Raw genomic sequence first — 57,671 nt, forward strand, 5'->3', positions numbered from 1 at the left:
GCCGGCGCTGCCGGGGCTGCGGCGGCGGCCGGGCGAACCGGCGCCGATGCGCGCGGCGCCGCGCTGCCACCGGCAATCTGGAACACCGCCACCATCTCCGCTAGCTTGACGGCTTGCTCCTGCATGGCTTGCGATGCGGCGGCAGCTTGCTCCACCAGCGCGGCATTCTGCTGCGTGACGTTATCCATCTCCGCTACCGCCGTGTTGATTTGCTCGATGCCGATTTCCTGTTCGCGGCCAGCCGAGCTGATCTCGCTGATGATGTCGGTCACGCGGCGTACGCTGGTGACGATTTCCTCCATCGTCGCGCCGGCCTCGTTGACCAGCGCGCTGCCGGTGCCGACCTTCTCCACTGAATCGGTAATCAGCGCCTTGATGTCTTTCGCCGCCGCCGCCGAACGCTGCGCCAGGTTGCGCACCTCGGTCGCCACCACCGCGAAGCCGCGGCCCTGCTCGCCGGCACGGGCCGCTTCCACCGCCGCGTTCAGCGCCAGGATGTTGGTCTGGAAGGCAATGCCGTCGATCACGCCGATGATGTCGGCAATCTTGTCGGACGATTCGGTAATCGAGCCCATGGTGCCGATCACGCGCGTGACCAGCTCGCCGCCTTTCACGGCAATGTCCGAGGCCGACATTGCCAGCGTATTGGCCTGGCGCGCATTATCGGAATTCTGCTTGACGGTGGACGTCAGTTCCTCCAGCGACGACGCGGTCTCTTCCAGATTGGCGGCTTGCTGCTCGGTGCGGCGCGACAGGTCGAGATTGCCGGCGGCGATTTCGCTGCTGGCGGTGGCGATGGCGTCGCTGCCCTCGCGCACGCTGCGCACAGTGTCGGACAGACGCGCCTGCATTTGCTGCAAGCCCTCCATCATCTCGCCCATCTCATCCTTGCGGCCCAGCTCAATCTGCGTTGCCAGATTGCCGCCTGCCATGGCGTGGAAGTGCGACAAGGCCTGATCCAGCGGCTGCATCACGGCGCGCAGCAACAGCACGCCCGAGATGGCGGCCAGCAGAATGCCGACCACGATGGTGCCGATCGCCAGCATCATATTGCGCTGGTAGTCGGCCTGGCTTTCGGTGTACTGCGCCTCGGTCGAGTTAAGCTGATAGGTCGACAGCTTTTCGGAAGCGTCGGTGTAGAGGCGGAACAGGCGCGTGACCTCGCTCAGCATCAGGCGCTCGATCTCGGCCTTGTCCTTGTTGTTGATGGCCTTGATGGCGGCCAGCAGGCCGTCCTTCACCAGCGCCTGGCGGGTCGTTTCGACCTGGTCGGCCAGCGCTTTCTCGCCATCACCAAACGGCAGCGCGAGATAACTCTTCCAGAATTTCTCGTTGCCGTCGATGAAGTCCTGCGTGCGCTTTAGCGTCTCGGGAACGTTGGCGGCATCTGGGCTCAGCGCCACGCGATCGAGCGACAGGCGGGCGCGGTCGATTTGAATCTGGGCTTCGTAGATGGCCTTCATGGAGACCATCGAGTTCGAGTACACGTCCTTCAGGACGTTGTTGGACGTGTGCAGCGCGAACACGCCGCGCGCGCCGATGAAGATGATGAGGACACCCAGCAACGCCATGGTAGCGATCAGCCGGGTACGAATGGTCAGGTTGGCAAACATAATGTCTCCTTGCTCGGACGCGGCGGGGCTGGGGCCGTCTTAAAATAACTGCCAGCCGTGCGTAGCGGAACGGCGGGAGTCGATGCAGGACTTGCCCAGCTTAGCGCAATAATTGCCACATAACAAGAGTGATACCGTGCGCATGGACGACTGCGTTATACTGGGCGTCCCCGCGATGCCGGTCTGGAGCCACCATGCGGCAGCTCTATAGCGTCTTTTTCAGTTTCAAATTCAAGATCACGACACTGGTGATTGCACTGGTGTTGTTTGCTGGCATAGGCTCGGGCGGCATCTCGCTGCTGATCGCCGAATCCGAACTCCGGCAAGTCATCGCCCGGCAGGAACTCTCGCTGCTGACCGGCGCGGCGGCCTTCATCGATAATGACTTGCAAAACAAACGCCAGCTGCTCAAGACCGTGACCGAGGAAATCAACGAGCGCGGGCTGCCGCTCGAGCAGATTCAAGCTCTGCTGGAAACCCACGAAACCCTGCGCGACGCCTTCTTCAACGTCAATGCCTTCGACCTTGACGGCAACCTCGTGGCCAGCCTGCGCGACCGCCGCGCCAAGCGCGTCAACATTGCCGAACGCGCCTACTTCAAGGACACGCTGCGCCTGCAGGAAGGCGTGATCTCGGCGCCGTTCAAGAGCGCGCTGTCGGGCCAGCCGGTGGTGGTGCTGACCCAGCCGCTGCGCGACGCCGATGGCAAACTGACCGGCATCCTGCTCGGCGCAATCGACCTGCTGCGGCCCTCGTTCTCGGCGCAACTGGACAACTTGCGCGCCGGCGCCGACGGCTACCTGTTCATCGTCACCGACAACGGCGTCACCGTGTACCACCCGGACAAAAACCGCATCCTCGAAAAAGGCGACGACCAGCCCGGCACACTCACGGCCGCAGCCCTCGGCAGCGACGAGGGCTGGGAAGACGGCCTGCTCGACGACGGCGTGCCGGTGCTGCTGGTGCACAAGCATCTGCGTGAAACCGATTGGACGATCGGCCTGTCCTACCCGGTGCGCAGCGCTTTCGCCTCCATGCTGAGCGTGCGGATGCGCGCGCTGCTGGGCGCGGCGGTTCTGACTTGCGTGGCCGGCCTGTTTGGCTGGCTGATTACCAAGAACCTGCTGCGGCCCCTGGGCCGCCTGCACCGGCACGTGGAAGACATCAGCGCCGGCCGCGCCGACATCAGCGTGTTCGACGTCGCCCGCAAAGATGAATTCGGCCACCTGAGCCGCGCTTTCTACGCCCTGTCGCAGCGGCGCGAGCGCGCCGAGCTGGAACTGCACCGTCTCGCCACCACCGACGTGCTGACCGGCCTGCACAACCGCCGCATGTTCGACGCCCTGCTGCCGCAAGCACTGGCGCGCGGCGCCCGCTCGGGGCAGCCGGTCGGCTTGGCCCTTCTCGACATCGACCACTTCAAGGCCATCAACGACACACTGGGCCATCCGGCCGGCGACCAGGTGCTGATTGAATTTTCGCGCCGGCTGACCGGCGCGGTGCGCACTACCGACACCGTGGCGCGGCTGGCCGGCGACGAATTCGTCATCGTGTTTGAACAGCTGTCGTCGAGCACCGAGATGGACGTGCTGGGCGAGAAAATCCTGGCCGCCATGCATGCACCATTCCAGCTGGCGAGCGGCCCGCGCGAAGTCCGCACCAGCATCGGCATCGCCCTCACCACCACTGCCGCCGACAGCGCCGAAGACATCATGCGTGCGGCCGACCAGGCGCTGTACGGCGTGAAAGCGGCGGGCCGCAACGGCTACGCCATCAACAGCGTCGGCGCCGAGCGGGTGGTGCGGGTGCGCTGATCAGAAGCGCGCCTTCACTCGCACGCCCACCGTACGCGGACGAATCATGTACAGATTGTCGCCGGGCTGGATCGCGATGGTGTTGGTGGTGACATCGCTGATCTTGGCGCCGTTAGTCAGGTTGGTGCCAAACAGGCCGATTTCATACAGGCCGACTTTGTAGATCGCAGTGGCGTTCAGCGTATGCGACGAAGGAATGCGCGAGTAGCTGCCCTGCGATGCGGCGAAGTTGGTGAACGACTCGCCACGGTGCGCATAGCTGGCCGACAGCGCAATCTCCTCAGCACCGGCCAGCGGAATCACATAGTTGGCGACGGCGGTAGCCGCAAACTTGGGCGAGTACGGCACGCGCGCATCTTCCGGGATATTCTGCGCGGCGATGCCGGTGACCACCGTCTCGGTAGCGTAAGCGTGGTTGAAAGTAGCGCTCAAGCCAACCGACGCTTGGCGCGACAGCTTGAAGAAGCTCTCCAGCTCCACGCCTTCGCTGCGGATCTTGCCGGCGTTCTGCGTGAAGTAGTAGGTGCAGGGCAGCTTGTTGAAGACCTGCACGTCCTTCCACTTGATCAGATAAGCGCTGGCGTTAAAGGTCACGCGGCGATCAAACAGCGTGTTCTTGGAGCCGGCCTCGAAATTCCACAAGCTATCCGGCGCAAACGTCGATGGCGCATTCTGGCCGCAGAAATCGAACGGTACTGGCTGATTATTACCGCCGTAACGGAAGCCTTTACCTGCCGAGGCATACACGGTGTGGTCTTCATCGAGACGGTAAGCAGCGGCGAAGCGCGGGTTGGCGCCCTTTGAGGTTTCGCTGCTATTGCTGGTCTCCGGGATGCTGCTCTGTGGTTTGGACGGCGTCGAGTTAATCAGGTTGCCGAACAAGCCGCTGAATTTCAGGTCGAAGTCCTGGGTGCCGCGGAACAGGCGCAGGCCGGCGGTCAAGTCCAGCTTATCCCATACCGTGTACGTCGCCTCGGCAAACAGCGCGGCTTCTTTCGAATCGATGTTCTGCGTGCCCGAGAAGTAGTCATCGGCCGTGAAAGCGTTGTCGTTCAAGTGCGAGTTATAGCCGGGGAAGTTCTTGGCGATGGCGAAGCGCGCGTCGAAGCCGGGCGTCGGCTGGTCTTGGCGCAGATCGCGCTTGCCCTGCGTGTAGAAAGCGCCGGCAGTCCACTTCAGCGGGCCGCCGGCTTTCGACTGCAAGCGGAACTCCTGCGCGAAGTTGGTGATCTTATTGCCGATCACATAGGACGACGCGATCAGCGGCAGCTGGCCGCCGAAGATGAAGGCGGTAGCCTTGTACTGGCCGGAGTTGAGGTACAGCGTGTCGCGGTGCAGGTAGGAGCTGGACGAGACCAGATTCGCCACGCCCGCATCGTAATTCAAGGTCAGGTTATACAGTTGCAGGCTGTCCTTGCTGGCTTGCTGGATCAGCGTGGTGGTGGTGTACGGCGCCAGTTGCGAGTAAGCGTCGTTGATGCCGCCCTTGATGTTGGACGCGGTGACGCTGGCGTCTACCAGCAGATCCGGCGTGGCGCGCAGGCGCGCGGCGATGCGGCCCTGGTTGGTCGAGGTATCGTTATCGGTCTTGCCGTTGGCTTGATTCAGCACATAGCCGGAATCGTTACCGGTGTAGCCCGTCAAACGCAGCGCCAGGACATGATCCTTGACCGGCACGTTGACGGTGCCGCGCAGGTTGTAATTGCTGCCGCCGAATTTGGAAGTCTGCGAACGGACTGCTTCCACCGAGCCAAAGAAATCGTTGAACTCCGGCTTCTGCGTAATTTGACGCACCGTGCCGGCCATCGCACCAGCGCCGTACAGCGTGCCTTGCGGGCCTTGCAGCACTTCGATGCGTTCGAGATCCAGCACTTTCAGATCGGGATTGCCGGACTTCAGCGTGACCGGCATCTCATCGATATACACCGCCACCAGCGACGCATCCTGCACCTCGGACGGCACGATGCCGCGCACCACCAGGCCGCGGATGGTGATGTTGTTGACGCCCGCGCCCTGCTCTTGCAGCGCGATCGCCGGCACCAGACTGGCGATATCGTTCAAATTACCTTGACCGTATTTGGTCAGGCTGTCCGGCTTGATGACCGTGATGGCGGCCGGCACTTGCTGCACGTCGACCGCGCCGGTACGGGTGGCGGTCACTTCGACCTTTTCAATCTTGTCCGAGGCGCCGTCCTGCGCTTGCGCCGACACGAATACGCCGGCAATTGCCAGCGCCATCACATGCTTAGTCATCCCGTTCCTTTAGTGCTCATTTTAGTTGGATATCAAAATTATATATAACTAAAACTGTCACTGAAAACGAAGATAAATGATTTTCGTTATAAGGAATCTAAAAAAGCATCCATGGCCTTGGTCGGGCGGCCGTCCTCACCCCATGCGCTGAGTTCGTAATGGCTCCAGCTGCGCGCGCCCAGCGGCTCCCAGTAGATGACGCCGAGGCCCTTGTGGTTGGGCACGGCTTTGACCTTGGCCTGCACGGCGCGCAGCATATCGTAGGTGTTTTGCGGCTTGCTGTCCTCGCCGCCGACCTCTACCACCATCACCTCCTTGCCGAAGCGCGCGGCCATGTCGTTCAGATTGTTGCCGAGGTCGTCGATGGAAAGCGTGTAGTCGGGGCGGCCGTCGAGCCAGTAAGGATAGTAGGAAACGCCGATGACATCGTACCTGGCGCCGTTGGCCTTGGCGTTGTCGAACCAGGTGCGGAACCATGCGTTATCGTTGCCGCGATCGAGATGCAGCACCACCTTGGAGCTTGGACTGACGGCCTTGACGGCGTCGTAGCCTTGATTGATGAGCTTGGCCAGTTGCGGCCAATTGTCGGTATGGCCTTCAGGGTAAATCATGCCGGTGCGGGTTTCATTGCCGACCTGCACCCACTCAGGCGTAACGCCGGCTTGCTTGAGTGCGCTCATCACATCATAGGTGTGGGCGTAGACATCCTTTTGCAGTTGCGGGAAATCGTGGCCGATCCAGCCGGCGGGCTTGCGCTGCTGCTGCGGGTCGGCCCAGCTGTCGCTGTAGTGGAAATTGATCATGATGCGCATGCCCATCTTCTGCGCGCGCACGGCCATGGCGACGTTCTCGTCCTTGCTGTTGTGGCCGCTAGCCCTGTCGTCGGACGGATTTACCCAGACGCGCAGGCGCACCGTGTTGATGCCCTGATCCTTGAGGATTTGCAGGCCGTCTTGCTGCTTGCCCTGCTTGTTGTAGAACTTATAGCCGGTAGCTTCCATTTGCGGCAGCCAGCCGATATCCGCGCCTTTGACGAAGGTCTCCGCGCTAGTGGGCAAGGCGATTGCCATCATCAGCGCCATCAATATTTTTTTCATGCCGCCATGCTAGCCCAAACGCAGCGCGTGCAGGCATGAGGAAAATGCCACCAGCCATGCCTATTCGATATGGCAATTCGGGGTCAGCTCTGTCAAATGGACACGCAGTGAGCACTTTTGATGTTTGTCAAAATATCGACGTTCATTTCTTCGTCAAAAATGAATTTAGCAGAGCAGGAAATTTTCTCTGCGTGCTGATATTTATCAACCATCCGCCTCGCGTGTCCAAATGACAGAGCTGACCCCGAGGTTTAGCTGCCCGACGTTTAGCTGCCGCGGTGCGCCCAGGCGGTGGTGCGTTTTTCGATGATGGCGAACAGTTCGTACATGGCCATGGCCATGGCACCGATCACCATCAGGCCGGCGAAGGCCAGCGGCATTTTCATCGAGGAGCCGGCCGAGACCAGCAGGTAGCCGATGCCTTCGTTGGCGGCGTTCATTTCCGAGACCGTTGAGCCGACGAAGGCCAGCGTAATCGCCACTTTCAGCGAAGCGAAGAAGTACGGCATGGAGCGCGGCAGCCCGACTTTCAACAGCACGTCAATGCGGCGCGCGCCCAGCACCCGCAGCACGTCTTCCAATTCCGGCTCCAAGGTCGCCAGGCCGGTCGCAATGTTGACCATGATGGGGAAGAAGGAAATCAGGAACGCCGTCAATATCGCCGGCCCCGCGCCAATGCCAAACCACACCACCAGCACCGGCACAAACGCCGCTTTCGGCAGCGCGTTGAACGCGGTCATCAACGGATACACGGCTGCATAGACCAGCTGCGACGAACCAATCAGGAAGCCCAGCCCCACGCCCACCACCACGGCAATGCCGAAGCCCGCCATGGTGACCCAGAACGTCCGCCACGCATGCTCAGCAATCGGCCCCGCGTACTCCAGCAGCGACTGGAAGATCGCATGCGGACTCGGGAAGATAAAGTCGGAAATCGAAAACACACTGCAAACCAGCTGCCACACGATCAAGGTGGCAATCAGCAGCGCCCACGGCGCGAAACTCTTGGCGGCTTGTTTATTCATGCTCATTCCTGTGATGCAGTCAGCTGTTGCGGACGCGGCCAATATGCCCGCGCAATTCATGCACCAGCTCGTTGAACGGTTCGGTGTAGGTGGTCTCCAGCTCGCGCGGCTGCGCCAGCGGATTTTCCTTGCGGGCGACAATCCGCCCCGGCCGCTTGCTCATCACGTAGATGGTGTCGGCAAGGAAGGCCGCCTCGCGCAAGTCATGCGTCACCAGGATGACGTTGAACTTGCGCTCAGTCCACAGGTCGCGCAGCACGCACCACAGTTCTTCGCGCGTGAAGGCGTCCAGCGCGCCGAATGGTTCGTCCAGCAACAGCATCTTCGGCTCGTGGATCAGCGCGCGGCAGATCGAGGCGCGCTGCTGCATGCCGCCCGACAGCTGCCACGGATACTTGTCGGCATAGCCTTCCAGTCCCACTGTCTTGAGCAATTTCAAGGCGCGCTGCACGTACTGCTCGTGCTCGCGCTTGAAGTTGCTGCGATACGGTTCGACGATCTCCAGCGGCAGCAGCACGTTGTCCAGCGTGGTGCGCCACGGCAGCAAGGTCGGCGCCTGGAACGCCATGCCGACAAATTTCAACGGCCCGGTCACCGGCTTGCCATCGATGTTGACCAGGCCGCTGGTCGGCGCCTTGAGCCCGGTCGCCAGCTTCATGAAGGTGGACTTGCCGCAGCCGGACGGGCCAACAATGGCGATGAATTCTCCCTGCCGGGTTTGCAACGAGATGTCTTCCACCGCGAACTCGCTCTCGTTGTAGGCGAGGAAGACTTTCTGGAAATCGACGAATAATTCAGACATGGGTCACTTAGGGAAAACGGTCAGCTCGGCCTTGGACGGCAGGAAGGCAGCATCCCACACGGCTTTCGGATCAACGCGGTTCTTGGTGCCGTAGGCGTCCGACACTTGCGAGGCCATCAGCGCAAGCCGCGATGGCGATACCTGGCCGAAACCTTCGCTGCGCGCGTTCGGCGTGGCAACCGCATCGTTGATCGCCATCTTCAGGCGGCGCAGTTCCAGCTTTTCATCGATCAGCCCATCGCGTTCCTTGATGGCTTTGACGGCCGCTTCCGGGTTGGCCATCACGTCCTTGGCGGCCTTGGCAAAGGCGCGCAGGAAGGCCTTCACCGCTTCCGGTTTTTGCTTGGCGAACGCGTCGGAAACGATGATGGCATTGCCGTACAGTTTGACGCCGTAGTTCGGGTATTGCAGCATGACCACGTCTTCATCCTTGATGCCGCGCGCGTTCAAGTTCAGCAGCGAGGTGAAGGTGAAGCCGGTGATCGCATCCACATCGCCGCGCACCAGCATGGTCTCGCGCAGCGGTGGATCCATGCTGGTGAATGGCGACTTGGCCGGGTCCAGCTTGTTGGCCTTGGCGAAGATAGGAAAGGCGCGGCGGCCGGCGTCAAACACCGGCGCACCCAGCTTCTTGCCGGCGAGGTCGGCCGGCGTCTTGATGCCGGATTTTTTCAGCGCGAGAATGGCGGCCGGCGTGTCGTTGTAGACCATCATCACGGCCAGCGGTTTGCTCGGTGCAGTTGGATTATTGGCGGTGAACTCCATCAGCGCAGCCATGTCGGCAAAGCCCATCTCGTAGGTGCCGGAGGCCACGCGATTGACCGCGTTGGCCGAACCGCTGCCGGCGTCGATCGTCACGTCCAGCTTTTCCGCCGCAAAATAACCCTTGCTCTTGGCGACCAAGAAGAAGGCTGATGGGCCCTCGAAGCGCCAGTCAAGCTGGAACTTGATCTTGGTGTCCTGAGCGAGCGCAGGCAGAGCCAGCATGCATAGGGCGAGACTGATCGTTGCTTTGATTTGCTTCATTGGTGTCCTCAGTGTGGTGGTGTGATTTTCCCGAGCGCCGCGCGCAGATCAAAACGCTGCGATGGGCGATCCAGCATGCGGCAGGCGCACTGGCTTAGGTGGTGCGTCATTTCCTGCTGGGCTTTGGCGTGATTCTTTTTTTCGAGAGCATCGAGCACGGCTGCGTGTTCATCAAAGGAGCACGGCTGCTGGCCGGTGGGATTGGTGGCGGAGATCAGCAAGGTGGTGCGCGAGACTAGTCTGCGTAAGGCTTCTACCACCAGCGAGTTGCCGGCCAGCTTGGCGAGTTCGATATGGAATTCGGCGGACAGGCGTATCCACTGTGGACGGTCGCCGCGCATATAAGCATCGCGTTCGCGGGCGACCAGATCGCGCAGTGCGGCGAAATCGGACTTGCGGGTTTTGTCGATAAGCTTGTGCATGACCAGCGCTTCCAGCGCTTGGCGCAGCTCGAACATTTCGTTGGCTTCCTCGTCGCTGGGGCTGGCGATGTAGGCGCCGCGATTGCGTTCGATGTCGACGAGGCCGTCGGCGGCCAGCTTAGCCAGCACGCGCCGCACCGTGTGGCGGGCGATGCCGTAAATCTCGCCGAGGCCTTCTTCTGTCAGCTTAGTCCCGGCCGGCAGGCGATGCTCCATGATCGCGTCATAGATTTCGAGGTACATCCGGTCTTCGTTAGGTGTAGGCATACCCACGGTTGAGCAACAACTGTGCCAACCGGTTTTCAGATTGTCGACAATCTAAAATGCAGGTTGTCGCCAAAATGAAACATGGAATAGCCCCAATTTGATGCACTACCGCACCACGATGGCGTGGCCTGCTCAGCGCGAGGGCAGCGTGCGCGGCGGCGATTTAAGCACCGCCTTCGACGCTTCGTCTACGCTCAAGTACTCTTCGAGGATGCGCTTGATGGCGCCGTCGGCGTGCATGGACTGCACGACGGCTGTCCATGCCTTGAACTGCTCGGGTGTGAAATTCTTCTTCGCCAGAGCGAGGTTGCGCGATGGCGGCGGCTCGTTGGGGAACCAATCGACGATACGCACCTGATCGCGCATGTTGGCGTCCGCCAGTTCTTTTTCGTATTGCAGCGGCGTCGCGAACATCGCGTCGAAGCGCTTGAACTTGAGCATGCGAAACACTGTCGGCAAAGTAGCGCCCAGCTCGAGCCGGCGCGCGGCGAGCATATCGGCATACCAAGCGTCGCGAACGCCGCCATACGTGACGCCGCGCACCACGCCAAATCGCAGCTTGGTATCAGCGGTAAAGGCATCGAGCGAGGTCTTCTCGATAGGAACATCGCGGTGAACGATCGTTGCAAAGCGCTGCTGCATGTAGGGCACGTAGTAGGCGTAATGCGCGCGGCCTGGGGTAGGCAGCGCGGAAAAGACGATGTCGATCTGGCCAGATTCCAGCAGCGCGTAGGCGCGCGCGCGTGGCGGGGCCGAGATCTCGAACTCGCAGCCGGTGCGGCGCGTGAGTTCATCGACCATGCGCTTGTCGACGCCCTGACCGTCGAAGTAGAGAAAACCTGTCTCGTAGAGCGCCACGCGCAGCGGGTGGTTCGGGCACAAAGGCTCCGCCCCAGCCCACGGGCTGGCGGCGACCAGCACCATCACTAGCATCACGGTAGTACCGCCCCGACCGAAGCATCGCATCGATAAGCCCTCCTCAAAAGGACTGCGATTGGTATCGTATCCCTGGGATGATAGCTCATCGCCGCCGGAGCCTACCGGAAACGTTGAGTAATGGACTTCATTACCTCTTTCTTGGAGAAGCGCCGATCCAGCCACGCCGCCGAATCTGCGGCGGCTTCGGCGATGACCTTGGCCGCCGAGCTCGCTTGGTCGTCTAGGACTAGGCATCTGGCTTGGGCGATCCGGCGGCATCCAGATAAAAGCCATCCTGCATCACGACAGACTGCTTGACACACAAGCCGCCTGCGGCTTGCACGTAGTCCGCCAGACGATAGGCGATGTAGCCTTGCTCGAATAGATAAGGGGGAATAGTTCGGCGAAATTCTAAGTGCCTCGGCGACCGCTTTACTGGCCTTAGAAAAATCCTCGCCCATTTCGTGAACATGCGCCTGTTGATTTGCACCGAAAAGTGACCCACTTTCCCCAGTAATTTGCAATGAATCTGACCCACGTGAAGAGCACAATTCGACCTGTCTTACCGGCAGGAGAACGGAGTGATCAACGTGGCTTTACTAGGCATCATTCGACGCTGGCACATACGTGACCAGATTCCTCTACGCGAGATCGCCAGAGGACTAGGCATTTCTCGCAATACCGTCCGGCGCTATCTGCGCTCGGAAGCTACCGAGCCCAGTTATGCCGAACGCCATGTCGCGAGCGGACTGGACAAATACTCTCTGCAATTATCAGGATGGCTGAAGACGGAGGCGAGCAAGCCGCGTAAGCAGCGCCGCAATTTGAAACAGCTCCATGCAGACCTGCAAGAACTGGGCTATGAAGGTTCATATGACCGCGTGGCAGCGTTTGCCAGGCAGTGGAAGGCGGGTCAAACTGAGTGGGTCAATTCATCGAGCAAACGAACAAGCACATCCTCGATTGCGGTTCGTAACAAGTCTTCGAGGCGCATTTTTGGCCCATCCAGTGTACTCCGATCGGGCGGCGGTGCATTTTCACCAGTAGCACTGCCGAAATTGGTAGAATGACGGGTTACGCGTGGAGGCTTTTTGCGCCTCCGCAAAACCAGACTTATTGCACCGCCTAAAGAACCAATGACCACCGTCCCGAACGAAATCAACGCTGCCGCCGTCAAGAACAGTCCTACCGAAAAGCTCACTCCGATGATGCAGCAGTACATGGGTATTAAGAGCCAGCACCCGGATATGCTGGTCTTTTACCGCATGGGCGATTTCTATGAGCTGTTCCACGAGGACGCGGAAAAGGCGGCGCGCATACTCGGCATTACGCTGACGGCGCGCGGTTCGTCGGGCGGTCAGCCGATCAAGATGTGCGGCGTGCCGTTCCACTCGCTGGAAGGCTATCTCGCCAAGCTGGTGAAGATCGGCGAGTCGTGCGCGATTTGCGAACAAATCGGCGATCCTGCCACCAGCAAGGGCCCGGTCGAGCGCAAGGTGATGCGCGTGGTCACGCCGGGCACGCTGACCGATGCCGATCTGCTGCCGGAAAAATCGGAACGCCCGCTGCTCGCGCTGTGCATCATCAGCCAGCGCAAGGTCGCCACTGCAGGCTTGGCATGGCTGTCGCTGGCCAGCGGCGCGCTGCGCTTGATGGAGTTCTCGGGCGATGCCCACACGGTCAACACGCGCATCCAGCAGGAACTGGAACGCATCTCGCCTGCCGAGATTCTGCGCGGCGATAACGGCGAGCTGTTTGAAGAGTACACGGCCTGCCACGTCAATCACGTCCCTGAATGGCACTTCGATGTGGTCAGCGGCCATAAGGCGCTGCTCGATCAACTGGCCGTCTCCACGCTGACCGGCTTTGGCGCCGACGGCCTGGGCGCAGCTTTCGGTGCAGCCGGTGCACTGCTGCGCTACGCGCAATCGACGCAAGGCCGCGGCCTGCAGCACGTGCGCACGCTCACCACCGAAACCGAAAATGAATTCATCGGCCTCGATGCCGCCACCCGCCGCAACCTGGAACTGACCGAGACCATACGCGGCCAGGAATCGCCAACGCTGTTCTCGCTGCTGGACCACTGCCGCACGGCGATGGGCTCGCGCCTGCTGCGCCACTGGCTGCACCACGCGCGCCGCGATCAGAACGTCGCGCGTGCGCGTCACCAAGCCATCGCCGCACTGGCGCAGGCCGATGCGACCGGCGGCCTGTCGCACACGCTGGCGCAAGTGCCCGATATCGAACGCATCACCACCCGCATCGCGCTGCTGTCGGCACGCCCGCGCGATCTGGCCAGCCTGCGCGATGGCTTGCAGCAGTTGCCTACTCTGCGTCACGGCATGCAGCGCGCGCTGACCGCCACACACGGCCTGCTGGCCGGCATCCACGCCGATCTGGCGACGCCGGAAACCTGCCTCGATCTGCTGCAACGCGCGGTGATGCCGGAACCGGCAGTGATGGTGCGCGACGGCGGCGTGATCGCGCGCGGCTTCGATGCTGAACTGGACGAACTGCGCGGCCTGTCGGAGAACGCCGGCCAGTACCTGGTCGACCTGGAGACGCGCGAACGCGCGCGCACCGGCATCGCCAACCTGCGCGTCGAGTACAACAAGGTGCACGGCTTCTACATCGAAGTCACCAACGGCCAAGCCACCAAGGTGCCGGACGATTACCGCCGCCGCCAAACGCTGAAGAACTGCGAGCGTTACATCACGCCAGAATTGAAGGCGTTTGAAGACAAAGCGCTGTCGGCACAAGACCGCGCCCTCGCCCGCGAGAAGATGCTGTACGACCAGCTGCTGGGCGACCTCGCGCCGTTCATCGGCACGCTGCAATCGATCGCGAAAGCATTGGCGCAGCTGGACACGCTGACCGCCCTCACCGATCACGCGCTGCGCAACAACTGGTGCGCGCCGGAGCTGGTGGACACGCCATGCATCAACATCAAAGAAGGCCGCCACCCGGTGGTGGAGAACCAGATCGAACGCTTCATCGCCAACGATTGCCGCTTTGTCGACGAACGCCGCCTGCTGCTGATTACCGGCCCTAACATGGGCGGTAAGTCGACCTTCATGCGCCAGGTGGCGCTGATTACGCTGCTGGCCTACATGGGCAGCTACGTGCCGGCGCAAAGTGCCGTCATCGGCCCGATCGACCGCATCTTCACCCGTATCGGCGCGACCGACGATTTGGCCGGCGGCCGTTCGACCTTCATGGTGGAGATGACCGAAGCCGCCGCGATCCTGAACGGCGCCACCGAACACTCGCTGGTGCTGATGGATGAAATCGGCCGCGGCACCTCGACCTTCGACGGCCTGGCGCTGGCGTGGGCGATTGCGCGCCACCTGATCGAGACCAGCCGCAGCTTCTCGCTGTTCGCCACGCACTACTTCGAGTTGACGCAGCTGCCGGACAATCATCCAACCGCCAGCAATGTGCATTTGTCGGCGGTGGAGCACAAGGACACCATCGTGTTCCTGCACGCGGTGCAGGAAGGCCCGGCGTCGCAGAGCTATGGTTTGCAAGTGGCGCAATTGGCCGGCGTGCCGCAGCCGGTGATCAAGGCCGCCCGCAAGCATCTCGCGCGCCTTGAAGCGCAAGCGCTGGACGCCACGCCGCAGCTGGATTTGTTTGCCGCGCCATCGGTCGACGCCAACGACGAAGAGATCGAGGCGCCGGCAGCAGCCACCAGCCCTGCGATGCGCGAGCTGCTCGACGCGCTGGACGATCTCGATCCAGATGCGCTGACCCCGCGCGAAGCACTGGATCGCCTGTACCAGTTGAAGCGCCTGACGGAATCGGCGCAGGCATGATGCACGGCGTGCGCCATCGCCGCATGTTGCGGGTCGCCGCCAGATCGCTGGCAGCGGCGGCAGCATTGGCGCTGGCGCACGCCGCGTGGGCCGCACCTGCGGCGCGCGAATTCCAGTTCTCCGTGATCGGCCACCCGCTACAGCATGGCCGCGATGAAGCGGCGCTCAAGCGCGCCATTGCGGAAGCATCACAAAGCGATTCCAGCTTCATCGTCACCACCGGCATCAAGGCCGCCAACGAGCCTTGCAGCGACAAGCTTTACACCCAGCGCCATGCACTGCTCAACGAGTCCGCGCAGCCGATGATCGTCTCGCTGGCCGGCAGCGACTGGAGCGCATGCCTGAACTCCGCCGGCCGCTCCAACGCCATCGAGCGTTTGAACCGCTTGCGCGAGCTATTTTACGTCGACGGCGAATCGCTGGGCGCGCGCCGCCTGGCCGTCACACGCTTGTCGTCCAGCGCCAAGTTCCGCAGCTACGCCGAGAACGCGCACTGGGAATACAACAAGGTGCTGTTCGCCACCATCAACCTCCCGGCCAATAACAACCACTATCGCCCGGAGGCGGGCCGCAATAGCGAGTTTGAAGACCGCCTGGTCGCCAACCGCGCGTGGCTGCATCGCTTGTTCACGCTGGCGGAGCGGCAGAAGATGCACGGCATCGTGCTGTTCTCGGACGGCGATCCCGGTGTCACGGCGGAAGAAGGCTTCTCGCTGCTGTCAAGCTTCCAGACCAAGCAAGATGGCTTTGCCGAAGTGCGCAAGCAAATCCGCACGCTGGCGGGGAAGTACAAGGGGAAGGTGCTGCTGATAGACGCGCAGCGCGGTGCTGCGGGAGAATCGGCCATTCAATGGCGCGACAACGTGGGACACCTGCACACGACCGCCGATTGGGCCGAAGTGCGCGTGACGCCCGGCGCCGCCGCCCTGTTCACCATCAAGGGCGGCAGCGCCGAAGCGCCCCAGTAAAACTGACGCTTAGTGAATCGGGTGAATGGCGACGTGATCGCCCTCTTCGCCTTCGTCATCTTCGTCACCGTGGTGGTGACCGTGCGCGCCGTGCACGTGGCCGTGAGCGATTTCTTCGTCGCTCGCTTCACGCACATCCACCACTTCCAGCGAGAAGCGCAGCGCCATGCCGGCCAGCGGGTGGTTGCCGTCCAAGACGACTTTATCGTCAGCGATGTCGGTCACGGTGAAGATCATGGCTTCTTCTTCGCCGCTGTCGCCGTCAGGCATGCCTTCGAATTGCATACCGACTTCCAGTGGTTCCGGCAGGCGCTTGCGCTCTTCCACTTTCACCAGCGAGGCGTCGTAGTCGCCGAATGCATCTTCCGGCTCGATCTGGATGATCGACGAGTAACCCACGTCCTTGCCATCCAGTTCTTCTTCGATTTTCGGCAGGGTGTTCTCGTAGCCACCGTGCAGGTAAACCATCGGTTGACGGCCGTCTTCGATCAGATTGTCCTGTGCATCGGACAGTTTGTAATTCACAGTCACGACCGTGTTCTTGGCAATCTTCATGTTGTGCATCCTTTCATAATTAGCCCCGGATTATACCTTGGATCGGCGCCGGGCCTCGGCGCGGACTGGTTATAATGGCGTATGAAAAAATTACCTCTCCTCGGCGACATCACGCCTGCGCAGTTCCTGCGCGACTACTGGCATAAAAAGCCACTCCTGATCCGCAACGCCATCCCCGGCTTCAAGCCGCTGCTGACCGTGGACGCGCTGACCAAGCTGGCTGCCACCAACCACACCGAATCGCGCTTGGTCACCGGTTTCGACGGCGAATGGTCGATGCAACACGGCCCGCTGGAAAGCCTGCCGGCGCGCGATAAAAAAGAATGGACGCTGCTGGTACAAGGCGTCAACCTGTTCGACGCCAAGGCCGACGCGCTGCTGCGCCAGTTCCGCTTCATCCCCGACGCCCGCCTCGACGATTTGATGGTCAGCTTCGCCACCGATGGCGGCGGCGTCGGCCCGCACTTCGATTCCTACGACGTGTTCCTGCTGCAAGCGCAGGGCCAGCGCCGCTGGCGCATCAGCGCGCAGAAAGACCTGTCGCTGATCGACGGCCTGCCACTGAAGATCCTCGCCAATTTCGAAGCCGAAGAAGAATTTGTGCTGAATCCCGGCGACATGCTGTACCTGCCGCCGCACTACGCGCACGACGGCGTCGCCATTGGCGATTGCCAGACCTACTCGATCGGCTTCCGTTCGCCGTCCTATCAGGAACTGGGCGAGAACTTCCTGCAATTCATGGCCGATTCGATCGACCTGCCGGGCCGTTACGCCGATCCTGATCTGGAACCGACCAGCAAGCCGGCCGAGATCCCGCGCGCCATGCTGGCCGCGCTGACCGAGGAATTGAACAAGGTGCGCTTCACCGAGGAAGACATCACCATCTTCTTTGGCGAGTACATGTCCGAGCCCAAGCACAATGTGTTCTTCACCGGCCCGGCCAAGCCCCTCACGGTCGGCAAGTTCGGCGATGCGGTGATGAAGAAAGGCCTGTCGCTGTCGGCCAAGACCCAGATGCTGTACCGTGGCAAGAACGTGTTCATCAACGGCGAATCGTTCGGCGTCAGCAAGGCCGACAAGGCCACGCTGGAACTGCTGGCCAACAACCGCCGCCTCGAAGGCGAGGAGTTCGCCAAGGCCTCGGACGACGTGCTGGAAGCACTGTACACCTGGTATCAAGACGGCTGGGTCGAACTCGGCTGATGATTTAGGGTAAATGAACCCCGGAGGCAATATGGACAGACTGGTTATTCCCTTCACCACGCGGGCGGAATTTCAGCAGCACCTGGCCAGTTGCCTCTCGCGCGCCCAGCACACGCTGTACATGTTCGATCCCGACTTCGCCATCTGGGAGCTCGGCAGCAGCGCCACCGACGCCCAGCTGCGGCGCTTCCTGCATGGCGGCGGCCGTCTGCAACTGGTGGCCCACGATGGCCGCGCCGTGGAGCGCGACGCGCCGCGCTTCCTGCGCCTGCTGAAGGACTACGGCCACCTGATCGAAGTACGCCGCACCAGCGCCCAATTACGCCAGTTAACCGACTCCTTCTGCATTGCCGATCAGCGCGATATCGTGCGCCGATTCCACGCCGCCCATTTCCGCGGCGAGGCCGTATTTAACGGCCCCGACGACCTGCAAACCAGTTTGGAACGTTTCCTTACAATTTGGATAGAATCCGGGCCCGGATTGTATGCAAACTCAACTGGATTATGAGCCGGTTTTGGGTAAAATGCGGAGGTTCGATGCGATCACTGGTAGTTAGCAGCACGAAGCCGGAAGACGAGTCGTAAACGAAATGTTGCGATATCGCAAAATAGTTATGCGTTAGGCTTGTTGAACTATTGCGATGCACTAAAAATCGCTATAATATTCGGCTAGGAAGTTTCCGTTGTCTAGTAGGCACCTTTTAATAGGTACGAAAGGCCTTCGAAGACGACCTAATGAGCGATAATTACCGGTAATTATTAATCGCAACACGTGTTTAATTTTTGAATTAACTAAGGAAAACCCATGAAAAAATCCCTGCTGATCGCCTCCCTGCTGGCTGTTGCTCTGGCTGCTTGCTCGAAAAAAGAAGAAGCTCCTGCTGCTCCAGCTCCAGTAGCTGCTCCAGAAGCTGCTGCTCCAGCACCAGCTCCAGCACCAGCTCCAGCTGCTGACGCTGCTGCTCCAGCCGCTGCTGCTCCTGCAGCTTCGGACGCTGCTGCTGCTCCAGCACCAGCTGCTTCGGCTCCTGCTGCTTCGAAGTAATATCAGCTTGATAGAAAAACCGGCTTTCGAGCCGGTTTTTTTACGTCCAAAGCTTTTATTTGGATATAAAAAAACCGTCAGCACTGAGCGCGATCTTGAGCGCATTCAGGCTGACGGTTTTTCTACGCCGCGATAGCGGCGATTATTACTACATTTACTTTAACTGCTCATGCAGCAGGGTAATGATTTTCTCGCCCACCGGGCCAGTTTCCGGCTGGCCGGCATTGGTCAATACTTTCACGACGCTGGTATTGCCTTCGCTGGCTTTAACCGAAATACGGTAACGCTGCGCTTCTTTTTCCTCTTCCGACGACGAACCCCAGCTAAACAGCTTGCTGAAGAAGCCCTTGGTTTCGGTCGCATCGTTGATATAACGCACGAAGTAAATACCCTGGGTACGATCGCGGTCTTCCACCGTGAAGCCAGCGCGGTCCAGCGCCAGGCCTACGCGGCGCCAGGCGCGGTCGAAGCCCTCGTCCACCTGCACGGCACGGTCGGCGCCTGCGCCCACCAGGGAGGCGTGCTGAGGCTGTACGACAGCGCTATCCACGGCGGTCTTGGCCTGCGCCAGCTGCTCGCTGCCATTGCCCAGCTTGTTCAGCAGGCGCGCCAGGAATTCCGCTTCCAGACCCGGATCGTTCGGGCGCGCAGTCCACTTGGTGCTTTCCTTCTCGGCACCAACCGAGACTTCCTGCACGCCGCGGTGGCTGATGTAGATCTCGCTGGCACCGTCGGCACGGCGTTCGATGCGGGTGCGGAACTTGTCGCGCTCGCCGCTCGAGTAGACCGAATCAAATACCTTGCCGATGGTGTTGCGGATGAAATCTTGCGGAATCTTGGCGCGGTTTTCATTCCACTCGGTTTCCATGATGCCGGCGGCAGGCAGTTCCTGCGCCAACGTGAAGCCCGAATCTTCCCAGAACTGCTTGAGCTGCGGCCACAGTTGCTCCGGGGTCTGCTTGATCACCAGCCAGCGCTGGTTGCCGTCGCGCTCGACCTTGATGTCGCTCAGCGTCATCTGCGCCACGGTGCCGGCGGCCGGCTGGCCCGGGATCACAGCGGCGTTCGACACCAGCGCGCCCGACTGTACGGCCTTGGAAGCGTTGTAGCCGGAAGCGGTCGCCACGCCGTTGTTGGTGTCCGGCAGCGAGTAGCGGTTATCTTTCTGCAATTGCGTCAGATCCGGCGGCACGTCCAGCGTGCTGGCCTTTTTGGCCGACTTGTAATCGACCTTGTCGTTGCCGACAACCGAGCTGATCATGCCGCAGCCGCTCAGGCTGGTCACGGTGGCCACCACGGCGCCCACTACCAGCGCGCGCTGCGAGGAAATAAAAGCTGTCTTGCGAATAGTCATGTCGTTACTGTTTAAGAAGCTAAAGTGCAGCAAAATATGATCCGACGCGAGTCGGGACGAGTGCTCGTTGCTACGGGGTTTTACAGGACGCCGGCTTCTTGCAGCGCCGCGCGGACGGCCGCGTGGCAGTCTGCCGCCAGCGGCACCAGCGGCAGGCGGATGCCGGCCGGCATCTTGCCCATTTCCGCCAGCGCCCACTTGACTGGCACCGGATTCGGTTCGATGAACAGTTTCTGGTGCAGCGGGAAGACCTTGTTGTTCAGCGCCAGCGCGGTGGCGACGTCGCCGGCAATGGCGGCGCGGCACATATCGGCCATGGCGCGCGGCGCCACGTTGGCGGTGACCGAGATGTTGCCGGCGCCGCCGGCCAGCATCAGGGCCATCGCGGTTGGATCGTCGCCCGAGTACACGGCAAACGATTTTGGCGCCAGGCGCAGCAGGTCGTAGCCGCGGCCGATGTTGCCGGTCGCGTCTTTCACGCCCACGATGTTCGGGATCTGCGCCAGGCGCAGGATGGTCTCGTTGCTCATGTCGGCAACGGTACGGCCCGGCACGTTGTACAGGATCACCGGCAGGTCTACCGCTTCGGCGATGGCCTTGAAGTGCTGGTACATGCCTTCCTGGGTAGGGCGGTTGTAGTACGGCACCACTTGCAGGGTGGCGTCCGCACCGGCTTCCTTGGCGTAGCGGGTCAGCTTGATCGCTTCGGCGGTCGAGTTGGCGCCGGCGCCGGCGATGATAGGGATGCGGCCCTTGGCGTGGGCGACGGTCGCCTTGATCAAGGCGCAGTGCTCTTCCACACTGACGGTGGCCGATTCACCGGTGGTGCCGGCGATGACGATGCTGTCCGTACCTTCGGCGATGTGCCAGTCGATCAGCTGATTCAAACCCTCAAAGTCCAGACTGCCGTCTGCGTGCATCGGGGTGACGATTGCTACGATGCTGCCCTTAATCATAGGAAACCACTGCGTAAAGTATTAAAACAACGATTGTAGTCGATAGGTTGCGCCCGTGGTGCATCCGGGGGCACAAATCGACGCTCAAAATGGCGGTAATAGAGCCGCCTCTCGGGGAAAATCAGGCTTCACGGCACACAGTCGTTGCACCATGGCAGCTTTTGGCGCATCGATAATGCCGTCTTCAAAGGCCACCACGCGCAGGCCCTGCTCGCGCGCCAGCTCCAGCAACTCGCCCGGCTGCAACAGGAACGCCGGGTTGGACGGCTTGCCGAACTGCGCATTACCGTCCGCGAAGGTCTCGTAAATCAGCACGCCATTCGGCGCCAGGCTGCTCAACATATCAGCAAATAAGGGGCGATGCAGGTAGTTTGTCACCACAATGCCGGCGAATCGCTGCGGGCCGAAAGGCCAGGCGGCGCCCTCCTCTTCCAGGTCGATGGCGCTGGTAGTGATGCCGGGGCCGCAGGCAGCGGCCAGCGCGGCGGTGTCGCGGTCAACCGCCACCACCTCGTGGCCGAGCGCCGCCATGTGGCGCGAGTGGCGGCCGCTGCCGCAAGCTAGATCGAGCACGGCGCCGCCGGGAACCAGCGGTGCATAGCGCTGCACCCATGGAGAGATTTGATCGCTCATGATGTTTTACCCGAATTTACGTGTAGGCCAAGCCCATCGCTTCACGCACGTCGCGCATGGTTTCCAGCGCCAGCTTGCGGGCCGCGTCATTGCCGTCGGCAACGATGGCGCGCACCAGCGATGGATCGTCCAGGTACGGCTGGGCACGCTCGTGCATGGGCTCTTGTTCCTTGATGATGGCGTCAATCACCGGCTGCTTGCACTCGATGCAGCCGATGCCGGCCGATTTGCAGCCCTTCACCGCCCATTCCTGGGTCGGCTGGTCGGAATACACCTGGTGGAATTGCCAGACCGGGCAGCGGGCCGGATCGCCGGCGTCGGTGCGGCGCACGCGCGCCGGGTCGGTCGGCATGGTCTTGATCTTCTTGCTGACCGAATCCTTGTCTTCGCGCAGGGCGATGGCGTTGCCGTAGCTCTTGGACATTTTGCGGCCGTCGAGGCCAGGCAGGCGCGAGGCCTCGGTCAGGCGCGCCTGCGGCTCGACCAGGATCAGCTTGCGGCTGCCTTCCAGGTAACCAAACAGGCGCTCGCGGTCGCCCATCGACAGGCTTTGAGCATCGTCCAGCATGGCCTTGGCCTGTTCCAGCGCCTCGTTCTTGCCGTCTTGCTGGTACTCGGTGCGCAGTTCGTTGTAGAGCTTGGCACGTTTGCTGCCGAGCTTTTTCACGGCTTCTTGCGCCTTCTCCTCGAAACCTTTTTCTTTGCCATACAAGTGATTAAAACGGCGCGCAATCTCGCGCATCATTTCGATGTGCGGCACCTGGTCTTCGCCGACCGGCACCTGGCTGGCGCGGTAGATCAGCACGTCTGCGGCTTGCAGCAGCGGATAGCCGAGGAAGCCGTAGGTTGCGAGGTCTTTGTTGGCGAGATTGTCGATCTGGTCTTTATAGGTCGGCACCCGTTCGAGCCAGCCCAGCGGCGTGGCCATCGACAGCAGCAGGTGCAGCTCGGCGTGCTCGGGCACGCGCGACTGGATGAACAGCGTCGATCGCGACGGGTCGATGCCGGCGGCCAGCCAGTCGACCAGCATGTCCCAGGTGCTGCGCTCGATGACGGTCGGATCGTCGTAGTGCGTGGTCAGCGCGTGCCAGTCGGCCACGAAGAACAGGCACGGCAGCTCGGTCTGCATCTTGATCCAGTTTTTCAGCGCGCCGTGATAATGGCCCAGGTGCATGGAGCCAGTAGGACGCATGCCGGAGACTACGCGATCGGGATACATAGTCTGCTCAGCTAAAAAGATACATCAACGGAGTGACCAGCAAATGCCACACGCTCTGCACGATATGCATGCCGCCAACCAGGAAGCCGGTCAGCAAGCCGAACTGCATCATCAGAATCAGCGCAATGAAAATATACACGCCGTAGCGCTCGATGCGCGCAAAACGGCGCGCCAGCTCCATCGGCAGCAAGCCGGTAACGATACGGCCGCCATCGAGCGGCGGCACCGGAATCAGGTTGAACACGCACATGGCGGAGTTGACGCCGATGCCGGCCTTGGCCATTTGCACGAAGAAGTCATGCTGATCCATGGTGAACACGTAGCTGAGGATCACCCACAGCACCATCCAGCCCAGGCCCATGGCAAAGTTGGCTGCCGGACCGGCGGCGGCCACGAAGGCCATTTGCTTTTTCGGATTGCGCAGGCGGCCGAAATCGACCGGCACCGGCTTGGCGTAGCCCAACGCAGGCAGGCCAACCAAGCTCAGCACGATCGGCAGCAGGACGGTGCCGAAAGGATCAATGTGCTTCAATGGATTAGCGGTTAGGCGGCCGAGATCGGCGGCGGTAGGGTCGCCGAAATAGCGGGCGACGTATCCGTGTGCGGCTTCGTGCAGGGAAATTGCAAAAAGAACAGGAATGAGATAGACCGCGATGGTCTGGATAATACTGTCAGTTTCGTTCATGGGCGGGATTTTACCAGAGGGTCAGAGTCCGAACGCGGCAGCGTCTCCGCGGCCTTGGCGAACCAGCTGCGCCTCGTCGCCGGTCAGGTCGATTACGGTGGTCGGCTCCATGCTGCAAGCGCCGCCGTCGATAATCAATTCCAGCTGTTTGCCCAGCCGCGAGCAAATTTCATCCGCGTCGTTGAGCGGCTCGACCTCATCCGGCATGATCAGCGTGGTGCCCAGCAGCGGCTGATCCAGCTCGGCCAGCAGCGCATTGATGATCGCGTCTTCCGGCACCCGCAGGCCGATGGTCTTGCGCGATGGGTGAGACAGGCGGCGCGGCACGCACTTGGTCGCTTCGAGAATAAAGGTGAACGGCCCCGGCGTGGCCGCCTTCAGCAGGCGGAACTGGCGATTGTCGACACGGGCATACACGCCCAGCTCGCTCAAATCGCGGCACAACAGGGTCAAATGGTGTTTTTCGTCGATGCCGCGAATGCGGCGCAAGCGCTCGACCGCGCCCTTGTCGTCCAGGTGGCACACCAGCGCGTAGCAGGAGTCCGTCGGCACGGCGACGATGCCGCCGCCGTGGATGATCTGCGCGGCCTGCTTGATCAAGCGGGCCTGCGGATTGACGGGATGTACCTGAAAGAATTGGCTCATGCTTAAGATTGTACGCTACGCAGCGCAGCGATACGCTCTTCAAACGGCGGGTGGGTCGAGAACAGCGCGCCCCAGCCGCCACGGCTGGCGCTGATGCCCGACGCCGCGAACGACTGCGGCAAGGCGCCCGGCTCCACGCCGTTCAGACGCGCCAAAGCGTGCTGCATTGGCACCGTGCTGCCCAGCAGCTTGGCCGAACCGGCGTCGGCACGGAATTCGCGCTGGCGCGAGAACCACGCCACGATCAGCGAGGCCAGCAAGCCGAACACAATCTCGCACACGAACACGGTGATCATGTAACCGATACCGGGGCCGCGGCGCTCTTCACTCTTGTTGAGCATGCTGTCGACAAAGAAGCCGACGATACGCGCCAGGAACACCACGAAGGTATTGGTCACGCCCTGGATCAGGGTCATGGTCACCATGTCGCCGTTGGCGATGTGGGCGACTTCGTGGCCCAGCACGGCTTCCACCTCATCGCGGTTCATGCTTTGCAGCAGGCCGGTCGACACCGCCACCAGCGCCGAGTTCTTGAACGCGCCGGTCGCAAACGCATTCGGCTCGCCCTCGTACACCGCCACTTCCGGCATGCCGATGCCGGCGCGCTCGGACAGCGCTTTCACGGTATTCACCAGCCACAGCTCGGTGGAGTTGGAAGGATTCTCGATCACGCGCGCGCCGGTCGACCACTTGGCCATCGGCTTGGAAATCAGCAGCGAGAAAATGGCGCCGGTAAAGCCCACCACCAGCGAGAACGCCAGCAGGCTACCGAGTTGCAGCGTGCTGCCGGAGCCCGGACGGCCAATGCCCAGCAGCGACAGGACGATGGACAGCACCAACATCACAGCGAGGTTGGTGGCGATAAACAAGACGATGCGTTTCATATCAGGGTCTCCGGTACGGACAATTTGCCGAAATCATAAGGTAAGACCGCGCCAACGCAAAATCAAGATACAGCTACTTACATGCCGCCGGTAATCGGCAGGCGAATTTACCACCAGTCGTGCCAGACCGGTTTGACGTTCGCCGGCAGCGGCGGCAGCGCTGCAAAATCGACGCGGGACTCGCCCGGGGCGTGGAAATCGGTGCCGCGCGAGGCGAGGAAACCGTAGTAATTGGCCAATTGCGCATACACCGGATATTGATCCGGCGTGTGACTGCCGGTCACCACCTCGATGGCGGTGCCGCCCAGCTGCTTGAACGCGTCGAACAGCTCGCCCTGCGCCAGCGGCGTGAAGCGGTAGCGGCCCGGATGCGCAATCACGGCAATCCCGCCGGCATCGCGGATCCATTTAACCGATTGCTCCAGCGTGGCCCAGCAATGCGGCACGTAGCCCGGCTTGCCCTCGGACAGATACTTCTTGAACACTTCCGCCGTGCTGGCGCAGGCGCCGATCTCGACCAGGAAGCGGGCAAAGTGGGTGCGCGACATCAGATCCGGGTTGCCGACGTACTTGAGCGCGCCTTCGTAGGCGCCTTCGATACCGGCCAGCGCCAGCTGGTTCGCAATCTCGCGGCCACGGTTGTCGCGGCCGGAGCGGGTGCAGGCCAGGCCGTCCACCAGCGCGGCGTTATTCTCATCGATCTGCAAACCGACGATGTGCACGGTCTCGTTAGCCCAGGTAATCGAGATTTCGACGCCGGTGACAAAGCGCATGCCCTGCGCCTCGGCGGCAGCGCGCGCGGCCGGGATGCCGCGCACTTCATCGTGGTCGGTGAGCGCCCACACGTCCACGCCCGCCTTGCGGGCAGTTTCCGCCACAGCAGCAGGAGCAAGGACGCCGTCGGAGACGTTGGAATGGCAATGCAGGTCAACTTTCATAACTGTCATTGTACGCTGACTCACGCCGATGCATGCACCCTTGCCCCCTAGCCTAATTGATTTTCGACCCGCACTCAATTGTAACTTGTAGCCAATTGTAAATTGTAACTAACTATTGATAATGCAGTTTCATAAATGTATTCTTGAAATCTCTACTATTAATAACAACAGGGATTGACATATGAATATGAGCAAAACGCAAAACAGTAGTAGCAGCAAACATCGGCAACCATGGCGGGCCTGGCTAGCTCGCAGCAGTGCCGCGCTGGGCCTGCTGGCCAGCTTGGTACTGGCGGCGCCAGCGCAAGCGGACGTGCAGGTCATCGAGTACGCCCAGGGCTGGATCAACAGCAGGGGCGGCAATAATCGCCCTGGGCCGGACAGCAACAACTACACCGGCAATGAGTTAGGCATGCGCTTTAACAGCTGGGTCGCGTTCTACATCCCGGCCGGCCACTACACTTCGGCCACCTTGTCGGTCGATCCCAGCACCTATGGCGAGGTAGGCCCCAGCACCATCGGCCTGTTCCAGGTAGAGACTCCGTACGCGACGCTCATGGACGACTACGTGCCACCCGGCGTGGACGCCTACAAGGATTTGGGCAGCGGCCGCCAGTACGCCTCCGTCACCCTGTTTAACGACGCGGTCGACATCCAGCTCAACGGCCGCGGCCTGGCCGACATCAACGCCGCCGTCGGCACCTACTTCTTCATCGGCTTTACCAACCAGACCATGAACGCGCTGCCAGTCAGCGGCCCCGAAGGCGGCATCTACATCAGCGGCATCGGCCGCAACCAGACCATGATGACGCTCAACCTGGAGACGGCTGCGGTACCAGAGCCGGCAACCTGGGCAGCGCTGCTGGCCGGCCTGTCGCTGCTGGCCCTGCGCAGTACCCAGTTGCGCCGTCGCGCTCGCCAGGTGGCCGGCGCGGCTGCGGTTCTGGCCGCCATCGGCATGGCGCCGGCCGTTCATGCCGACACCATCGACTTTGAAGGACTGGACGACCTGCCCTTTGTCATGGACGGCGACAGCTTCCTGCACGCCGGCTACCTGTTCGGCGGCCAGTTTGTCGGCGAGCCTGAAGATGGCGGCGGCTTGGTCGGCAGCATCCTGGACGGCCGCGATATCAGGGGCTGCGAAGAAGGCGGCCTCGCCTGCCCCACCAACAACGCCAGCCATTACTACGGTGCCCTTAACGACGGCGTGCTGCACATGAGCTCGGCGCAAGCCGGCCAGACCTTCCGCCTGAGCAGCTTTGACGCCAGCTTCATCGGCGGCCAGCCCGGCGTCTACCCGAAGGTCGCCGGCCTGCTGGTGGTGCGCGGCATCCGCGCTGACCACACCGTGTTCGATGAAATTTACTCGCTGTCCGACCCGGCCTTCGGCTTTGGCCACTACCAGACCAGCGCCGCCTTCAGCAGCACCGACTTCGTGCAGCTGAGCTTCATTCCCTATGCCTGCGACTGGTACCAGGAATGCTTCGCCTTCCAGAGCAATATGGGCCAGATGGGCCTGGACAATCTGGAAGTCTCCGCCGTGCCGGAACCATCGACCTACCTGATGCTGGGCATGGGCCTGCTCGGCCTGGCCGCAGCGCGCCGCCAGTCGATCAAACAACAACAAAAGGACTGCTAAATGAAACGACACTCTTTGAGCCTGGCGGTATTGGCGCTGATGGGCAGCCTGGCCCACGCCGACGAGATCCGCCGCCCTTACGTGGTGCGGCTGCTCGACAAGCCGGTCGCCGGCTACAACGGCGGCCTGGCCGGCATGCCGGCCACCCAGCCGGCCGCCGGTTTTGGCCGGCGCATCGACCTCAACGATCCGAATGTGCAGGTCTACGGCGCCTACCTCGACCAGAAACGCAGCGCCGTGCGCGCCACCATCGCCAACGCCCCGGTCAGCTATGAATACAAGCTGGTGTTCAACGGCTTTGCCGCCCAGCTGACCGACGCCGAGGTGCGCCAGCTGAAGGCCAATAGCGCGGTTGCCGCCATCGTCCCCAACACGCCGCGCCAAGTGACGGTGAGCGACACCGCCACCTTCCTCGGGCTCGATGCGCCGGGCGGGCTGTGGAGCCAACTGGGCGGCATGGCCCACGCCGGCGAAGATATCGTCGTCGGCATCCTCGACAGCGGCATCTGGCCGGAAAATCCAGCCTACGCCGACCGCGTCGACAGCCACGGCGTGCCGACCTTCGACAGCAGCGCGCAGCTGGCCTACGGCCCGCCGCCGGCCAGCTGGAAGGGCAGCTGCCAGACCGGCGAGGCATTTACCACCGCGCATTGCAACAACAAGCTGATCGGCGCGCGCTACTTTGACGCCGGCTTCCTCGAGACCGGCAACGAGCTGCACTGGGCCGATTTCCAGTCCGCGCGCGACGCGCTCGGCGGCGATGTCGGCGAGGGCGGCCACGGCAGCCACACCTCCTCCACGGCCGCCGGCAACCTGGCCCCGGCGCGCATGGCCGGCCTCGACATGGGCACGGTGACGGGGGTGGCGCCGCGCGCGCGGGTCGCCATGTACAAGGTGTGCTGGTCCTACACCAAGGCTGGCACGGCCAACGGCGCCGGCGCCGGCTGCTGGGCCAGCGACAGCGTGGCCGGCATCGAGCAGGCGATTGCCGACGGCGTCAACGTGCTCAACTACTCGATCAGCGGCGGCACCGGCTCCGACGACCCGGTCGAAGAAGCATTCCGCCAGGCCAGCAACGCCGGCGTGTTCGTGGCGGCGGCGGCCGGCAACGACGGGCCGAAACCCAACGTCAACCACGTGGCGCCCTGGCTGACCACGGTGGCAGCGTCGAGCCACGACCGCGAATACGTGGCCAGCCTGAGCCTGGCCAGCGGCGCCGCCTACACCGGCGCCTCGCTGAACGGCACCGCCCTGCCGCGCACCGGCTTGATCCGCGCCGAGGACGCGGCCGTGGCCGGTGTCGACCGCAACAAGGCGCGCTACTGCTACGGCGCTGGCGACAACCAAGGCGTGGCGGTGCTGGATGCGGCCAAGGTGGCCGGCAAGATCGTGGTCTGCGACCGCGGCGGCAACGGCCGCCTCGACAAGGGCAGCGCGGTGCGCGCGGCCGGCGGCGCCGGCATGGTGCTGGCCGACGACGGCCTCGGCCCGCTGGCCGACCTGCACGTGCTGCCGGCGCTGCACGTGAGCCAGGCCGACGGCGCGCTGATCAAGGCCTATGCCGCCAATGCGCAGGCGGCGGCCGAGCTGTCGCGCTTCAGCGTGCGCCGCGGCGTGACGCCGGCGCCGGTGGTGGCCGCGTTCTCCTCGCGCGGCCCGAGCCGCGCCGAGCGCAACCAGCTCAAGCCGGATCTGGCCGCGCCCGGCGTCAGCATCCTGGCCGCCGTGTCGCCCGCCATGACGCAGGATCAGAAGCAGCAACTGCTGGACGGCACGCTGACGCCGCCGTCGGACTGGGCCCTCATGCAAGGCACCTCGATGGCGACGCCGCACGTGGCCGGCCTGGCCGCGCTGTTGCAGCAACGCCACCCGAGCTGGAGCCCAGCCGCCATCAAGTCCGCGCTGATGACCTCGGCCATGGACACGCAGCCGGACAAGCTCAGCGGCGTAGAGGCCGGCATCCTGCCGTGGGGTCAGGGCGCCGGCCAGGTGGTGCCGACGCGCGCAGCCGATCCCGGCCTGGTGTACGACATCCAGCCGGCCGACTACGTCAAGTACATGTGCGCCATCGGCCGCAGCTACGAGGAGTGCAGCGGCCCGCAAATCAAGCCGTTCAACCTGAACACGCCGTCGATTGCCGTGGCCAACGTGATGGGAACGGAAACCGTGACCCGCACCGTGACCAATGTCAGCGACCGCGCCGCGACCTACACCGCCAGCGCCAGCATGGGCGGCTACCAGGTCAGCGTGTCGCCCTCGACGCTGACGCTGGGGCCGGGCGAGAGCCAGAGCTTCAACGTGGTGCTGACCCGCACCACGGCCGCCGACAATACCTGGGAATACGGCCAGCTGAGCTGGACTGACGGCAGCCACGTGGTGCGCAGCCCGATCGTCGCGCAGTCGGGGCCGCCGGTGATTGCACCGGAGCTGGTCAAGTCCGAGCGCACCAGCGGCTCCAAGCTGGTCAGCCTGCAGACCGGCTTCACCGGCAAGCTGGGCGTGGTGCTGGGCGGCATGAAGGAAGTCACGCAAACCGCCGTCTCGGTGGGCGCGGCGCCGGCCGGCGCGGCCGACACGCTGGCGCAGGCCACGGCCACCTGCAACGCCGGCAGCCACGGCGTGCGCTTGCTGCCGTTCACGGTGCCGGCCAACACGCTGGTGGCGCGCTTTGAAACCTTCGACCGCGACATCGACAACAACCCGGCGCAAACCCAGGACGTTGATCTGGCGTTGCTCAAGGATGGCAAGCTAGTGGACTACAGCATGACCGTCGGCTCCAACGAGAACATCACGCTGACCACGCCGCAGGCGGGCACGTACCAGCTGTGCGTGATCGGCTACGAGCTGGCGGCTGGCGCACCGGCGGCTTTGAAAGTGTCGTCGGCCATCGTCCCGGTCAACAGCAGCGCCGGGTCGCTGAAAGCCGCGCCGCCAGGCAAGGTCTATGGCGGCAGCACAGCCACCGTGGGCCTCAGCTGGTCGGGGCTGGCGGCGGACAAGCGCTACGTGGGCGTGGCCGGCTACGTTGATCCTGGCGGCAAGGTCGCCGCTGCCACGGTCGTGGCGGTCGACACCGACAACGCGGTGCCGGTCGTGGCCGGCGTGGCGCGCACCACGCCACCGCGCAGCAGCAAGCTGTAAATCACCACGCCGCCTTCGGGCGGCGTTGTTTTATGCAGCGAGGAATTCCTCTATCATTTCCGCCAGCGCGCGCGGCTGGTCGTGGTGCAGCATGTGGCCGGCGTCATAGACCATTTTCTTGGTCACATCGCGCAGGTGGCCGAGGCGGCGCTCCAGCTCCACGCGGCCGGCCGGCTTGGCGCCCATCCAATCCCACATATTGGTCTGATCGGCCTCCACCCACAGCACCGGCGCGGTGATCGCCCGCCAGCACGCCATCACATCATCGACGTGGTACGGCAGCGGGCCGGCCTGCTTGTGCACCGGATCGCCGAGAATTTCCCACTCGCCGGCATCGTTCTGCGCCGACCAGTGCTGGGCCAGGAAGGCGGCCTTGTCGTCGCTGAGGCGCGGATTGGTCTTTTGCAGGCGCGCCGCGACGGCCGCCTGACTTGGATAACCGCGCATCTCGTGCTTCTCGAGCACGCTGTCCATCCACTTGGCGTAGCGGCCCGGCGCCTGCTCCGGCTTGGACGAGCGCAGGCCCGCGCCTTCCACGTTAATCAGCTTGCGGATGCGCTCGGGACGCGCACCGGCGTACAGGCCGACGATATTGCCGCCCATGCTGTGGCCCAGCAGGTCGACCGCCTGATCCGGCGAGTAGTGGCGCAAGATCGCGTCCAGGTCGGCCAGGTAGTCGGGGAACCAGTAGGTATCGAGGCCGTTGCGCTGCGACAGGCCGAAACCGCGCCAGTCCGGCGCGATCACGTGGTAATCGCCCTTGAGCTCATCGACCACGAACTGGAACGAGGCGCCCACATCCATCCAGCCGTGCATCATGAACAGCTTGGGCGCGCCCTCGTTGCCCCAGTGGCGCACGTGGCAGCGCAGGCCGCGGATGGTCAGGAATTCGGAACGGGAAGGTTTATGCGTGCTCATGTCTGTCCTTGAAAAACCGGGGCCGGCGCCCATATCGGAACCTTGCTAGCCGTAAAGCAAAATAATAGCACGACCGTTCGATAGCTGCGCAAGCGTAAAGCCAGCGTAAAATAGCGCTATCCCACCGCACCCTACAGGTTCCAATGTCTATTTACCAACTTGGCGATCACACGCCCGAGATCGCTGCATCGTCATTTGTTGCCGAGAATGCGACCGTGGTCGGCAAGGTCAGCCTGCACGAGCACGCCTCGGTGTGGTTCGGCGCGACGCTGCGCGGCGATAACGAGCGTATCACCATCGGCGAAAATAGCAATGTGCAGGAAGGCACGGTCATGCACACGGACATCGGCTACCCGCTGACCGTGGGCCGCAACGTGACCATCGGCCACCAGGCCATGCTGCACGGCTGCACCATCGGCGACGGTTCGCTGGTCGGCATCCAGGCCGTGATCCTGAACGGCGCCAGGATCGGCAACGGCTGCCTGGTCGGCGCCGGCGCGCTGGTCACCGAGGGCAAGAGCTTCCCCGACCACTCGCTGATTATCGGCGCGCCGGCCAAGGTGGCGCGCCAGCTGACGGCGGAAGAAGTCGCCGGCCTGCAAAACGCTGCCGATAGCTATGTCAAGCGCGGCCAACTGTTCAAGACGCAACTCAAAAAGATCGGATAACAAGTATGAGCATCACCACCACCGGGCAGGACACCCTGCAAAAATTCATCTTCGAAAATGCCACCGTGCGCGGCGAGCTGATCGACATCTCCGCCACCTGGCGCGAGGTGCTGGCGCGCCACGCCTACCCGGCGCCGGTCAAGAAAGTGCTGGGCCAGATGACGGCCGCGGCGGCGCTGCTGTCGGCCAACCTGAAATTCAACGGCTCCATCATCATGCAAATCCACGGCGATGGCCCGGTGAGCCTGCTGGTGGTCGAGTGCGACGCCGACCTGCGCCTGCGCGCCACCGCCAAGCTGGCCGAGGGCGCCGAGATTGCCGGCGACGCCACCTTGACCACGCTGCTGAACGCGACCGGCAAAGGCCGCTTCATCATCACCCTCGATCCGCTGGAAAAAGTGCCGGGCCAGAAACCGTACCAGGGCATCGTGCCGCTGGACGGCGACGACGTGTCGACCGTGATCGAAAACTATATGCTGCGTTCGGAACAGCTGGACACCAAGCTGTGGCTGGCGGCCGACGACAACGTCTCGCGCGGCCTGCTGCTGCAAAAGCTGCCGCACCATGGCGGCAAGGCCGAAGCGCAGCCGGTGACGGCCGACGAAGCGCTGGAAACCTGGAACCGCGCGGTGATTCTGGGCTCGACCCTGAAAGAGCAGGAGCTGCTGGAAACCGGCATCGAGGTGCTGATGCAGCGCCTGTTCTGGGAAGAGACCATCCGCGTGTTCGATCCACAGCACCCGCAATTCCATTGCAGCTGCACGCGCGAGAAAGTCGGCAATATGTTGAAGATGCTGGGCCAGGAAGAAGTGGACAGCGTGCTGGAAGAGCGCGGCGTCATCGCCGTCAACTGCGACTTCTGCGGCCAGCACTACGAGTACGACAAAGTCGACTGCGCCCAGCTGTTCACCAGCGACGCGCCGGTCGAGACCTTGATCCCAGCCGGCGAAGCCAAGCACTAAACAATCCAGGGTCAGTTCTGCCAATCGCACACGAGCTCATGTACCAATGGCAGAACTGACCCCGAATTTATTCTTTGGCGTAGCGCTGCGCCAGCACGGCGCAGACCATCAGCTGCAGCTGGTGGAACAGCATCAGCGGCAGCACCACGGCGCCCAGTGCGCCGCCTGCGAATAGCACCTTGGCCATCGGCACGCCGCTGGCCAAGCTCTTTTTGGAACCGCAAAACACGATCGCAATCCGGTCCTCGCGGTTGAAGCCCAAACGGCGCGCGGCCTGTGCGCTAATCCCCATCACCAAGCCCAGCAGCAGTACGTTAATCAGCATCAGTCCGGCCAGCGTGGCCCACGATACCTGGTGCCACAAGCCCTGCCCTACCGCCTCGCTAAACGCGGTGTACACCACCAGCAAGATCGAACCCTGGTCGACCATGCGCGTCAGCGGCTTGTGCTTCTCCACCCACGCGCCGATCCAGCGCCGCGCTACTTGGCCGGCAATGAACGGCAGCAGCAACTGCAAGGCGATCTGCCCCGCCGACTCCAGCGGCGAGCCGCCTTGCATCTGCGCCGAGGTCAGCAAGCCGACCAGTACCGGCGTGATAAAAATCCCGAACAGGTTGGATGCCGACGCACTGCATATCGCCGCCGGCACATTGCCGCGCGCCGCCGCCGTGAACGCAATCGACGATTGCACGGTCGATGGCAACATGCACAGGAACAGGATGCCGAGGTACAAATCCGGCGTCACCAGCGGCGTCAGCACCGGCTTCAACAGCAAGCCCAGCAGCGGGAACAAGGCAAACGTACACAGCAGCACCAGCAAGTGCAAGCGCCAGTGCGTGACGCCGGCAATCACCGCCTCGCGCGACAACTTGGCGCCGTGCAGGAAGAACAGCAGCGACACGGCCACGTGCGTGACGTTATTGAAAATCACGGCGCCCTGGCCGTAGCACGGGAACAGACTGGCCGCGACCACGGTCGCAATCATCGCCAGCGTAAAGTTATCCGGCAAAAAACGGGGACGGTTCATTATTTAGGGCACTTCACTTCCAGCACATCGATGGCGCCCAGCGTTTTGGCTTGCGTGGCGCTGCGCACCAGATCAACCCGCTCCACGCAGTTCTTCTGCACCAGCCGTTCATAAGTGCGGGTGCACCCAATGACCGCATCGCCGCCGCTGCCGGCATTGCAGTAGAAGCCTTCCGCCTGCATGCGCACCAAGGCTTGCTCCATCGGCATGCCGGGCTGCACGGTCTGATTGACGAAATGGCCCAGCCTGGACTGGTCGATTGAGCAGGCTGCCAACACCAGCGGCAAGGCTGCCAATAAAAATCTCTGCATCGTAGCGATCTCCTTTTCCAAACAGCAGTGTAACGCATCGTGCAGCCGTCATGATCCGGTAACACTTGGTCACTATCATGCGCAGCGTTATTCATCCCTTAACCTGAGCAAAAAATGAACAAGAAACTCTTCGCAGCAGCGCTGACCCTTCCAATGCTGGCCATGGCCGCCAACGTAGCCGCCGCCGTCGCCGACATGGCCGACAGCGCGCCCGAAGTCGAAGCTGCCGCTGCCGCGCCGATCGCCACGGTCGAAGTTGCCACCCGCAAGACCCGCTCTTCGGTGGAGATGAGCAAGAGCGATATGCAAAAAATTCTGCCGGGCGTGAATCCGCTGAAGGCACTGCAAACCCTGCCGGGCGTGAGCTTCCAGACCGCCGACCCATGGGGCAATAACGAACAAAACCTGTCGCTGTTCATCCACGGCTTCAGCGGCCAGCAACTGGGCTACACCATGGACGGCGTGCCGCTGGGCGACCAGCAATACGGCAACTACAACGGCCTGTCGCCGCAGCGCGCCATCACCAGCGAAAACGTCGGCCGCGTGATCCTGTCGTCGGGCGCCGGCGATCTGGCCACCGCGTCGACCAGCAACCTGGGCGGCACCATCGAGACCTTCTCCAGCAACCCGCTGCCAAACAGCAACCTGGCGGTACAGCAGACCGTGGGCAGCTACAAGACTTCGCGTACCTACGCCCGCTACGACACCGGCAACTTCGGCGATGGCAACAGCGCCTACATCTCGGCCGTGCACCACGAGCAGAAGGCATGGGATTTCAACGGCCGCCAGGGCGGCGACCAGGTCAACGCCAAGTTCATCAATAACAGTAGCCTCGGCAAGCTGACCCTGTACTTCGCCTACTCGGACAAGATCGAGCCGAATGAAGACAGCACCGTGCACTCGGCCACCGAGAAGTACCAGCCGTACACCCGTCCGTTCATGTACCCGAACTTCCAGCAGGCGCTGGCCTACCTGTCGGCCACCGGCGCCACGCCAGCGGCCGAAGGCAATAACTACCGCAACTACTACAGCGATGCGCAGCGTACCGACTACCTGACCTACGCCAAGTTCGACACCAACCTGAGCGACACCACCTCGTGGTCGAACCAGATCTATTACCACAACGACGACGGCGTCGGCGTGGTGGCAGGCCCGATCGGCGTGGCCGGCTTGCCGGCGCTGTTCTCGGTCTACTTCCCGGGCCAGAACCTGAAGCAGGTGTTCGGCAATTCCGGCTTCGCCACCCGCACCACCGAATACGCAATCAACCGCAACGGCTGGCTGTCGACCCTGAACACCGAGCTGGGCGATCACAAGCTGCAAGCCGGCTTCTGGCTCGAACACAACCGTTCGTCGGCGTATCGCCGCTGGTACGCGCTGGACGTGAACAATCCTAGCTCGCCATACGACCGTCCAAGCAACCCGCTGATCACCCAGTACGGCAGCGAGATCGACAACAAGGTGGCCCAGCTGCACCTGCAAGATGAATGGCGCGTGTCGCCGGACGTGGCGCTGCAAGCGGGCTTCAAATCGAGCCTGCAATTTGCCGATGGCCAGTTCCCGGTACAGCCGAAGAACGGCGCGATTGCCAACTCGACCGCGCTGCCAGTGGGTGAAATCATCACCAAGAAATGGTTCCTGCCGCAGATCGGCGGCCGCTGGGATATCACCGCGCAAGACCAGGCCTTCTTCAACGTGCAGAAAAACATGCGCCAGTTCGTGACCTACGGCGGCGGTGGTGCATCGCCATGGAGCTTGTCGAGCCAGGGCGCGTTCGACCTGTTCAAATCGACCGCCAAGCCGGAAACCTCGATCACCTACGAAGCGGGCCTGCGCAGCAGCCACAAGGTCGACTTCGGCGCGGTGACCGCGTTTGACGGCCAGATCAACGTCTACCACGTCGACTTCAAAGACCGCCTGTTGCAGATCAGCCCGACCTCGGTGATCTCGTCGATCATCGGCGGCAACCTGGCGGTGCTGACCAACGTTGGCAGCGTCAAGACCAACGGCATCGACTTCTCCGGCACCCTGCACTTCGGCCGCAACTTCTCGCTGTACAACGCGCTGTCGTACAACCAGTCCAAGTACGACGACAACTACGTGAGCGGCAAGGACACCGTGTTCACGGCCGGCAAAAAAGTACCGGGCAGCCCGGAGTGGATGGATAAATTCGTCGCCACTCTGAACCTGGGCGACACCGAGTTCCAGCTGAGCGGCGACTACGTCGGCAAGCGCTACGCCACCTACACCAACGACCTGTCGGTGAAGAGCTACTTCCTGACCAACCTCGGCGTATCGGGCAAGCTGCCATTCCTGAACGGCGGCTGGGTGAAGAACGCGCGCTATCGCTTGAACGTCACCAACCTGACCAACAAAGAAGGCGACCTGAACGTGGTAGTCGGCGCGGCCAGCGGCACGTACAATACCTTCCCAATCGCACCACGCCAAGGCTTCCTGACTTTGATGGCAGACTTCTGATGAACACACTTTATTTGCCTAAGCGACTTTCGCGTCGCGGCTTCATCCACGCGGCGGCTGCGGCTGCGGGCGCCTCGCTGCTGCTGCCGGCATCGCAGGTACTGGCAGCGCCGGTGGCCGGCGACCTGTCCGGCCTGCCGGGCGTGGGCCCGGTCGGCGCCGGCGGCAAAACGCCGCTGGTGTTCGGCCACCGCGGCGCCAGCGCGCTGCGTCCCGAGCATACGCTGGCCGCCTACGCCAAGGCGATTGCCGACGGCGCCGATTACGTCGAGCCGGACTTGGTCAGCACCAAGGACGGCGTGCTGGTCGCGCGCCACGAAGCCTTCCTGAGCGAAACCACCGACGTCGCCAGCCATCCTGAATTTGCCGGCCGCAAGACCCGCAAGACCATCGACGGCGAAACGCACGAAGGCTGGTTCGTCGACGACTTCACGCTGACCGAACTGAAAACGCTGCGCGCGGTGGAACGCATCCCGCAATTCCGCCCGGGCAGCGCGCAGTACAACGGCATGTTCCAGGTGGTGACGTTTGAAGAGATCATCGACTTCGTGGCGGCCGAGTCGGCGGCGCGCGGGCGCATCGTCGGCATCGTGCCGGAGCTGAAGCATTCGACGTATTTCGCCAGCGTCGGCTTGCCGCTGGAAGAGCGCTTCCTGTCGATCCTGGCTGCGCACGACTACACCCGCCGCAACCCGGTGGAAATCCAGTCGTTCGAGATCGCCAACCTGAAATACCTGCGCGGCAAGCTGGGCCGCCGCGCCAACCTGCGCCTGATGCAGCTGGTGATCGGCGAGAACGTGCGCCCGATGGACGTCGCGGCAGCAGGCGGCGCGCTGACCTTCGCGCAAATGCTGACGCCGGCCGGCCTGCGCGACATCGCCCAGTACGCCGACGTGGTGGCGCCGCCAACGCGCGCCATCATCCCACTGAAAAAAGACGGCACGCTGGCCGAGCCTGGCTCGCTGGTGGAGGACGCCCACAAGGCCGGCCTGCGCGTGGAGCCATGGACGTTCCGTCCCGAGAACAAGTTCCTCGCCGCCGACTTCCGCAGCAACGCCGGCGACTTCGCGCGCCACGAAGCCGGCTCCATCGCCGAGATGAAACGCTACATCGCCACCGGCATCGACGGCTTCTTTACCGACGACCCCGCCCTGGGCCGCGCCGCCCTGGGATGATGCGCACAGGTGGGTATAGTATGTTTTTGTACACATATTTTTGTAACCAAATATTACAATACTCACCAATTCTCACTGGGTGAAACAACTTAATTTTCCTTAAATTTCATTGCTGAAATTATATTTTCCTCGCTTTTGATAGAGAAGCCGGTACCTTTTGTTTGTGACTAAAAAGGTCACATCAAAAATCTACCAATCTTTACAAAGGGATGGAAATGACACAAAGAGCACTCTCCTGCTGGCGACGCGCTACCCTGAGCGCGTTGCTGGCAGCCGCTTTCTGCACCGCGCTGCCGGCCCAGGCCGGCGACGTCACGCTGGATTTCGACGATGTCGGCTACGGCTTCCTCGGCGCCGGCGACAGTTTCGATTACATGGGGCTGCAACTGACAGCCACCTCCGGCATCGGCGACGCCGAGCAAGGCGACCTGGTGGGCGCCGTCTTTGACGGCAACGATCCCGCCATGTGCATGCGCCTGAGCTGCCCGGTCGACAACCACACCCCCGGCTACTACGCCGGCCTCAACGACGGCGCCCTGGTCATTTCCGGGCCAGGCGCCGGCTTGCAAGTCAAATCGTTTGACGCCAGCTTCATCGGCGCGTTCGAGCGCAACGGCATGATCGAGTATTACCCCGAGGTTGCCGGCCTGCTGGAAGTGCGCGGCTTCGCGGCCGACGGCAGCTACCAGTCCGAGCGCTTCGTGCTGAAGGGGCCGTACCCGGTGGGCACCGATTTCTACATGGCCCACTTCGAGACCAGCGCCGCCTTCGCCAGCCAGAACTTCACCAGCATTGCCTTCTTCGCCTACTCCTGCGACCTCGACGGCAATTGCGCCGCCTTCAACGACAACTCCGGCCAATTTGCGCTCGACAACCTGCAACTGGGCGTGTCGGCCGTGCCCGAGCCATCGAGCGGCCTGATGCTGCTGGGCGGCCTGGGCGCCATTGCCGCCGTGCGCCGCCGCCGTTCCGCCTAACCTACCTGACCATTGATCATGAAACTACAACCGATATTCATCGCGGTGGCCCTGTGCTGCCTGGGCGCGGCGCACGCCGACGACGTGCGCCGCCCCTACATCGTGCAACTGGCCGATAAGCCGGTCAGCACCTACACCGGCGGCGTCAGCGGCATCCAGGCGACCCGCCCGGCCGCCGGCCAGCAGCTCGACCTCAGCGCGCCCAACGTGCAGCTGTACAGCCAGTACCTGGCGCAAAAGCAGGGCAGCCTGCTGGCCACCATCGCCAACGCGCCGGTGCAGTACCAGTTCCAGCTGGCCCTGAACGGCTTTGCCGCCATGCTGACCGACGACGAGGTGCGCCAGCTCAAGGCACGCAGCGACGTTGCCGCCATCAGCGCCGACGCCCCGCGCCACCTGGTCACCAACTACACCACCAGCTTCCTCGGCCTCGACCAGGCCAACGGCTTGTGGAGCCAGCTCGGCGGCAAGCAGCACGCCGGCGAAGACATCATCATTGGCGTGCTCGACACCGGCGTGGTGCCGGAAAACCTGTCCTACAGCGACCGCCTCGACGTCAACGGCAAGCCGACCTGGGATGGCAACGCCAGTCTCGCCTACGATGCGCCGCCCGCCCGCTGGCGCGGCAGCTGCGAGTCCGGCGCCGGCTTCGAGCGCAGCTATTGCAACAACAAGCTGATCGGCGCGCAGTACTTTGCCAAGGGCTTCCTCGATTATGCGCCGCTGGACTGGACCGAGTTCCTGTCGCCGCGCGACTCGCACGGCCACGGCACCCACACCTCCACCACCGCCGCCGGCAACCGCGACGTGCCGGCCGAGGTCTACGGTGTCGCCATGCCGGCCAACGCCGGCATGGCCCCGCGCGCGCGGCTGGCGGCCTACAAAGTGTGCTGGACGGGCGTCGACCTGAACGGGCGCCCATTCAATTCCTGCATGGCCAGCGACAGCGTGGCCGCCATCGAGAAGGCCATCAGCGACGGCGTCAACGTCATCAACTACTCAATCAGCGGCGGCCAGACGCTGGACGACCCGGTCGACCTGGCCTTCCTGCACGCCGCCTCGGCCGGCGTGTTCGTTGCCGCCGCCGGCGGCAACGAGGGCCCGTACAACTTCACGCTGTCGCACATGACGCCGTGGCTGACCACGGTGGCCGCCACCACCCACGGCCAGCAGCAACTGGCCACCCTGACGCTGGGCAACGGCAAGCAGTACCGCGGCCTGTCGCTGAACCAGAGCGCCCTGCCGCAAACCAGCCTGGTCCTCGCCGAAGACGCCGCCCTGCCCGGCGTGGCGCCAAGCCTGGCGCGCCTCTGCCCGCTGGTCGACCCCTACACCGAAGAAGCGCTGACGGTGCTCGACCCGGCCAAGGTCAAGGGCAAAATCGTGCTGTGCCGCCGCGGCGACTACCCCGTCATCGACAAGGCGCAGTCAGTGAAAAACGCCGGCGGCGTCGCCATGGTGTTGCTGGACAACAGCCAAGGCGGCTTCCTCGCCAACTACGTGCTGCCGACCCTGCACGTCTCGCTGGAAGACGGCACCGCCATCACCGACTACGCGCGCAGCGGGCGCGGCATGGCGGCGCTGTCGGCCTTTGCCCACGTGAACGGCGCCGCCCCGGCGCCGATGGTGGCCGAATTCTCCTCGCGCGGCCCGAACTCGCTGGACCCGAACGTGCTGAAGCCGGACCTGGCGGCGCCGGGCGTCGACATCCTGTCCGGCATCGCGCCGGAACTGAGCGAGGAGCAGCACGCGCAGGTGGCGGCCGGCACGCTGAAGTCGCCGACGCCGTGGAGCTTCTGGGCCGGCACCTCGATGGCCACGCCGCACGTGGCCGGCATCGCCGCGCTGCTGCGCCAGCAACACCCGGACTGGTCGCCGGCCGCCATCAAGTCGGCGCTGATGACCACCACCCGCCCGACCGTGGCCGACAATGTGACGGACAACCGCTCCTCCGCGCCGTTGGGCCCAGGCGGACCCAGCGGCACCCTGCCGTGGGGCCAGGGCGCCGGCCAGATCGTCCCCAACAGCGCCACCGATCCCGGCCTGGTCTACGATCTCGGCAGCGCCGACTATGCCAAGTACCTGTGCGGCCTGGGCGTGACGGCGCAATGCGGCAGCGGCAGCATCATGGCCTACAACCTCAACCTGCCGAGCCTGACGGCCGCCAACGCCGGCTACGCCATCACCCTGAGCCGCAAGGTCACCAACGTCGGCGCCAGCCGCGCCACCTACAACGCCAGGGCCAGCCTGCCCGGCTTTGACGTCACGGTGAGCCCGGCCACGCTGACGCTGGCGCCGGGCGAGAGCGCCAGCTTCAACGTGGCGCTCAAGCGCACCACCGCGCCGGAACGGCAGTGGCAATACGGCGCGTTGAGCTGGAGCGACGGCAGCCATAGCGTCACCAGCCCGCTGCAGGCCAGCACCGGCTACCTGATCGACGCGCCGACGCCGGTCGTCGCGGAAAAGGCCAGCGGCTTGCGCGCGCTCAGCGTCTACACCGGCTACAGCGGCAAGCTGGCGACCACAGTGGGCGGCATGAAACCGGTCAGCCGCGCCAGCTACGAGGTGGCGCAAGCGCCGTTCAACTCGGTCGACACCAAGGAACAGATCGTCGCCGCCTGCAATGCCGGCCAGGCCGGCGTCAGGGTGATTCCGGTCGCGATCCCGGCCAACACCCTGGCCGCGCGCTTCGAACTGTTCAACCGCGATACCGGCGACGGCGGCAATCACGACCTCGACCTCGCGGTGTTCGGCGTCAACGGCGCGCTGATGGAACTGAGCGCCAAGCAGGGCTCGGACGAGAGCATCACCCTCAACAGTCCGCTGGCCGGCACTTACCGCGTGTGCGTGATCGGCAACTGGATCGCCAACAACCGCAGCACCGGCTTCCAGCTGTCCTCGGCCATCGTCACCCCGGCCGACAACAACGGCACGCTGAAGGTCACGCTGCCGACCAAGGTGTACGCGGGCGCCTACGCCACGGTGGGCGTCAGCTGGTCGGGACTGGCGCCGCAGCAGCGCTACTTCGGCGTACTGCAGTTCGCCGACGGCGCCGGCACGGTCGGCAGCACCACGGCGGTCAGCATCGATACCGGCAACCCGGTACCGCTGCCGCCGCCGCTGAGCAAACAAGTGCGCACCCAGCGCCTGAAAGCCCCTCTTTAAAAGGACCATACCATGAAAGCACATACTTTTTGCGCGGCCATCCTGGCGGCATTGACCACACTGGGCGGCGGCAGCGCCCACGCCCTGGCGCCGGCGACCGTGGATTTTTCTCACGACATGCAAGGCTGGAAAGGCGGAGGCGCTGCCGGAGTGCCCAGCAGCGGCATCGATGCAGCGCTCGGCAATGGCAGCAACGCCTTACACATCGACGGCGCCGCGTCGTCATTTGAACTGAGCACCCGCACCAACGCCAGTTTCCTCGGCGATTACAGCGCCATGAAGTCGTTCACCTTCAGCCTCGACATCTCGGTGGCCGAAATCGCCGACGGCTTCCCCGGCGGCTGGCCGATGCGCCAGCAACTGATCCTGGAGCTGCGCGACCACGACAAGCCCGGCGACGTCACCGCCTACTCCAGCGTGTGGTACTCGCTGGGGGTGATCGGCGATGGCCTCCCGGCCGACCAGCACTTGTCGGTCACGGTGCTCGACACCAGTTCCGGCACCCTGCCGGCTGGCTGGAACGGCTATGGCGCGTTCGACCAAAACTACGAGTCGCACCTGCCCTACGGCCAGAGCTTTGCCCGCATCCTGAAAGATGTCGATGAAATGGCGATCGTCTCCATGCGGCCTGACTCGGTGCAGGGCACTGTGATCTACTACAATCTGGCGATCGACAACATCAAGGTCTCGGCAGTGCCAGAACCGGCCAGCTACAGCATGCTGCTGGCCGGCCTGGGCCTGCTCGGCTGGGCCGCCCGCCGCCGCGTCGTGCAGCAGTAAGCAACCGGGCCGCGCGCGCCGGCGGTGCGCGCGGCCTGCCTGATTAACGGCTGGCCTGCTTGGCGGCATCCAGTGTGGGCAGGGCGGCGGTCAGATCAATCCACGCTTGCGGCACCGGTTTCTCGCGGCTGCGCACGCCGAAGAAGCTCACTACTTCGTTGCCGTCCTTGTCGTAGAACTCGACGTTCACCACGCCCGCGCGCTTGACCACGTAGCCGCTCACCAGCGCGCTATCACGCAGGTGCAGGTTGAACTCGGGATCCAGCACGTTGAAGTAGCCGCCCGCCTCCTGCACCTTGTTGATCTTGCCGCTGAAGATCTGGATGGTCGATTCATTGCCCAGGAAGGCCATGATTTCAACCTGCTGCTTGGCCGCTTGCTCCAGCAGTTGGCGCACAGCTTGCGGCGCAATGCGCTGCACTTTGTCGACCGGGCCCAAACGCATGCCTTGCTCACGCGTCACGCCGAACTCGGTCAGCAGACGGTTGAACTGGTGCACGTCGTTGATTTCGTTCCACGCCTGCTGGAATTCTTTCACGTCCACTGCGCTGTCGGCCTTCGGCGCTTTTTTAGCCGGCGCCGCCACCACGTTCAGCTCGGCGCTTTGCGATGGATTGCGGAAGTCGGCCACGATCTTGTCGAACACGGCCACGCCTTCGTCGCTCTTCACGTAGACCTTGTGCGCGGCGTTGCCGCTGGCGTCGAAGAATTGCAGGCTGCGCGATACCGCGCCGTCTTTGCCCGGCTGCACCACGGCAAACGCGTACTTCCAGTTTTTGAACGTGAAGCGCAGGTCGATCTCGCCACCGAGGTAGCCGCCGGCGATGTTGCGCATGCGCGCTTCGCGTTCTTTCTCCTTGTCCGCATCGAGGCCGGTGATCGGCTCTTGCGGCTTCATGCGCGTTGCCACGCCGGTGCGTTCGAGGATGGCGTTTTCGTTGCGGGTCATGGCCATGACCTTGCCGAGATCGAGCGCGCGGCGCATGATTTCGCGCGGCACGTTTTCGCCTTCCTGCAGGCGGGTCACGGTCTTGCCGATGCCGTTGGCGGCCAGCAGTTCCGCTTCCGACACGTTCAGCTTGGCAGCGGCGTCGCGCAGCGCCAGCTTGGGCTGTTCGGTGCGCAGCGCTTCATAGCGCTCGGTCAGACTGGCTGCGCCCGCCGGCAACGACGAAATCAGCAGGGCGCCGCTCAGCGCCAGGGCAAATCGATGGTGGGGTTTCATGGCTAGCTCCTTAGTAAATCACTTTGAGGTTGAATGCGTAGTTGCGGCCCGGGCGCGACTGGCGCTCGATGTCGGCAAACGTCGCCGCCGTGGTAGCGGCAGCCAGGGTGCGCGACGAGGCGTAGTCCCAGTACTTCTTGTCGCCGATGTTGTACACGCCGCCGCTGAGGACAACGTGCTTGCCGATGTTCCAGTACGCGGTCAGATCGAACACGCTGTAGCCCGGCACTTTGAACATGGTGGTGCTGCTGCCGGTCAGCACGTCGCTGGCCGCTTGCTTGCCGCGCACGGTGCTGGCGGTGAAGGCCGCGCCGCCGCGCAGGGCCGGATCGTCATACGCGAAGGTGGCGTTGGCCTTGTACGGCTGGACCGATGCCAGGTCGGCCGACTTGCCGGTCTTGGTGTTGTCCGCCGTGCCTTTCGATGCGCCGGCCGCCAGGTTGACGCTGTAGCCTTTCATGTTTTGCAGCCATTGTCCCAGCACGAAGCGGGTGTTGAACTCGGCGCCGTAGATGCGCGCCTCGCCGATATTCTCTGGACGGAACAGGCCTTGGGTGATGGTCGGGTAGTTGACGCGGTCGACCGGCTGGGTGGCGTACTCGATGAAGTCGTCATACCTGGTGTTGAACACCGAGGCGCTGAATTCCACGCCCGGCGTCAGCACGCCTTTCAGGCCCAGCTCGAATGCGTTGCTGGTTTCTTTTTTCAGGTCTGGATTGCCCAGCACGGCGTAGCCGGTGCCGGTGCCGGTGTAGCTGAACGAGTCGTAAGTGCCGGTGCGCTCGGCTGCCGATGGCAGTCGGGTGCCGCGCGAGTACTGCGCGTAGGCGTTCAGGTTAGGCGCCAGTTCCACCGACAGGTTCAGCGATGGCGTCAGGTAGGAATCGGTTTCTTCCTTGATTTCCTTGGCCGCGCTCGGCACGGCAACCACGTATTTGTCGAGGTTCTTCGGCGTCAGCTTGCGCTGTTCGGCGCGCAGGCCCGGCGTCAGCGTAGCTTGATGGCCGGCCAGTGCGAAGCCGAACTCGCCGCGCACGTAGGCGGCGTATTTGTCGGTGTCCATGTCGGCCATGCGCGACTTGGTGGTGTACTGGTGCGCGCCGGTGGCGACCACCAGGCGATCTTCAGTCCACGGACGGCGGCTTTCCAAGCGTTCGTATTGCACGCCGTAGCTGAGCAGATTGCCCACGCCCAGTTGCTTGGTGGCGTCCAGCGACAAGCCCTTGCTGTCGTTGTAGTAGCCGGTGTTGATGTCGCGGATGTACTTCTGGCCGCCCGAGAAGTAATCGGCGTGGGTCAGGTCGACCACTTCGGCTTTTTGCGTGTACAGCTTGCTGTCCAGGGTATCGAACAGGGCGACGCCGCTTGGCGTCCACTGGTGATCGACGCTGAAGCGGTTGCGCTTGGTGTTCGAGTTTTGCGTGACGCCGGTCGGGTACAAGGTGCTGGTCTTGTTGTCGTAGTTGCGGTCGTGCTCGGCCTTGAAGTGGTCGATGGCGAAGTTCAGTTTTTGGCCCGGCGCGATAGTCCAGTTCAGCTTGGCCAGCACGGCGTCCGAGTTCCAGTCGTCCGGGTTGACCGGCACGCTGCTCTTGCTGTCGGCTTGCTCGCCAGTGCGGTGCACAGCCACGATCAAGGCTTTCAGGCCAGGATTGATTTCGGTAGCGGCGGTGACCGCGTGCATGCGGCTGGCGCGGTCCGCGGTGTAGCCGAATTTATAGTCGGCGTAGACCTTGCGCGTGCCGTCGAGGTAGTCTTCCGGCGACTTGGTCACGAAGGACACCGAGCCGCCGAGGCCCGGCGTGCCCGTGCCCGATGGGCTGGAGCCGGAACCAATGCGCACGTCGCGGAAGGTCTCCGGGTCGAAGTAGTCGCGGCCGATGCCGAAGGCGTTCAAGGTGCTGCCGTCCGGTTTCGGCGCCGCGTCCGGCAGCGAGATGCCGTCCAGATCGAGGCTGACACGGTTGCCTTCAATGCCGCGAATGTTAAAGCCGGTATTGCTGGCGCTATCCCACACGCTGCCGCCACCGCTGGCCGCTGCCGGCACGCTGATCAGCGGCGAGTAGCGCGAGATGTTGCTCATGTCGATGGCGTTGTTCTGCTCCAGCTGGCGCGAGCTGATCACAGTGGTGCTGCCGTTGCGGGTGGAGGTGGCGGCGTCGTCGCGCTTGGCTTGCACCAGGATTTCCGACAATTCGCCGGCCGATTTGGTTTCCTGCGCAAACACCGGCAAAGCAACCGCGCCCAGCATCACCAGCAGGGCGGATTGGACGTGAAGAGACAGAGGCGCGGCCAGGTGCCGGGCGCCCGTAAGGGTAGCGACCATAGTTATCCAAGAGAGAGATGTTAAACGGCTGGCTCTCGGGGATATGATCGCTGGCAAAAACGCATCTTAACAATAATGATTCTCATTTACAAGAGGTAAAGAGATCAAGATTGGTAAAGATGCTATTTCATCCGGCTAGGTAGTTGTTTTTGACGCGCACGTAGTGCTCGGCGGAGTACTTGAGGTAGGCGATTTCCTCCGGCGTCAGCGCCCTCACCTTCACGGCTGGACGGCCGACGTACAGGTGGCCGCTTTCCAGCACCTTGCCCGGCGCGACCAGGCTGCCGGCGCCGACCATCACCTGGTCTTGCACCACCACATCGTCCATGACGATGGCGCCCATGCCGATCAGCACCTCGTTGCCGATGTTGCAGCCGTGCAGCATGGCCTGGTGGCCGATGGTGACGTAGTCGCCGAGGATCAGCGGCGAGCCGTCCGGCTTGGCCGCGTTCTTGTGAGACACGTGGCACATCGCAAAGTCTTGCACGTTGGTGTAATTGCCGATGACGATGCGATTAACGTCGCCGCGCAGCACGGTGTTGCACCAGATCGAGCAATCCTTGCCGACGGTGACGTCGCCGATCACGGTGGCGGATGGGTGCATGTACAAGCCCTCGCCCAGTTGCGGCGAGGTGTTCAGGTAAGACGATACGGCCATGCGGAATTCCTTATTTGCGGGAGTACTTGTTCAACATGCCGCTCAGCTCGTTCTGGTGCGTGGCCATCCACGTCCAGACGGCTTCCACCTGCTCGCGGTGGGCGGCATAGTAAGCGGGGTTAGTCGCCAGCCAGATATTACTGCTGAACAGGGGAACGCGCAGGCGCACGACCTCGCTGCCGTAACGTTCGGCGATGGACTGATCCATGTCGTTGAGCTGGCCGACGGTGAGCGCCACGCCGTCCACGCGCTTGAGCTTGAGCTTGCCGACATTGCGTTCGAGGTCGCGGGCGCCGTCATCGACGCGGATGCCGGCTTCGCGCAGCGCGTCGGCGTACGGCGCGCCGTAAGGCACGCCCATCACGCGGCCCTGGAAATAGCGCGGCGTGATGGTGTCGGGCGGCAGCTGGTCGGCGGCGCGCACCAGCACAATGATGTTGGTCTTCACGGCGCGGCTGCGGTCGAGCGCGCCGCTGCGGTCGCGCGGCAGCACGATTTCGGCGGGGATCTCGGGGCGTTCTTCAATCGGTAGGTAATCGATCTCGCCCGCCGCCAGCGCCACTCTCAGGCGCGTGGTCGGCATGCGGGTAAATTGAATCGGGCAAGGAATCATGGCGGCCGCCATGGCGCGCATGTAGTCGACGCCGACGCCAGCCGGATCAGGCACCTCGGCCCCGCTGCCCAGCCAATACGGCGGCCGATCCTGATCGATATAGCCGATGCGCACCGGCGGACAAGCAGCCTCAGCGCAGGCAGAACCGCACAGAAACAAAGCTAGCAGGAAAGAACGCAGCATAAAAATGGCGGTGTCTACGACAAAACGCCATTATAAGCTGTCCGAATGACAAGTTTAAGCTTGGTAGGTGCTGTCGCCGTGCGGGGCGGCCTTGAATTCGGGCAGCGCTTCGGCTTGCTGCGAGTAGGCCGCCAGTGCCGGGTAGTCGGCGTCGGCCACCACGTCTGGCAGCATTTGGCGGATGAAGTGCCAGGTGATGGCCATCATCACGCCCGGCGGCGGGATGTCGGCGCTGGTGACTGGCAATGGTTCCTTCACTTGCTCAGCTTCCAGCACGTCCAGCGCGGCGCGCAGCTGGGCGATCACGCGGTCGGCCCATGGCTGGTGCAGCTTTTCTGCCGGGCGCAGCTTGCGCTCGTAGACCAGCTGCACCGACTTGTCGCAGGCGGCCAGCGCAAAGCTGAGCAAGGACTGCGAGCGCATCAATTCGGTCGGCATGGACGGCGTGCGGCGGTTGGCCGGGCGGGCGATCGATTCGGCGTATTGCAGGATCAGGGTCGAGTCCATCAGCACATTGCCGTCGCCGTCGACCAGCGTCGGCGCCTTCACCACCGGGTTGATTTGGCGGAACTGCTCGTAGGTGCTGAACACCGACAGCGACTGGTGCTCAAAGCGCACACCCAGCAACTGCAACGACACCGCCACCCGGCGGACATAGGGTGAATCCAGCATACCGATCAGTTTCATTTCTACTCCATTGAGATTATTGGCTCACCCAGCCTTCCGCCCTCCATTTCAACACGGCCTGCGACAGTGGCGTTTGCGACTTGGCAGCAACCGTTTTTGCCAACGCACGCAACGCATCAATGGCGGTAGGGGATGATTCCGAAATGTAGAGTATAACGTCCGTCGCCGGAGCCGCGATCAACAATGTACCGCTTTGCGCAGCAGCTAGATCGGCCCAATCAGCAGTGAGTGCAATCCTCCCGGTCTCATAATACCCGCCGCGCAAGGTGCCGATTTTTCCACTGCCGACAGGCTTGGCCTTACTGCTCAAAGGTTCCAGCGAAGCTTGTAAATTCTTGGCGGCCAAGGCAAATAGCTGATCGTCGGACAAGCTAAGCCGCGTAGCGTCCTTGGTGTTGAGCGGGCGTGCCGTGCTGGGCGTATCGAGCATTGCCACCGTGACCAAGCCTTCCGTCAGCTGACGAATTTTCAGGGCCGATGCATCGTTGCCCAACTGTGCCTGTGCATTCTTGAGATAAGCGCTGCTGCGTATAGCCAGCAGCACGGACTTGGTATCGACCGGCGCATTGCGCTCTTTGAGGAATGCTGAAACCTTCTGGCCAAACTCAGCCAGCGCACTATTGCACTCCCCCGCGTTCTTGCTACAGAAAGAGTAGACGCGATCGAGGTTCACTTGCAGATCGTCGATCTGCAAACTAAGCGGCCCCTTCACCTTTAATGGCACGTCTGGCCCTAATTTTGCACGCAAGGTCGCAGCACCAAACTCGGTAAATCCCGCTGGGTCGGTGGGCGCGTTTTGGGCGTGCGCCGCCATGGTAAAGCTCAGTGCAATCGCGCAGAGAAGTCGATTCATAGTTTAATTGAGCGCCCATAAAGCGGCGCTTTGAGCGTGGATGGAAGTGGTGTCGAACAAAGGCACAGCCGAGTCCTGCTGCGCTACCAGCAGCGAGATTTCGGTGCAGCCGAGGATGATGCCTTGCGCGCCCTGCTCTTCCAGCGCGGCGATGATGCGGCGGTATGCGTCGCGCGAGGCGTCAACGATCTGGCCGAGGCACAGTTCTTCGTAGATGATGCGGTGGACGATGTCGCGGTCGACCGGCCCCGGCACCACCACGTCGAGGCCGTGCAGTTCGCGCAAGCGGTCCTTGTAGAACGGCTGTTCCATGGTGAAGCGCGTGCCGAGCAGGCCAATCTTGCGCATGCCCACGCGCTTGATCTCCTGCGCGGTTGGATCGGCGATATGGAACAGCGGAATGCTCACCGCCGCTTCAATCGCCGGCGCGACTTTATGCATGGTGTTCGTGCACAGCACGATGAAGTCGGCGCCGGCAGCCTGCAAGGCGCGCGCCGCATCGGCCATCATCACACCGGCCGCATCCCAATCGCCGGCATGCTGCAAGCGCTCGACTTCGTGAAAGTCCACGCTGTACAGAACCACTTTGGCCGAATGCAGTCCGCCCAGTTGCTGCTTGATGGTCTCGTTGATTTGACGGTAGTAAGGCACCGTCGATTCCCAGCTCATGCCGCCGATTAGTCCGATAGTTTTCAAATGCGCCTCCTGGTGAGACCATTCTACCGGCAAACGGTAGCCGTGTTGGGTTGGCAGTGGGAGGCTTGCAGTGGGCGTGGGCGGTAGCTGGGATTGAGCAGCTTGTACTGCTGCTTGCGGCGGAATTCGGCGTCGCGCTCTTGCCACGTGACGCCTTCCGGCAGCGGCGTCGATGGCGGGCCGTTGGGCTTGAGTTCCTTGACCGGCGTCTCGCCGGCCTCGAACTTGTTGTCGGTGTAGTGCACCACGCCTCTGGCGTCGACCCATTTGTAAATCTGGGCCTGCGCCAGCAGCGGCATCGTGCACAGGAAAAGGGTGAGTAGTTTCGACATGGGCCGATTCTACTCAACATTTCCACGTGGAAATCTATTGAAATGTCACTAAGATTGCATTAACACCGTGGCGCCACGGCCGAGCGAGCGCACCACTTGCATCACGTCCCAATTCGTCAGACGCACGCAGCCGTGCGACTGGGTTTTGCCGATCTTGCCCGGCTCCGGCGTGCCGTGGATGCCGTAGTGCTCGATGCTCAGGTCGATCCACGCCAGGCCGACCGGGTTGTTGGGGCCGGCCGCGATGCGGGCCTTGGTGTCGCCAGCCTTGGCGTCCCAGAACAGTTTCGGGTTGTAGCGGTATTCAGGATTGGTGGCCACGCCGCGCACTTGCCAGCGGCCTTCCGGCAACGGGTCGTGCCTGCTGCCGGTGCTGGCCGGGAATTGCGCAAACGGCATGCCGCCGGCGTCGAGCAAGGTCAGCGTGCCCTCTTTCGCGTCGACCAGCGCCGATGCGGCTTTCGGCAGCGGCTTGGCGATCAGCACGTTCGGCACCAGCAATTGTTCGCCGGCCTGCCGCATCTTCTTGCCGGGATTCAGTCGTCGCAGCAACTCGGGGCTGCAATGGAAGCGCTCGCCCAGCGCCTCCAGCAGATTGACGTAGCCGAGCGACGCCAATCTGGCCTTGCCCGCCATGTCCGCCGGCACCTTGGCATACGGCCCGGCGATATCCTGGGCGGTCAAGACATAGACTTCCAATACCGGCGCCTGATCGCGCTCCAGTTCCTTCCACGTCGCCGCATCGAGCGTGCCGCTCACGCGCAGCTGGCGCAGCTTCTGAAAGCCGCGCACGGCCTGCCGCATATTGCTGCCGTAAGCAGCATCGAGTTCACCGGGAGAAAAATGCGCGCGATCCAATAACACTTGTGCACGCAGCAGCTGGGTATCGGCGGCGGACAGCGCCGGCTCGGCGGCGGCAGCAGCGCCCACGGCCAGCATCAATACAAGGAATAAAGCTTTCAAACCTAAGCTCAGATGGAATCAGGGAGCCGCATTCTAGCGCAGCGTTTTAATCCTTGCGGTACTTCTGCATGACATAGCCGAGGCGGCTGCGGTTTTTGTCCAGCCACGTCCACAGCGCTTCGCTTTGCGGCGTGTGGGCGCGGTAGAAGTTGTCGTTGAAGGCCAGCCAGACGCGGATGTTGAGCAGCGGCTGCGGCAGTTGCACCACCTCGCCTTTGTACTTGTCCAAGGTCTCCTTGAGGTGGGCCGGCGCCACGGCCGCCACTACCACGCCCTCTACCCGGCCCAGCTTGAGCTTCTCGATATTGCGGTCGAGGTCGCGGCCGCCTTCGTCCAGGGTCAGACCAGCTTCGCGCAGGCGCGCGGCGTAGCCGTTGCCCTGCGGGATGCCCAGCATTTTGCCCTTGAAGAATTGCATGGGATTGGTGCTGGCCGGCAGCTTGTCCTTGGCCCGCACCAGCACCAGCACTTTGTTGTGCAAGGCGCGTTCGAGGTCGATGTTGCCAACCTTGTCTTTCGGCAGCGCGATCTCGGCTGGATAGAAACTTTGCTCACTGAGCGGAGCGAGGTCGATATCGCCATTGGTCAGCGCCACTTTCAGGCGTGCTACCGGCAGCCGTACCCAGATCGGCGCGCAGCCGAAGCCGGCGCCCAGCACGGCGTCGCGGATCAAATCGACCGCCGCGCCGGGCGGATCGGGTACCTTGTCGCCATCGCCCAGCCAGTACGGCGGACGGTTCTGATCCATGTAGCCCACGCGCACGGGAATGCAGCTTGTGCCCGCATACGCGGGGAGCCAGGTCGCCAGGGCCAGCAAGAACACGGGGATAGTTAAATGCATGCGCCAATTATAGAACGCAATGCCAGCGCGCGCCCGAACTGGCTATTGCAGTGAGGCAATTACCCCACAACCGGCGGCGCGCGCCGGTTGTGGGGCGGCGGGCTTAGCGCGTGCCAACCGCAAGCTGGCGCGGCGACAGGTAGCTGGCGGCCGGGGTGCTGCTGGCCCAGATCGTGTCGGTGCTGTCGACGTAGACCAGCGACGCGCCCAGCCGCAGGCTGCTGTTGCTGAACTCAATGCCGCCCAGGTAGCGCCGGCCCGGCACCAGCCCCGACCAGGTGTAGCTGAGCGAGGCCGGCCGGTACGCGAACACGGTCGACGGCGCCAGCACCTTGAAATTGCCGATCGCGCTAGGGCCGGGCGAGATCAGCCAGGTCGACAGCTTGGCGGTGGCCTTGCCGCCAACCGGCGTGCGCGCTACCACGCACACGATGTAATCGCCCGGCTCGGGGTCGGCGGTTTGCAGCGCCTCGTTGGAGGTGAACAGGTTGACGCTGCCGTATAGCATGTTGCCCTTGCCGTCCAACAGCAGCAGGTTCAGGTCGTCGCCGGAGCTGCCGCTGGTGTCCTCGTCGTACAGGGCGAAGCGCGCGCCCACCGTGCCCGGCGGGATGGTGATGCGCTTGTAGCTGACGCTGGGGCTGCCGCCAGCCGCGCACTCGGCCACGCCGTAGTCGGTCGAGCTGTTCTGGCTCAGCGTGTAGGTATCCTGCACCGCCTCGCGCAGGCCGGCCGCCTTCGCCACCAGCTTGCCGGTGTAGGCCGTGGTGACGCCCACCGTCTTGTTGCCCGAGCTGCCCTCCGAGTAGTACCAGTCCGCCGGCGTGAACAGCGAGGTGCGCACCGTCAGCGGACTGCGCACGCGGTGCACGCCATCGCTCCACTCCAGGGAGCCGAACGCCCAGGCGTTGTTGCCCGCCGTGGTGCGCTTGAGCGTCACGCTGAAGTCCTGGCTGGCGCCAGGGGCCAGCGTCAGCACGGCAGGCGCGACCGTGACCGTGAAGCCGGGCACGCTGGCGGTGGCGCGGTAGCTGGCCGGCGCGCCGCTGACATTGGTCACGCGGCGCTTGACGGTGAGCGTGTCGGGCACGTTGGCGGCCGTCAGCGAGGCCAGGTTCAGGTCGTAGTCGTTGATGCTGCCGCCGCTGCTGCACAGCGCCGAGGCCACGCTGCGCGAGCCGATGCCGCACAGGAAGCGCTGGTAGTCCAGCGCGCCGAGGTCGTACACCAGGCCGGGATCGGCGGCCGCGGTCGGCGCCACGTGGCCGGCGCCGCTGCCGAAGGCGTTCTTGCCGTTGTAGTCATCCGGCAAGCCGTCGTCGACCACGGCGGTGGCGGTGGTCATCAGCGCCGACTTGATGGCCGCTGGCGACCAGTCCGGGTGGCGCTGCTTGAGCAGCGCCGCCAGCCCCGACACGTGCGGCGTTGCCATCGAGGTGCCGCTCAGGTAGGCCCAGTCGAGCTGGGTCACCGGCGCCCCGTCGCGCACCGCGTCATGCTGCTCTTGCGTCATGTCCGGGGTATAGCCCGCCAGCACGTTGACGCCGGGCGCGGTCAAGTCCGGCTTGAGGATGCTGGGCACGGCCAGGTTGGGGCCGCGGCTGGAAAACGCCGCCATCTTGGGCGAACCCTCGGGGTTGGGGAAGCGGCCAAAGGCGCTGATGCCGGCCTGCAGTGGCGCGCCGGCCGCCGCCGCGCGGATGCTGGCACCGTCCTGCACCGACACGTGCACGGTCGGCACCACGTGCGGGTCGACCAGGATGCCATTGCCGTCGTCCACCAGCACCATGCCGGCGCCGCCGGCCTGCTGCACCGCGCGGCTCTTGTCGAGCCGCGCGCTGGTGCCGCGCTGGCACACCACCACCTTGCCGCTGACCAGCGCCGGGTCGAGCGCGCCGTTGCTGCTGGCGCCGTTGGCGATGCGGTCGGTCTCGGTGTAGCACAGGCGGCGCGCGTCGCGGTCGGCCGGCGCCAGGTTGTCGTAGGGAATGGCGCCGGCGTTTTCCGCCAGGATCAGCGGCACCGGCGCCAGCGCGGCCGGGTTGACCGAAGCGCCGATGTAGCTGGCGCCGTTGCTGAGCTTGAGCTGGGCACCGGCCAGGCGGTCGGTGGTCGACGCGCCGACCGAGGTCAGCCACGGCGACGGGTGGTTGACCGAGTTGCCCGGCCCGGCATTGCCGGCCGCCGCCGACACAAACACGCCGGCGTTGGCGGCGCCGAGGAAGGCCTGTTCCACGATCTCGTCCACTGTGTTGGTGATGCCGCTGATCGAGTAGCTGAGTACGTCCACGCCGTCAAACACGGCCTGCTCGATGGCCGCCACGGCCGAGGTGCTGGAGCAGCCGTTAATGCCCGTCATGCCGTCTTCCGACGCCACCCGCGTGAAGCAGATCTTGTAGGCGGCAATGCGTGCGCGCGGCGCCATGCCCGAGGTGGCGCCCATTGCCGTGCCGCCGATGCTGGCCACCACGCCGTTGTTGCCGGCCGCGGTCGACGCCGTGTGGGTGCCGTGGCCGCCGTGGCCGTACTCGCCGGCAGTGGAATCGCGCGCCGAGTCGAATTCCGTCCAGTGCGGCTGGGAATCGGTGCCGTTGAGGAAGTTGTAGTAGCGCGCGCCGATCAGCTTGTTGTTGCACGAGCCCGGGCCGAAGCCGTAGCCGTACTGGCAGAAGCCGCGCCAGCGCGCCGGCGGCGGGCCGTAGGCGAGCGTGCCGGACGGATCGTGGGTGGGCACGCCGCTGGCGTCCACGCGGTCGGCAAACGACGGGTTCTCGGGCCAGATGCCGGTATCGATCACGCCGATAATCATGTCCTCGCCGGCGTGCTCCTTGCCGCCGACCTGGCTCCACAAGCCGCCCGGCTTGTCGAGGCCGAGGTAGGTCGGCGTGTAGGCCGTGGCCGGGGTGAAGTAGGTGTCGGGCTTGACCGAGACCACGCCGGCGGTGTTCTTCAGCGCCAGCGCCTCGGCGTCGCTGAGGCGCGCGGCAAAGCCGTTGTACACCAGCTTGAAGTCATGCAGCAGCGCGCCGGCCGGCAAGCCGGCAGTGATGGCGGCGCGCCGCTGCTGGAGGTAGCCGAGGTAGTTCTGCACCGCCACCGATTCCGGGTTCAGCAGGCTGCCGGCGGGCGGCTTGGTGGCGGCCAGGCCGCTGACGCCGCCGGTGTAGGAAGCGGCCGGCTTGTCGCTGAGCTGGATCAGGTAGGTGCGGCGCGGCGCTTCGGCAGCGCCGGCGCCGGCGGCGGCCAGCAGCAGCGCCAGCGGCAGGCGGCGCAGGCGTAGGAATGAAGGCTTCATGCTGCGCCCTCCTTGCGGCGGCGCGCGGCCAGCAGCGCCAGGCCGGCCACCAGCAGCGCGTAGGTACGCGGCTCGGGCACGGCCGACAGCACCACGTTATCGACGGCAAATTGCGCGAGGTTGTAGCTGTCGGCGCCGTTCAGGCAGTTGAGCGCATCGTCGAACACGCAGGCGCTGATGGTCAGGCTGGTCAGTTGCAGCGTGCTGAATTCCGCGTCGAGCTGCCAGGTGTCAAAGATGAAATTACCGTCGAGGAATTGGCCGGGGAAATTCAGGCTGCGCGTGACCGGGCTGGCGGCGCCGGCCACGGTTGCGCTCAGCACCAGCTGGCCGTAGCTCATGTTGGGCAGGTCGTAGGCCGGCGCCACGAAGGCGAAGTCCAGCGCGTCAAGCGAGAAGGCCTTGCCGTCGCTGCGCGCCAGCGTCAGCGAGCTGTCGTTCAGGCCGGCATAGTAGTGGGTGGTGTTGAAGAAGCTGCCCGGGCAGGTGACGATGCTGCACGCCAGCCGATCCGAGTGGTCGACGATCACGCCGGCCGCGCCGGGCTCGTAGTCGGGCAGGCTCTGCGCGAAGGTGCTGTCGGCCACGCTGGCCAGGTAGTCGCCGACGGTGAACTGGTCGCGGCCCGCGTAGGCGGTATCGCCGGCGCCCAGCACCGGCGTGACGACATTGCTGTGCGATTCAAAGTTGATGGTATCCGCCAGCGCGGCGGGCATGGCGGCCAGGCTGCAGCAGCCGAACAACGCGAGACGCAGCCAGCGTCCCCATGGTTGAAACTGACGATTCATATCCCTTGCTCTCCCGTATAAATATCACAACAATCGAAGCTGATTGCGGTTTGATGATAGCGTTAACAAATTCAGGAAAGCCCGCGCTTTAATTTTGAATATTGTCGCAATAACAAAATTATATTCCTCGGCAACTATGAGAATTGAAGCGACAACGCGTTTTTATCTCGTTGTTTTTGCACACATTATTTTCAGTAAAGAGAAATTCCCGATGAGAAATGATCAAAAAAAGAGATATTTCATGCTTAAAGCATCTAGCGGTTATTTCGCCGGCGAATAGCAGCGCAACCGGATTTTTTGGTAGCGGTAACATAGCCCGGCAGCGAAACGCGGCAGAGTAGTTTTTAAGGATGGGAGGCTGGACGGGGGGCGATCGGCGCCAGCGGAGCGGCCTGGCCCTTGCCGACGATTTGAACGAAGATCTCGTTCTGCTTGATCATGCTGAGCTCGTAGCGGGCCCGTTCCTCGACCGCGCCGGTGCCGTCCTTGAGGTCGCGCACTTCGGAGTCGAGCTTGGCGTTGCGGGCGATCAGCTCCGCGTTCTTCTTGTGCGCCACGTCGACTTGCGCCTCGAAATCCGCCACGCGCAGCCAGCCGCCCTTCCCCAGCCACAGCGGGTACTGGATCAGCAGCAGCAAAAATGCCAGGGCGAGCGTAATCAGGCGCATAAATCGAACAGCGGCCGGATTGCTCCGGCCGCGCTTGCTTAATTACTTCAGATTATAGAACGCGTCGCGGCCTGGGTAGGAAGCGATATCGCCCAGATCTTCTTCGATACGCAGCAGCTGGTTGTACTTGGCCATGCGATCCGAACGCGACATCGAGCCGGTCTT

At 63.2% G+C, this 57,671-nt stretch carries 49 protein-coding genes and 1 pseudogene (1 of these 50 running past the window's edge); 16 read left to right on the forward strand and 34 right to left on the reverse strand.

Annotated elements, in window-relative coordinates:
- Positions 1-1,613, reverse strand: a 1,613-nt coding sequence (locus GTP45_RS16170; RefSeq protein ID WP_161014922.1) for a methyl-accepting chemotaxis protein, incomplete at its 3' end; no start/stop codon positions are given.
- A gap of 194 nt (positions 1,614-1,807) precedes the next feature.
- Between GTP45_RS16170 and GTP45_RS16175 the strand changes: the two genes are divergently transcribed.
- Complete coding sequence (locus tag GTP45_RS16175) at positions 1,808-3,427, forward strand: diguanylate cyclase domain-containing protein (RefSeq protein ID WP_161014923.1); 1,620 nt, start codon at positions 1,808-1,810, stop codon at positions 3,425-3,427.
- Here the strand turns inward: GTP45_RS16175 and GTP45_RS16180 are convergent, their stop codons facing one another.
- From GTP45_RS16180 to GTP45_RS16210, 7 genes are all read right to left on the reverse strand, one after another.
- Positions 3,428-5,680, reverse strand: a complete 2,253-nt coding sequence (locus tag GTP45_RS16180; protein WP_161014924.1) for a TonB-dependent receptor — start codon at positions 5,678-5,680, stop codon at positions 3,428-3,430.
- 86 nt (positions 5,681-5,766) lie between these two features.
- The gene (locus GTP45_RS16185) at positions 5,767-6,777 is read right to left on the reverse strand and encodes a glycoside hydrolase family 53 protein (RefSeq protein ID WP_161014925.1); all 1,011 of its coding nucleotides are present in this window, start codon (positions 6,775-6,777) and stop codon (positions 5,767-5,769) included.
- A gap of 266 nt (positions 6,778-7,043) precedes the next feature.
- Positions 7,044-7,802, reverse strand: a complete 759-nt coding sequence (locus GTP45_RS16190; protein ID WP_161014926.1) for an ABC transporter permease — start codon at positions 7,800-7,802, stop codon at positions 7,044-7,046.
- 19 nt (positions 7,803-7,821) lie between these two features.
- Positions 7,822-8,604 carry an ABC transporter ATP-binding protein gene (locus GTP45_RS16195; protein WP_161014927.1) on the reverse strand — a complete coding sequence of 261 codons (783 nt, stop codon included), beginning with the start codon at positions 8,602-8,604 and terminating at the stop codon, positions 7,822-7,824.
- A gap of 3 nt (positions 8,605-8,607) precedes the next feature.
- Entirely contained in the window at positions 8,608-9,630 is a 1,023-nt protein-coding gene (locus GTP45_RS16200; protein ID WP_161014928.1) for an ABC transporter substrate-binding protein, read from the reverse strand.
- Between the two features lie 8 nt (positions 9,631-9,638).
- Positions 9,639-10,319: a GntR family transcriptional regulator gene (locus tag GTP45_RS16205; protein WP_161014929.1), complete on the reverse strand. Its 681-nt coding sequence runs from the start codon at positions 10,317-10,319 to the stop codon at positions 9,639-9,641.
- 132 nt (positions 10,320-10,451) lie between these two features.
- The gene (locus GTP45_RS16210; RefSeq protein ID WP_229258532.1) at positions 10,452-11,252 is read right to left on the reverse strand and encodes a substrate-binding periplasmic protein; all 801 of its coding nucleotides are present in this window, start codon (positions 11,250-11,252) and stop codon (positions 10,452-10,454) included.
- 566 nt (positions 11,253-11,818) lie between these two features.
- Here GTP45_RS16210 and GTP45_RS16215 point away from each other — a divergent pair.
- From GTP45_RS16215 to GTP45_RS16225, 3 genes and pseudogenes are all read left to right on the forward strand, one after another.
- A pseudogene (locus GTP45_RS16215) lies at positions 11,819-12,145 on the forward strand (IS21 family transposase); the annotation flags it as partial.
- Positions 12,146-12,373: 228 nt separating this feature from the next.
- Positions 12,374-15,052, forward strand: a complete 2,679-nt coding sequence (gene mutS / locus GTP45_RS16220; protein ID WP_161014931.1) for a DNA mismatch repair protein MutS — start codon at positions 12,374-12,376, stop codon at positions 15,050-15,052.
- Complete coding sequence (locus tag GTP45_RS16225; protein WP_229258504.1) at positions 15,049-16,020, forward strand: hypothetical protein; 972 nt, start codon at positions 15,049-15,051, stop codon at positions 16,018-16,020. The genes mutS and GTP45_RS16225 overlap by 4 nt, the downstream gene beginning before the upstream one ends.
- A gap of 9 nt (positions 16,021-16,029) precedes the next feature.
- Here GTP45_RS16225 and GTP45_RS16230 read toward each other — a convergent pair whose 3' ends face one another.
- Complete coding sequence (locus tag GTP45_RS16230; protein WP_161014932.1) at positions 16,030-16,575, reverse strand: FKBP-type peptidyl-prolyl cis-trans isomerase; 546 nt, start codon at positions 16,573-16,575, stop codon at positions 16,030-16,032.
- Positions 16,576-16,656: 81 nt separating this feature from the next.
- Here GTP45_RS16230 and GTP45_RS16235 point away from each other — a divergent pair, with 81 nt between their 5' ends.
- The 3 genes from GTP45_RS16235 to GTP45_RS28720 all read left to right on the forward strand — a co-directional run bounded on the left by GTP45_RS16235 (position 16,657) and on the right by GTP45_RS28720 (position 18,823).
- On the forward strand, positions 16,657-17,778 hold the full coding sequence (locus tag GTP45_RS16235; RefSeq protein ID WP_161014933.1) for a cupin domain-containing protein: 1,122 nt from the start codon (positions 16,657-16,659) through the stop codon (positions 17,776-17,778).
- 31 nt (positions 17,779-17,809) lie between these two features.
- On the forward strand, positions 17,810-18,286 hold the full coding sequence (locus tag GTP45_RS16240; protein WP_161014934.1) for a DUF7931 domain-containing protein: 477 nt from the start codon (positions 17,810-17,812) through the stop codon (positions 18,284-18,286).
- A gap of 297 nt (positions 18,287-18,583) precedes the next feature.
- Positions 18,584-18,823, forward strand: a complete 240-nt coding sequence (locus GTP45_RS28720; RefSeq protein ID WP_161014935.1) for a hypothetical protein — start codon at positions 18,584-18,586, stop codon at positions 18,821-18,823.
- 154 nt (positions 18,824-18,977) lie between these two features.
- Here the strand turns inward: GTP45_RS28720 and bamC are convergent, their stop codons facing one another.
- The 8 genes from bamC to GTP45_RS16285 all read right to left on the reverse strand — a co-directional run bounded on the left by bamC (position 18,978) and on the right by GTP45_RS16285 (position 26,146).
- Positions 18,978-20,177 carry an NlpB/DapX family lipoprotein gene (bamC, locus tag GTP45_RS16250; protein WP_166454660.1) on the reverse strand — a complete coding sequence of 400 codons (1,200 nt, stop codon included), beginning with the start codon at positions 20,175-20,177 and terminating at the stop codon, positions 18,978-18,980.
- An 80-nt stretch (positions 20,178-20,257) separates the two neighbouring features.
- Positions 20,258-21,133: a 4-hydroxy-tetrahydrodipicolinate synthase gene (dapA, locus tag GTP45_RS16255; protein ID WP_161014936.1), complete on the reverse strand. Its 876-nt coding sequence runs from the start codon at positions 21,131-21,133 to the stop codon at positions 20,258-20,260.
- A gap of 84 nt (positions 21,134-21,217) precedes the next feature.
- The gene (locus tag GTP45_RS16260; protein WP_161014937.1) at positions 21,218-21,766 is read right to left on the reverse strand and encodes a class I SAM-dependent methyltransferase; all 549 of its coding nucleotides are present in this window, start codon (positions 21,764-21,766) and stop codon (positions 21,218-21,220) included.
- 16 nt (positions 21,767-21,782) lie between these two features.
- Positions 21,783-22,985 carry a tryptophan--tRNA ligase gene (locus tag GTP45_RS16265; RefSeq protein ID WP_161014938.1) on the reverse strand — a complete coding sequence of 401 codons (1,203 nt, stop codon included), beginning with the start codon at positions 22,983-22,985 and terminating at the stop codon, positions 21,783-21,785.
- Between the two features lie 7 nt (positions 22,986-22,992).
- Positions 22,993-23,670 (reverse strand): site-2 protease family protein, encoded by a 678-nt coding sequence (locus tag GTP45_RS16270; RefSeq protein WP_161014939.1) that lies wholly within the window; start codon positions 23,668-23,670, stop codon positions 22,993-22,995.
- A 21-nt stretch (positions 23,671-23,691) separates the two neighbouring features.
- Positions 23,692-24,315 carry an L-threonylcarbamoyladenylate synthase gene (locus tag GTP45_RS16275; RefSeq protein WP_161014940.1) on the reverse strand — a complete coding sequence of 208 codons (624 nt, stop codon included), beginning with the start codon at positions 24,313-24,315 and terminating at the stop codon, positions 23,692-23,694.
- 2 nt (positions 24,316-24,317) lie between these two features.
- Positions 24,318-25,199 (reverse strand): protease HtpX, encoded by an 882-nt coding sequence (htpX, locus tag GTP45_RS16280; RefSeq protein ID WP_161014941.1) that lies wholly within the window; start codon positions 25,197-25,199, stop codon positions 24,318-24,320.
- A 107-nt stretch (positions 25,200-25,306) separates the two neighbouring features.
- On the reverse strand, positions 25,307-26,146 hold the full coding sequence (locus GTP45_RS16285) for a 3',5'-nucleoside bisphosphate phosphatase (protein WP_161014942.1): 840 nt from the start codon (positions 26,144-26,146) through the stop codon (positions 25,307-25,309).
- Positions 26,147-26,318: 172 nt separating this feature from the next.
- Here GTP45_RS16285 and GTP45_RS16290 point away from each other — a divergent pair, with 172 nt between their 5' ends.
- Positions 26,319-27,776 (forward strand): NF038120 family PEP-CTERM protein, encoded by a 1,458-nt coding sequence (locus tag GTP45_RS16290; protein ID WP_161014943.1) that lies wholly within the window; start codon positions 26,319-26,321, stop codon positions 27,774-27,776.
- Complete coding sequence (locus GTP45_RS29190; RefSeq protein WP_161014944.1) at positions 27,777-30,917, forward strand: S8 family serine peptidase; 3,141 nt, start codon at positions 27,777-27,779, stop codon at positions 30,915-30,917.
- 30 nt (positions 30,918-30,947) lie between these two features.
- Here GTP45_RS29190 and GTP45_RS16300 read toward each other — a convergent pair whose 3' ends face one another.
- A complete protein-coding gene (locus tag GTP45_RS16300; protein ID WP_161014945.1) occupies positions 30,948-31,835 on the reverse strand; it encodes an alpha/beta fold hydrolase in 888 nt (295 codons plus the stop codon).
- 143 nt (positions 31,836-31,978) lie between these two features.
- On the opposite strand from GTP45_RS16300, the gene GTP45_RS16305 reads away from it, so the two are divergent.
- Positions 31,979-32,503: a gamma carbonic anhydrase family protein gene (locus GTP45_RS16305; protein ID WP_161014946.1), complete on the forward strand. Its 525-nt coding sequence runs from the start codon at positions 31,979-31,981 to the stop codon at positions 32,501-32,503.
- Between the two features lie 5 nt (positions 32,504-32,508).
- The gene (gene hslO / locus GTP45_RS16310) at positions 32,509-33,465 is read left to right on the forward strand and encodes an Hsp33 family molecular chaperone HslO (protein ID WP_161014947.1); all 957 of its coding nucleotides are present in this window, start codon (positions 32,509-32,511) and stop codon (positions 33,463-33,465) included.
- A 67-nt stretch (positions 33,466-33,532) separates the two neighbouring features.
- Here hslO and GTP45_RS16315 read toward each other — a convergent pair whose 3' ends face one another.
- Both GTP45_RS16315 and GTP45_RS16320 read right to left on the reverse strand, forming a co-directional pair.
- Positions 33,533-34,492, reverse strand: coding sequence for a bile acid:sodium symporter family protein (locus tag GTP45_RS16315; protein ID WP_161014948.1), 960 nt, complete (start codon positions 34,490-34,492; stop codon positions 33,533-33,535).
- Positions 34,492-34,803, reverse strand: a complete 312-nt coding sequence (locus tag GTP45_RS16320; protein WP_161014949.1) for a hypothetical protein — start codon at positions 34,801-34,803, stop codon at positions 34,492-34,494. The genes GTP45_RS16315 and GTP45_RS16320 overlap by 1 nt, the downstream gene beginning before the upstream one ends.
- Before the next feature lie 114 nt (positions 34,804-34,917).
- On the opposite strand from GTP45_RS16320, the gene GTP45_RS16325 reads away from it, so the two are divergent.
- From GTP45_RS16325 to GTP45_RS16345, 5 genes are all read left to right on the forward strand, one after another.
- Positions 34,918-37,281, forward strand: coding sequence for a TonB-dependent receptor (locus GTP45_RS16325; protein ID WP_161014950.1), 2,364 nt, complete (start codon positions 34,918-34,920; stop codon positions 37,279-37,281).
- On the forward strand, positions 37,281-38,456 hold the full coding sequence (locus GTP45_RS16330; protein ID WP_161014951.1) for a glycerophosphodiester phosphodiesterase: 1,176 nt from the start codon (positions 37,281-37,283) through the stop codon (positions 38,454-38,456). The genes GTP45_RS16325 and GTP45_RS16330 overlap by 1 nt, the downstream gene beginning before the upstream one ends.
- 215 nt (positions 38,457-38,671) lie before the next feature.
- Positions 38,672-39,433, forward strand: coding sequence for an NF038120 family PEP-CTERM protein (locus GTP45_RS28400; protein WP_217363366.1), 762 nt, complete (start codon positions 38,672-38,674; stop codon positions 39,431-39,433).
- Positions 39,434-39,451: 18 nt separating this feature from the next.
- Entirely contained in the window at positions 39,452-42,598 is a 3,147-nt protein-coding gene (locus tag GTP45_RS16340) for a S8 family serine peptidase (protein WP_161014952.1), read from the forward strand.
- Between the two features lie 12 nt (positions 42,599-42,610).
- Entirely contained in the window at positions 42,611-43,378 is a 768-nt protein-coding gene (locus GTP45_RS16345; protein ID WP_229258505.1) for a PEP-CTERM sorting domain-containing protein, read from the forward strand.
- 43 nt (positions 43,379-43,421) lie between these two features.
- Here GTP45_RS16345 and GTP45_RS16350 read toward each other — a convergent pair whose 3' ends face one another.
- From GTP45_RS16350 to eno, 14 genes are all read right to left on the reverse strand, one after another.
- Positions 43,422-44,603 carry a hemin-degrading factor gene (locus GTP45_RS16350; RefSeq protein ID WP_161014953.1) on the reverse strand — a complete coding sequence of 394 codons (1,182 nt, stop codon included), beginning with the start codon at positions 44,601-44,603 and terminating at the stop codon, positions 43,422-43,424.
- A 10-nt stretch (positions 44,604-44,613) separates the two neighbouring features.
- A complete protein-coding gene (locus tag GTP45_RS16355) occupies positions 44,614-46,929 on the reverse strand; it encodes a TonB-dependent receptor domain-containing protein (protein ID WP_161014954.1) in 2,316 nt (771 codons plus the stop codon).
- Positions 46,930-47,056: 127 nt separating this feature from the next.
- Entirely contained in the window at positions 47,057-47,587 is a 531-nt protein-coding gene (locus GTP45_RS16360) for a gamma carbonic anhydrase family protein (RefSeq protein ID WP_161014955.1), read from the reverse strand.
- A 10-nt stretch (positions 47,588-47,597) separates the two neighbouring features.
- Positions 47,598-48,383, reverse strand: a complete 786-nt coding sequence (locus GTP45_RS16365) for a transporter substrate-binding domain-containing protein (RefSeq protein WP_161014956.1) — start codon at positions 48,381-48,383, stop codon at positions 47,598-47,600.
- Between the two features lie 54 nt (positions 48,384-48,437).
- Entirely contained in the window at positions 48,438-49,070 is a 633-nt protein-coding gene (locus tag GTP45_RS16370; protein WP_161014957.1) for a glutathione S-transferase, read from the reverse strand.
- Positions 49,071-49,086: 16 nt separating this feature from the next.
- The gene (locus tag GTP45_RS16375; RefSeq protein WP_161014958.1) at positions 49,087-49,923 is read right to left on the reverse strand and encodes a DUF1444 domain-containing protein; all 837 of its coding nucleotides are present in this window, start codon (positions 49,921-49,923) and stop codon (positions 49,087-49,089) included.
- 3 nt (positions 49,924-49,926) lie between these two features.
- Complete coding sequence (locus GTP45_RS16380; RefSeq protein ID WP_161014959.1) at positions 49,927-50,619, reverse strand: aspartate/glutamate racemase family protein; 693 nt, start codon at positions 50,617-50,619, stop codon at positions 49,927-49,929.
- Positions 50,620-50,642: 23 nt separating this feature from the next.
- Positions 50,643-50,951: a DUF4124 domain-containing protein gene (locus GTP45_RS16385; RefSeq protein WP_161014960.1), complete on the reverse strand. Its 309-nt coding sequence runs from the start codon at positions 50,949-50,951 to the stop codon at positions 50,643-50,645.
- 48 nt (positions 50,952-50,999) lie between these two features.
- Positions 51,000-51,914 carry a L,D-transpeptidase family protein gene (locus tag GTP45_RS16390; RefSeq protein ID WP_229258506.1) on the reverse strand — a complete coding sequence of 305 codons (915 nt, stop codon included), beginning with the start codon at positions 51,912-51,914 and terminating at the stop codon, positions 51,000-51,002.
- A gap of 46 nt (positions 51,915-51,960) precedes the next feature.
- Complete coding sequence (locus GTP45_RS16395) at positions 51,961-52,755, reverse strand: transporter substrate-binding domain-containing protein (RefSeq protein WP_229258507.1); 795 nt, start codon at positions 52,753-52,755, stop codon at positions 51,961-51,963.
- Between the two features lie 103 nt (positions 52,756-52,858).
- Positions 52,859-56,050 (reverse strand): S8 family peptidase, encoded by a 3,192-nt coding sequence (locus tag GTP45_RS29030; protein WP_161014961.1) that lies wholly within the window; start codon positions 56,048-56,050, stop codon positions 52,859-52,861.
- Complete coding sequence (locus tag GTP45_RS28405; RefSeq protein WP_217363367.1) at positions 56,047-56,838, reverse strand: NF038120 family PEP-CTERM protein; 792 nt, start codon at positions 56,836-56,838, stop codon at positions 56,047-56,049. The genes GTP45_RS29030 and GTP45_RS28405 overlap by 4 nt, the downstream gene beginning before the upstream one ends.
- A 344-nt stretch (positions 56,839-57,182) precedes the next feature.
- Entirely contained in the window at positions 57,183-57,506 is a 324-nt protein-coding gene (ftsB, locus tag GTP45_RS16410; protein ID WP_161014962.1) for a cell division protein FtsB, read from the reverse strand.
- 42 nt (positions 57,507-57,548) lie between these two features.
- Positions 57,549-57,671: the final stretch of a phosphopyruvate hydratase gene (eno, locus tag GTP45_RS16415; protein ID WP_161014963.1), read on the reverse strand. 1,161 nt of this gene lie beyond the right edge of the window; 123 of the gene's 1,284 nt are visible here — the last part of the coding sequence; its start codon lies beyond the right edge, outside the window — the gene reads right to left on this strand; its stop codon occupies positions 57,549-57,551.

Origin of the sequence: Duganella rivi (assembly GCF_009857435.1) — a bacterium.
Taxonomy (GTDB): domain Bacteria; phylum Pseudomonadota; class Gammaproteobacteria; order Burkholderiales; family Burkholderiaceae_D; genus Rugamonas; species Rugamonas rivi.

What these genes read in the sequence shown, in the direction of transcription:
- GTP45_RS16260 (WP_161014937.1), bottom strand. Translation starts at nt 21,766, where the DNA reads ATGAGCGATCAAATCTCTCCATGGGTGCAGCGCTATGCACCGCTGGTT.
- mutS (WP_161014931.1), top strand. Translation starts at nt 12,374, where the DNA reads ATGACCACCGTCCCGAACGAAATCAACGCTGCCGCCGTCAAGAACAGT.
- GTP45_RS16265 (WP_161014938.1), bottom strand. Translation starts at nt 22,985, where the DNA reads ATGTATCCCGATCGCGTAGTCTCCGGCATGCGTCCTACTGGCTCCATG.
- GTP45_RS16285 (WP_161014942.1), bottom strand. Translation starts at nt 26,146, where the DNA reads ATGACAGTTATGAAAGTTGACCTGCATTGCCATTCCAACGTCTCCGAC.
- GTP45_RS16210 (WP_229258532.1), bottom strand. Translation starts at nt 11,252, where the DNA reads ATGCTAGTGATGGTGCTGGTCGCCGCCAGCCCGTGGGCTGGGGCGGAG.
- GTP45_RS16235 (WP_161014933.1), top strand. Translation starts at nt 16,657, where the DNA reads ATGAAAAAATTACCTCTCCTCGGCGACATCACGCCTGCGCAGTTCCTG.
- GTP45_RS16320 (WP_161014949.1), bottom strand. Translation starts at nt 34,803, where the DNA reads ATGCAGAGATTTTTATTGGCAGCCTTGCCGCTGGTGTTGGCAGCCTGC.
- GTP45_RS28720 (WP_161014935.1), top strand. Translation starts at nt 18,584, where the DNA reads ATGAAAAAATCCCTGCTGATCGCCTCCCTGCTGGCTGTTGCTCTGGCT.
- GTP45_RS16305 (WP_161014946.1), top strand. Translation starts at nt 31,979, where the DNA reads ATGTCTATTTACCAACTTGGCGATCACACGCCCGAGATCGCTGCATCG.
- GTP45_RS16225 (WP_229258504.1), top strand. Translation starts at nt 15,049, where the DNA reads ATGATGCACGGCGTGCGCCATCGCCGCATGTTGCGGGTCGCCGCCAGA.
- GTP45_RS16355 (WP_161014954.1), bottom strand. Translation starts at nt 46,929, where the DNA reads ATGGTCGCTACCCTTACGGGCGCCCGGCACCTGGCCGCGCCTCTGTCT.
- GTP45_RS16175 (WP_161014923.1), top strand. Translation starts at nt 1,808, where the DNA reads ATGCGGCAGCTCTATAGCGTCTTTTTCAGTTTCAAATTCAAGATCACG.
- GTP45_RS16330 (WP_161014951.1), top strand. Translation starts at nt 37,281, where the DNA reads ATGAACACACTTTATTTGCCTAAGCGACTTTCGCGTCGCGGCTTCATC.
- GTP45_RS16200 (WP_161014928.1), bottom strand. Translation starts at nt 9,630, where the DNA reads ATGAAGCAAATCAAAGCAACGATCAGTCTCGCCCTATGCATGCTGGCT.
- ftsB (WP_161014962.1), bottom strand. Translation starts at nt 57,506, where the DNA reads ATGCGCCTGATTACGCTCGCCCTGGCATTTTTGCTGCTGCTGATCCAG.
- GTP45_RS28400 (WP_217363366.1), top strand. Translation starts at nt 38,672, where the DNA reads ATGACACAAAGAGCACTCTCCTGCTGGCGACGCGCTACCCTGAGCGCG.
- GTP45_RS16275 (WP_161014940.1), bottom strand. Translation starts at nt 24,315, where the DNA reads ATGAGCCAATTCTTTCAGGTACATCCCGTCAATCCGCAGGCCCGCTTG.
- GTP45_RS16340 (WP_161014952.1), top strand. Translation starts at nt 39,452, where the DNA reads ATGAAACTACAACCGATATTCATCGCGGTGGCCCTGTGCTGCCTGGGC.
- GTP45_RS16230 (WP_161014932.1), bottom strand. Translation starts at nt 16,575, where the DNA reads ATGAAGATTGCCAAGAACACGGTCGTGACTGTGAATTACAAACTGTCC.
- GTP45_RS16370 (WP_161014957.1), bottom strand. Translation starts at nt 49,070, where the DNA reads ATGAAACTGATCGGTATGCTGGATTCACCCTATGTCCGCCGGGTGGCG.
- hslO (WP_161014947.1), top strand. Translation starts at nt 32,509, where the DNA reads ATGAGCATCACCACCACCGGGCAGGACACCCTGCAAAAATTCATCTTC.
- GTP45_RS16325 (WP_161014950.1), top strand. Translation starts at nt 34,918, where the DNA reads ATGAACAAGAAACTCTTCGCAGCAGCGCTGACCCTTCCAATGCTGGCC.
- GTP45_RS16345 (WP_229258505.1), top strand. Translation starts at nt 42,611, where the DNA reads ATGAAAGCACATACTTTTTGCGCGGCCATCCTGGCGGCATTGACCACA.
- GTP45_RS16365 (WP_161014956.1), bottom strand. Translation starts at nt 48,383, where the DNA reads ATGCTGCGTTCTTTCCTGCTAGCTTTGTTTCTGTGCGGTTCTGCCTGC.
- GTP45_RS16350 (WP_161014953.1), bottom strand. Translation starts at nt 44,603, where the DNA reads ATGAAACCCCACCATCGATTTGCCCTGGCGCTGAGCGGCGCCCTGCTG.
- GTP45_RS28405 (WP_217363367.1), bottom strand. Translation starts at nt 56,838, where the DNA reads ATGAATCGTCAGTTTCAACCATGGGGACGCTGGCTGCGTCTCGCGTTG.
- GTP45_RS16195 (WP_161014927.1), bottom strand. Translation starts at nt 8,604, where the DNA reads ATGTCTGAATTATTCGTCGATTTCCAGAAAGTCTTCCTCGCCTACAAC.
- bamC (WP_166454660.1), bottom strand. Translation starts at nt 20,177, where the DNA reads ATGACTATTCGCAAGACAGCTTTTATTTCCTCGCAGCGCGCGCTGGTA.
- GTP45_RS16375 (WP_161014958.1), bottom strand. Translation starts at nt 49,923, where the DNA reads ATGAATCGACTTCTCTGCGCGATTGCACTGAGCTTTACCATGGCGGCG.
- GTP45_RS16300 (WP_161014945.1), bottom strand. Translation starts at nt 31,835, where the DNA reads ATGAGCACGCATAAACCTTCCCGTTCCGAATTCCTGACCATCCGCGGC.
- GTP45_RS16360 (WP_161014955.1), bottom strand. Translation starts at nt 47,587, where the DNA reads ATGGCCGTATCGTCTTACCTGAACACCTCGCCGCAACTGGGCGAGGGC.
- dapA (WP_161014936.1), bottom strand. Translation starts at nt 21,133, where the DNA reads ATGATTAAGGGCAGCATCGTAGCAATCGTCACCCCGATGCACGCAGAC.
- GTP45_RS16205 (WP_161014929.1), bottom strand. Translation starts at nt 10,319, where the DNA reads ATGCCTACACCTAACGAAGACCGGATGTACCTCGAAATCTATGACGCG.
- GTP45_RS16180 (WP_161014924.1), bottom strand. Translation starts at nt 5,680, where the DNA reads ATGACTAAGCATGTGATGGCGCTGGCAATTGCCGGCGTATTCGTGTCG.
- GTP45_RS16185 (WP_161014925.1), bottom strand. Translation starts at nt 6,777, where the DNA reads ATGAAAAAAATATTGATGGCGCTGATGATGGCAATCGCCTTGCCCACT.
- GTP45_RS16270 (WP_161014939.1), bottom strand. Translation starts at nt 23,670, where the DNA reads ATGAACGAAACTGACAGTATTATCCAGACCATCGCGGTCTATCTCATT.
- GTP45_RS16240 (WP_161014934.1), top strand. Translation starts at nt 17,810, where the DNA reads ATGGACAGACTGGTTATTCCCTTCACCACGCGGGCGGAATTTCAGCAG.
- GTP45_RS16290 (WP_161014943.1), top strand. Translation starts at nt 26,319, where the DNA reads ATGAATATGAGCAAAACGCAAAACAGTAGTAGCAGCAAACATCGGCAA.
- GTP45_RS16190 (WP_161014926.1), bottom strand. Translation starts at nt 7,802, where the DNA reads ATGAATAAACAAGCCGCCAAGAGTTTCGCGCCGTGGGCGCTGCTGATT.
- GTP45_RS29030 (WP_161014961.1), bottom strand. Translation starts at nt 56,050, where the DNA reads ATGAAGCCTTCATTCCTACGCCTGCGCCGCCTGCCGCTGGCGCTGCTG.
- htpX (WP_161014941.1), bottom strand. Translation starts at nt 25,199, where the DNA reads ATGAAACGCATCGTCTTGTTTATCGCCACCAACCTCGCTGTGATGTTG.
- GTP45_RS16385 (WP_161014960.1), bottom strand. Translation starts at nt 50,951, where the DNA reads ATGTCGAAACTACTCACCCTTTTCCTGTGCACGATGCCGCTGCTGGCG.
- GTP45_RS16315 (WP_161014948.1), bottom strand. Translation starts at nt 34,492, where the DNA reads ATGAACCGTCCCCGTTTTTTGCCGGATAACTTTACGCTGGCGATGATT.
- GTP45_RS29190 (WP_161014944.1), top strand. Translation starts at nt 27,777, where the DNA reads ATGAAACGACACTCTTTGAGCCTGGCGGTATTGGCGCTGATGGGCAGC.
- GTP45_RS16395 (WP_229258507.1), bottom strand. Translation starts at nt 52,755, where the DNA reads ATGCATTTAACTATCCCCGTGTTCTTGCTGGCCCTGGCGACCTGGCTC.